At 57.9% G+C, this 48,591-nt stretch carries 39 protein-coding genes and 1 riboswitch; of the genes, 22 read left to right on the forward strand and 17 right to left on the reverse strand.

The window, feature by feature from the left end:
* Positions 1-125 precede the first annotated feature (125 nt).
* The 3 genes from cpxP (at position 126) to pfkA (ending at position 2,819) form a co-directional block, all read left to right on the forward strand.
* Complete coding sequence (gene cpxP, locus QZ766_RS09790; RefSeq protein WP_297200864.1) at positions 126-635, forward strand: cell-envelope stress modulator CpxP; 510 nt, start codon at positions 126-128, stop codon at positions 633-635.
* A 135-nt stretch (positions 636-770) separates the two neighbouring features.
* Entirely contained in the window at positions 771-1,685 is a 915-nt protein-coding gene (gene fieF, locus QZ766_RS09795; RefSeq protein ID WP_297200867.1) for a CDF family cation-efflux transporter FieF, read from the forward strand.
* A 171-nt stretch (positions 1,686-1,856) separates the two neighbouring features.
* Positions 1,857-2,819 (forward strand): 6-phosphofructokinase, encoded by a 963-nt coding sequence (pfkA, locus tag QZ766_RS09800; RefSeq protein ID WP_297200870.1) that lies wholly within the window; start codon positions 1,857-1,859, stop codon positions 2,817-2,819.
* 66 nt (positions 2,820-2,885) lie between these two features.
* Here the strand turns inward: pfkA and rraA are convergent, their stop codons facing one another.
* The 7 genes from rraA to priA form a co-directional block, all read right to left on the reverse strand.
* Positions 2,886-3,371, reverse strand: coding sequence for a ribonuclease E activity regulator RraA (gene rraA, locus QZ766_RS09805; RefSeq protein ID WP_043081516.1), 486 nt, complete (start codon positions 3,369-3,371; stop codon positions 2,886-2,888).
* A gap of 91 nt (positions 3,372-3,462) precedes the next feature.
* A complete protein-coding gene (gene menA / locus QZ766_RS09810) occupies positions 3,463-4,389 on the reverse strand; it encodes a 1,4-dihydroxy-2-naphthoate polyprenyltransferase (protein WP_297200879.1) in 927 nt (308 codons plus the stop codon).
* Positions 4,390-4,468: 79 nt separating this feature from the next.
* Positions 4,469-5,803 carry an HslU--HslV peptidase ATPase subunit gene (gene hslU, locus QZ766_RS09815; protein WP_297200882.1) on the reverse strand — a complete coding sequence of 445 codons (1,335 nt, stop codon included), beginning with the start codon at positions 5,801-5,803 and terminating at the stop codon, positions 4,469-4,471.
* 9 nt (positions 5,804-5,812) lie between these two features.
* Positions 5,813-6,343, reverse strand: a complete 531-nt coding sequence (gene hslV / locus QZ766_RS09820) for an ATP-dependent protease subunit HslV (protein WP_297200886.1) — start codon at positions 6,341-6,343, stop codon at positions 5,813-5,815.
* A gap of 91 nt (positions 6,344-6,434) precedes the next feature.
* Positions 6,435-7,436: a cell division protein FtsN gene (gene ftsN / locus QZ766_RS09825; protein WP_297200889.1), complete on the reverse strand. Its 1,002-nt coding sequence runs from the start codon at positions 7,434-7,436 to the stop codon at positions 6,435-6,437.
* A gap of 101 nt (positions 7,437-7,537) precedes the next feature.
* Entirely contained in the window at positions 7,538-8,560 is a 1,023-nt protein-coding gene (cytR, locus tag QZ766_RS09830) for a DNA-binding transcriptional regulator CytR (protein ID WP_297200891.1), read from the reverse strand.
* Positions 8,561-8,708: 148 nt separating this feature from the next.
* On the reverse strand, positions 8,709-10,907 hold the full coding sequence (gene priA, locus QZ766_RS09835) for a primosomal protein N' (RefSeq protein ID WP_297200893.1): 2,199 nt from the start codon (positions 10,905-10,907) through the stop codon (positions 8,709-8,711).
* Positions 10,908-11,108: 201 nt separating this feature from the next.
* Between priA and rpmE the strand changes: the two genes are divergently transcribed.
* Positions 11,109-11,321: a 50S ribosomal protein L31 gene (gene rpmE, locus QZ766_RS09840; protein WP_297200896.1), complete on the forward strand. Its 213-nt coding sequence runs from the start codon at positions 11,109-11,111 to the stop codon at positions 11,319-11,321.
* A 50-nt stretch (positions 11,322-11,371) separates the two neighbouring features.
* Here the strand turns inward: rpmE and metJ are convergent, their stop codons facing one another.
* Positions 11,372-11,689, reverse strand: a complete 318-nt coding sequence (gene metJ / locus QZ766_RS09845; protein ID WP_297200899.1) for a met regulon transcriptional regulator MetJ — start codon at positions 11,687-11,689, stop codon at positions 11,372-11,374.
* Between the two features lie 349 nt (positions 11,690-12,038).
* On the opposite strand from metJ, the gene metB reads away from it, so the two are divergent.
* The 5 genes from metB (at position 12,039) to QZ766_RS09870 (ending at position 20,320) form a co-directional block, all read left to right on the forward strand.
* Positions 12,039-13,199, forward strand: coding sequence for a cystathionine gamma-synthase (metB, locus tag QZ766_RS09850; RefSeq protein WP_297200901.1), 1,161 nt, complete (start codon positions 12,039-12,041; stop codon positions 13,197-13,199).
* Between the two features lie 2 nt (positions 13,200-13,201).
* Complete coding sequence (locus QZ766_RS09855) at positions 13,202-15,634, forward strand: bifunctional aspartate kinase/homoserine dehydrogenase II (protein WP_297200905.1); 2,433 nt, start codon at positions 13,202-13,204, stop codon at positions 15,632-15,634.
* Between the two features lie 218 nt (positions 15,635-15,852).
* The gene (gene metF / locus QZ766_RS09860) at positions 15,853-16,743 is read left to right on the forward strand and encodes a methylenetetrahydrofolate reductase (protein ID WP_297200907.1); all 891 of its coding nucleotides are present in this window, start codon (positions 15,853-15,855) and stop codon (positions 16,741-16,743) included.
* A 360-nt stretch (positions 16,744-17,103) separates the two neighbouring features.
* On the forward strand, positions 17,104-19,290 hold the full coding sequence (gene katG / locus QZ766_RS09865) for a catalase/peroxidase HPI (RefSeq protein WP_297200928.1): 2,187 nt from the start codon (positions 17,104-17,106) through the stop codon (positions 19,288-19,290).
* Between the two features lie 109 nt (positions 19,291-19,399).
* Positions 19,400-20,320, forward strand: a complete 921-nt coding sequence (locus QZ766_RS09870) for a DMT family transporter (protein WP_297200931.1) — start codon at positions 19,400-19,402, stop codon at positions 20,318-20,320.
* Positions 20,321-20,322: 2 nt separating this feature from the next.
* On the opposite strand, the gene QZ766_RS09875 is transcribed toward QZ766_RS09870, so the two are convergent.
* Genes QZ766_RS09875 through ptsP form a run of 3 tightly spaced genes read right to left on the reverse strand, consistent with a single transcriptional unit; the run spans position 20,323 to position 24,612 of the window.
* On the reverse strand, positions 20,323-21,426 hold the full coding sequence (locus QZ766_RS09875) for a glycerol dehydrogenase (RefSeq protein ID WP_297200933.1): 1,104 nt from the start codon (positions 21,424-21,426) through the stop codon (positions 20,323-20,325).
* Positions 21,427-21,436: 10 nt separating this feature from the next.
* A complete protein-coding gene (fsa, locus tag QZ766_RS09880; RefSeq protein WP_297200935.1) occupies positions 21,437-22,099 on the reverse strand; it encodes a fructose-6-phosphate aldolase in 663 nt (220 codons plus the stop codon).
* 11 nt (positions 22,100-22,110) lie between these two features.
* On the reverse strand, positions 22,111-24,612 hold the full coding sequence (gene ptsP, locus QZ766_RS09885; protein ID WP_297200938.1) for a phosphoenolpyruvate--protein phosphotransferase: 2,502 nt from the start codon (positions 24,610-24,612) through the stop codon (positions 22,111-22,113).
* A 304-nt stretch (positions 24,613-24,916) separates the two neighbouring features.
* On the opposite strand from ptsP, the gene QZ766_RS09890 reads away from it, so the two are divergent.
* From QZ766_RS09890 to QZ766_RS09910, 5 genes are read left to right on the forward strand one after another with little or no spacing between them, the layout of a single operon-like run.
* Positions 24,917-25,996: a PTS fructose transporter subunit EIIC gene (locus QZ766_RS09890; protein WP_297200941.1), complete on the forward strand. Its 1,080-nt coding sequence runs from the start codon at positions 24,917-24,919 to the stop codon at positions 25,994-25,996.
* A 14-nt stretch (positions 25,997-26,010) separates the two neighbouring features.
* Entirely contained in the window at positions 26,011-26,331 is a 321-nt protein-coding gene (locus QZ766_RS09895; protein ID WP_297200944.1) for a PTS fructose-like transporter subunit IIB, read from the forward strand.
* Between the two features lie 48 nt (positions 26,332-26,379).
* Positions 26,380-28,677: a formate C-acetyltransferase gene (locus tag QZ766_RS09900; protein ID WP_297200947.1), complete on the forward strand. Its 2,298-nt coding sequence runs from the start codon at positions 26,380-26,382 to the stop codon at positions 28,675-28,677.
* Positions 28,643-29,521 carry a [formate-C-acetyltransferase]-activating enzyme gene (locus QZ766_RS09905; protein WP_297200950.1) on the forward strand — a complete coding sequence of 293 codons (879 nt, stop codon included), beginning with the start codon at positions 28,643-28,645 and terminating at the stop codon, positions 29,519-29,521. The genes QZ766_RS09900 and QZ766_RS09905 overlap by 35 nt, the downstream gene beginning before the upstream one ends.
* A 1-nt stretch (position 29,522) precedes the next feature.
* Positions 29,523-29,879, forward strand: a complete 357-nt coding sequence (locus tag QZ766_RS09910; RefSeq protein WP_297200953.1) for a PTS fructose-like transporter subunit IIB — start codon at positions 29,523-29,525, stop codon at positions 29,877-29,879.
* Here the strand turns inward: QZ766_RS09910 and QZ766_RS09915 are convergent.
* The 4 genes from QZ766_RS09915 to argE all read right to left on the reverse strand — a co-directional run bounded on the left by QZ766_RS09915 (position 29,866) and on the right by argE (position 36,843).
* Positions 29,866-30,726 (reverse strand): AraC family transcriptional regulator, encoded by an 861-nt coding sequence (locus tag QZ766_RS09915; protein ID WP_297200955.1) that lies wholly within the window; start codon positions 30,724-30,726, stop codon positions 29,866-29,868. The genes QZ766_RS09910 and QZ766_RS09915 overlap by 14 nt on opposite strands.
* An 81-nt stretch (positions 30,727-30,807) precedes the next feature.
* The gene (locus QZ766_RS09920) at positions 30,808-32,559 is read right to left on the reverse strand and encodes a phosphoethanolamine transferase CptA (protein ID WP_297200957.1); all 1,752 of its coding nucleotides are present in this window, start codon (positions 32,557-32,559) and stop codon (positions 30,808-30,810) included.
* Positions 32,560-32,746: 187 nt separating this feature from the next.
* A complete protein-coding gene (gene ppc, locus QZ766_RS09925; RefSeq protein ID WP_297200959.1) occupies positions 32,747-35,398 on the reverse strand; it encodes a phosphoenolpyruvate carboxylase in 2,652 nt (883 codons plus the stop codon).
* 293 nt (positions 35,399-35,691) lie between these two features.
* The gene (gene argE, locus QZ766_RS09930) at positions 35,692-36,843 is read right to left on the reverse strand and encodes an acetylornithine deacetylase (protein WP_297200963.1); all 1,152 of its coding nucleotides are present in this window, start codon (positions 36,841-36,843) and stop codon (positions 35,692-35,694) included.
* 88 nt (positions 36,844-36,931) lie between these two features.
* Here argE and argC point away from each other — a divergent pair, with 88 nt between their 5' ends.
* The 4 genes from argC (at position 36,932) to oxyR (ending at position 41,346) form a co-directional block, all read left to right on the forward strand.
* Positions 36,932-37,936 (forward strand): N-acetyl-gamma-glutamyl-phosphate reductase, encoded by a 1,005-nt coding sequence (gene argC, locus QZ766_RS09935; RefSeq protein WP_297200967.1) that lies wholly within the window; start codon positions 36,932-36,934, stop codon positions 37,934-37,936.
* Positions 37,937-38,725, forward strand: a complete 789-nt coding sequence (argB, locus tag QZ766_RS09940) for an acetylglutamate kinase (protein WP_297200971.1) — start codon at positions 37,937-37,939, stop codon at positions 38,723-38,725. It begins immediately after the preceding gene.
* 60 nt (positions 38,726-38,785) lie between these two features.
* Positions 38,786-40,159 carry an argininosuccinate lyase gene (gene argH, locus QZ766_RS09945; RefSeq protein ID WP_297200974.1) on the forward strand — a complete coding sequence of 458 codons (1,374 nt, stop codon included), beginning with the start codon at positions 38,786-38,788 and terminating at the stop codon, positions 40,157-40,159.
* 269 nt (positions 40,160-40,428) lie between these two features.
* Positions 40,429-41,346 (forward strand): DNA-binding transcriptional regulator OxyR, encoded by a 918-nt coding sequence (gene oxyR, locus QZ766_RS09950; protein ID WP_297200977.1) that lies wholly within the window; start codon positions 40,429-40,431, stop codon positions 41,344-41,346.
* Here oxyR and sthA read toward each other — a convergent pair.
* Positions 41,329-42,729: a Si-specific NAD(P)(+) transhydrogenase gene (sthA, locus tag QZ766_RS09955; protein ID WP_297200979.1), complete on the reverse strand. Its 1,401-nt coding sequence runs from the start codon at positions 42,727-42,729 to the stop codon at positions 41,329-41,331. The two genes, oxyR and sthA, sit on opposite strands and share 18 nt — an antisense overlap.
* A gap of 252 nt (positions 42,730-42,981) precedes the next feature.
* Here sthA and fabR point away from each other — a divergent pair, with 252 nt between their 5' ends.
* Both fabR and QZ766_RS09965 read left to right on the forward strand, forming a co-directional pair.
* On the forward strand, positions 42,982-43,617 hold the full coding sequence (fabR, locus tag QZ766_RS09960) for an HTH-type transcriptional repressor FabR (RefSeq protein WP_297200982.1): 636 nt from the start codon (positions 42,982-42,984) through the stop codon (positions 43,615-43,617).
* A 34-nt stretch (positions 43,618-43,651) separates the two neighbouring features.
* A complete protein-coding gene (locus QZ766_RS09965; RefSeq protein WP_297200984.1) occupies positions 43,652-44,011 on the forward strand; it encodes a YijD family membrane protein in 360 nt (119 codons plus the stop codon).
* Positions 44,012-44,053: 42 nt separating this feature from the next.
* Here the strand turns inward: QZ766_RS09965 and trmA are convergent, their stop codons facing one another.
* A complete protein-coding gene (gene trmA, locus QZ766_RS09970) occupies positions 44,054-45,154 on the reverse strand; it encodes a tRNA (uridine(54)-C5)-methyltransferase TrmA (protein WP_297200986.1) in 1,101 nt (366 codons plus the stop codon).
* 104 nt (positions 45,155-45,258) lie between these two features.
* A riboswitch (cobalamin riboswitch) is annotated at positions 45,259-45,436 on the forward strand.
* Positions 45,437-45,501: 65 nt separating this feature from the next.
* Here trmA and btuB point away from each other — a divergent pair.
* Both btuB and murI read left to right on the forward strand, forming a co-directional pair.
* Positions 45,502-47,358, forward strand: a complete 1,857-nt coding sequence (gene btuB / locus QZ766_RS09975) for a TonB-dependent vitamin B12 receptor BtuB (RefSeq protein ID WP_297200989.1) — start codon at positions 45,502-45,504, stop codon at positions 47,356-47,358.
* Positions 47,303-48,154: a glutamate racemase gene (murI, locus tag QZ766_RS09980; RefSeq protein WP_297200992.1), complete on the forward strand. Its 852-nt coding sequence runs from the start codon at positions 47,303-47,305 to the stop codon at positions 48,152-48,154. The genes btuB and murI overlap by 56 nt, the downstream gene beginning before the upstream one ends.
* Positions 48,155-48,591 lie beyond the last annotated feature (437 nt).

The raw sequence follows: 48,591 nt of genomic DNA on the forward strand, positions 1-48,591 counted from the left end.
ATTACGTCATCAACGCGCGCTAATCTATGACTTTACGTTGTTTTACACCCCCTGACGCATGTTTTCAGCCTGAATCGTAGACTGTCTCTCGTTGAATCGCGAAACAAAATATTTGGGAGCAAGCGATGCGCAAAGTTTTCGCTGCCGTCATGGCTTCAACGCTGGCGCTCAGTGCTCACAGCCAGGCCGCTGAAGTTGCTCAGAGCGTTAACTGGCACCCCGGCGAAGCGGGGGCGCAAAGCATCAGCCAGGGACATATGTTCGACGGCATAAACTTTACCGAGCATCAACGCCAGCAGATGCGCGACTTGATGCAGCAGGCCCGGAGAGTTCAGCCTCCCGTTAATGTTAGCGAAATGGAGACAATGCATAAGCTTGTCACCGCAGACAAATTTAGTGAAACCGCCGTCCGTGCCCAGGCTGAAAAAATGGCGCAGGAGCAGGTTGCCAGACAGGTCGAAATGGCCAAAGTTCGCAACCAGATGTATCACCTGCTCACCCCGGACCAGCAGGCGGTTTTAAACGAGAAACACCAGCAGCGTATGGATCAGCTGCGGGAGGTTGCCAGGATGCAACAAGGGGCAATGCCCGTACTGTTTAGTAGCAACAGTAGTAGACACCGTAGCACCCAGTAAAGAACCCTGTTTTCCTTGCCATAGACACCATCCCTGTCTTCCCCCTCATGATGAGGGGGTTTTTTTTGTCTTTTTCACGCCATAGATTAACCGCACATTCCGCTATAATACTCCGGGTACATTTCGGGAGTTTTTATGGATCAATCCTACGGCCGCCTCGTCAGTCGGGCAGCAGTGGCGGCAACGGCAATGGCTTCCGTTCTGCTTTTAATCAAGATTTTTGCGTGGTGGTACACCGGGTCAGTCAGTATTCTGGCGGCGCTGGTGGATTCACTGGTGGACATTGCGGCATCGCTGACTAACCTGCTGGTGGTGCGCTACTCGCTGCAGCCCGCCGATGAGAAGCACACTTTCGGCCACGGCAAGGCTGAATCCCTGGCGGCGCTGGCGCAGAGTATGTTTATCTCCGGCTCGGCGCTGTTCCTGTTTCTGACCGGGATTCAGAGTCTGGTTCATCCCCAGCCGATGCAGCAGCCCGGTATCGGGATGATCGTCACGGTGATTGCCCTTATCAGCACGATGGTTTTAGTGACGTTTCAGCGCTGGGTGGTAAAAAAGACCCGCAGTCAGGCGGTGCGCGCCGACATGCTTCACTACCAGTCAGATGTTATGATGAACGGCGCCATTCTTATCGCGCTGGCCCTCTCCTGGTACGGCTGGCACCGCGCCGATGCGCTGTTTGCGCTGGGCATTGGCGTCTATATTTTGTATAGCGCCTTACAGATGGGAAATGAGGCAGTTCAATCTATGCTGGACCGCGCCCTGCCCGAAGAAGAGCGGCAGGAAATCATTAATATTGTTGCAGCCAGGCCGGGCGTGAAAGGCGCGCACGATCTGAGAACCCGGCAGTCGGGACCGACTCGCTTTATTCAAATTCACCTTGAAATGGAAGACAATCTGCCTCTCGTTCAGGCTCATCTACTTGCTGAAGAGGTGGAGCAGGCGATATTGAAGCGCTTCCCGGGTTCCGATGTCATTATTCATCAGGATCCCTGTTCGGTTGTCCCTCAGGATCGGTTGAATAATCCTGACTGGCGTCATTCATTGTAAGAAGTGTGGTCTCCGTCAGCTTTTTTTGCACAAATTATCGCCAGCTGGCCTGACCTGAATCAATTCAGCAAGATGCGTTTGTTATACTATTTCTTCATAGTATCGCCCCTCGCAAAGGGGAGCGCTTCGGGCAACAGAATAATTTAAGTATTCCTAAGTTCAGAGGTAGTCATGATTAAGAAGATCGGTGTGTTGACAAGCGGCGGTGATGCGCCAGGCATGAACGCAGCCATTCGCGGCGTAGTACGCTCGGCGCTGGCTGAAGGTTTAGAAGTGTTTGGCATCTATGATGGTTATCTCGGGCTGTATGAAGACCGTATGGTTCAGCTCGACCGTTACAGCGTATCCGATATGATTAACCGCGGCGGTACCTTCCTCGGCTCCGCGCGCTTCCCGGAGTTCCGTGAAGAGCACATCCGCGCAGTGGCTATCGAAAACATGAAACGACGCGGCCTCGACGCGCTGGTAGTTATCGGCGGTGACGGCTCCTACATGGGGGCAAAGCGCCTGACCGAAATGGGCTTTCCGTGCATCGGCCTGCCGGGCACCATTGATAACGATATTAAAGGCACCGACTACACCATTGGCTACTTCACCGCGCTCGGCACGGTGGTTGAGGCCATTGACCGCCTGCGCGATACCTCCTCTTCACACCAGCGTATCTCCATTGTTGAAGTCATGGGCCGCTACTGCGGCGATCTGACGCTGGCTGCGGCCATTGCCGGCGGCTGCGAGTTCGTGGTTGTGCCGGAAGTTGAGTTCAGCCGCGATGACCTGGTGTCTGAAATCAAAGCCGGTATCGCCAAAGGTAAAAAGCACGCTATCGTGGCCATCACCGAGCACATGTGCGACGTTGACGAGCTGGCTCATTTCATTGAGAAAGAGACCGGACGTGAAACCCGCGCGACCGTACTGGGCCACATCCAGCGCGGCGGCTCTCCGGTGCCTTATGACCGCATTCTTGCCTCCCGAATGGGTTCTTACGCGATTGAGCTGCTGCTGGAAGGCTACGGCGGCCGCTGCGTCGGCATCCAGAACGAGAAGCTGGTTCACCACGATATCATCGACGCGATCGAAAACATGAAGCGCCCGTTCAGAACCGACATGATGGACTGCGCGAAAAAGCTTTACTGATTCGCTGATGCAAAAAGGCCTTCTCGCTGAGAAGGCCTTTTTTATGTCCCGAAAACGCCGCCGCTGTTACTCGATGTCGAGCGCGTCCTCTGACAGGATGATGCCGGTATTGTCCGCGTACAGATGGTCGCCAGAGAAGAAGGTCACACCGCCGAAGTTAACGCGAACGTCGCTTTCGCCAATGCCTTCACCGGCAGCACCGACTGGAATGGCCGCCAGCGCCTGGATCCCCAGATCCAGCTCTTCCAGATCGTCCACCTGACGTACCGCGCCGTAAACCACGATGCCTTCCCATTCGTTCTGCACCGCCAGTTTGCCGAGGTCGGCGTCGATCAGCGCCCGGCGTACCGAGCCGCCGCCGTCAACCAGCAGGATCCGGCCGCGGCCGTTTTCTTCGAGCATGTCGTACAGCAGCCCGTTATCCTCGAAACACTTCACCGTGATGATTTGACCACCAAAGGAAGACCGGCCGCCAAAATTGGAGAACAGCGGTTCAACCACGTTGACATCTTCCTGGTAGATGTCGCAAAGCTCGGATGTATCGTATTTCATAGGGTTAACTTCAGTTGCCGCGAGTTATTTCAGTATATCGCGTGAAACGCATTGTTGGCAAAATCATCAATTGTTAATTGATATTTGTCAGCTAAGCGGCGAAGTGGCTGATAACGATCCCCACCACAAACAGCAGGTTAGTCAGAATAGCCCCTTTCACGGTGCGCTCCAGCATTGGGCGCATATCCACCGGATCGAGGTGGCTCAGGATGAAGCGGGCCTGTTTTACCAGCAGCGGCGCGGCGAGAATGAACATCCAGCCCCACAGGCTGTGAACCTCAAGCAGGACGAACAGCGCCAGGCACAGCGGGGCGCCAGCCAGCAGGCAGGCGTGGTAGCGGCGGGCGTTTACCGGACCGAGGCGCACGGCTAGCGTGTTTTTACCGTTCTCGCGATCGCTGTCGATATCGCGCATGTTGTTAACGTTCAGCACCGCGGTTGCCAGCAGGCCGCAGGCGGTTGCCGGCAGGAACATAATGGCTTCTACCGTGTGCGACTGCAGATACCAGCTGCCGATAACGCTGAGCCAGCCAAAGAAAATCAGCACTGATATATCGCCGAGGCCAATATAGCCGTAAGGTTTTGTGCCGACGGTATAGGTGATGGCGGCGACGATAGAGAGCAGGCCGAGCACCAGAAAACCAAGAAAGTCCTGCATGGATTGCCATGAGGCAATCAGCAGCGCGAGGCCGGAGACGCAAATCAGCGCAACGGTGATGATTAGCGCACGCTTCATTTGAGCCTGGGTAATCGCCCCTTTCTGCATCCCGCGCAGCGGCCCGAGCCGGTCCGGTTTATCGCTGCCCTTCACGGCATCGCCGTAATCGTTCGCCAGATTGGAGAGGATTTGCAGTAAACCCGCGGTGATCAGCGCCAGCAGCGCCACCAGCGGATCGAAATGGCCCTGCCACCAGGCCAGCGCAATACCGACAATAATGGCTGAGAAAGCCAGGGGAAGTGTTTTGGGGCGAAGGCTTTCCAGCCAGGCCTGAGAGCGGCTTATTGAGTGTTCGGTCATAGTTCCAGCCAATAAAATGGGGGCTAACTCCGTAGAGTTTATGCCCCCATCGACAGTGATGAAAATGCAATAGCCGCGATTATAGAATAAAACGGCTCAGATCTTCATCTGCCACCAGCTCATCAAGATGTTTGCTGACATATTCCGCATCAATAGTGATGCTTTCTCCGTCCAGCTCGCTGGCGTCATAGGAAATATCTTCCATTAGACGTTCAAGCACGGTGTGCAGGCGGCGGGCACCGATATTTTCGGTTGTCTCGTTCACCTGCCATGCGGCTTCGGCAATACGCTTGATGCCGCCGTCGGTGAACTCGATGTTAACGCCTTCGGTCGCCATCAGCGCTTTGTACTGTACGGTGACGGACGCATTTGGCTCGGTCAGAATGCGCTCGAAGTCTTCGGTGGTCAGCGCTTTCAGCTCAACGCGAATCGGCAGACGTCCCTGCAGCTCCGGGATCAGGTCTGACGGGCTTGCCACCTGGAACGCGCCGGAGGCGATAAACAGGATGTGGTCGGTTTTGACCATTCCGTGTTTCGTCGATACCGTGCAGCCTTCCACCAGCGGCAGCAGGTCGCGCTGCACACCTTCGCGGGACACGTCCGGGCCGGAGGAGTTGCCGCCGCGTTTGCAGATTTTGTCGATTTCGTCGATAAACACGATCCCGTGCTGCTCAACGGCGTCGATGGCGTCCTGCTTCAGCTCTTCCGGATTGACCAGCTTCGCCGCTTCTTCTTCAATCAGCAGCTTCATGGCGTCTTTGATTTTCAGCTTGCGCGGCTTCTGCTTCTGGCCGCCCAGGTTCTGGAACATCGACTGCAGCTGGCTGGTCATCTCTTCCATGCCCGGAGGCGCCATAATTTCAACGCCCATCGGTGCCGCGGCGAGATCGATTTCAATCTCTTTATCGTCCAGCTGGCCTTCGCGCAGCTTTTTACGGAACGCCTGGCGCGCTGCGGACGGCTCCTGAGTAGTCTCCGCCTGGCCCCAGTTATTTTTGGCCGGCGGGATCAGCGCGTCGAGAATGCGCTCTTCCGCCATTTCTTCGGCGCGGTAGCGATTTTTATCAATGGACTGCATGCGCACCATTTTTACCGCCGCATCGGTCAGATCGCGGATAATAGAATCCACTTCTTTCCCGACGTAGCCGACTTCGGTGAACTTCGTCGCTTCAACTTTGATGAACGGCGCGTTGGCGAGCTTCGCCAGGCGGCGGGCGATTTCGGTTTTACCAACGCCGGTTGGGCCGATCATCAGAATATTTTTTGGCGTAACTTCATGGCGCAGCTCTTCGTCGAGCTGCATGCGGCGCCAGCGGTTACGCAGGGCGATTGCCACAGAACGCTTCGCGGCGTCCTGACCGATAATGTGCTTGTTCAGTTCGCTGACAATTTCGCGTGGGGTCATTTCAGACATGGGAGATCCTTACGCTTTAGACGGTAATTCTTCAATGGTGTGATTGTGGTTGGTATAGATGCAGATATCGCCTGCAATATCCAACGCTTTCACCGCGATATCGCGGGCGTCCATTTCGGTATTTTCAAGCAGGGCGCGGGCTGCGGCCTGGGCATATGGACCACCGGAACCAATGGCGATCAGATCGTTCTCGGGCTGAACCACATCGCCGTTGCCGGTGATTATCAGGGATGCATTTTCGTCTGCAACGGCCAACAGCGCTTCCAGCTTGCGCAGCATGCGATCGGTACGCCAGTCTTTTGCCAGCTCAACGGCGGCCTTCACCAGGTGCCCCTGGTGCATTTCCAGCTTCCGTTCGAACAGTTCAAACAGGGTGAAGGCGTCCGCGGTGCCGCCCGCAAAACCGGCGATCACTTTGTCGTTGTACAGACGACGCACTTTTTTCACGTTGCCTTTCATCACGGTGTTGCCAAGCGTAGCCTGACCATCACCGGCGATAACGACATGACCGTTACGGCGAACACTTACTATTGTTGTCACGAGGAGCCCCCTCTGAGTGTAAAACAGAATAGAGGCCCCGCACGGAGTACGGGGCAGAATGGAATTAGAGATGGGGGGGTTTTTAGGGGTTTCAACCCCCGGCGGCCAGACGAATGCAGTTTCCGTGGCCTGCGCTCTTCAGGCGAGCCATGGTGCTGTCGGCGCTGGCTTTGCCTTTGACCGGGCCGATAACCACGCGGTTCCAGCCGTTGTTGGTAGTGATATGGGAGTCAAAACCTTCAAAAGCCAGCTTAGCGCGGGTGGTTTCTGCCTGTTCGGCACCTTTAAACGAGCCGCACTGGATCATCCAGCGGCGATCGTCCTGCTTATCGGCAGTCTGTTTCGCTGGCTCCGCTTCGCGGGTGACCGGAGCCGCCTGCTGGGCCTTCGGCTGACTGGCGGCAGTATGCGCTGGCGTCTGGATCAGATCCTGATACGGCTGCTGCGCGGCAGCAGGTTTATGCTGCGTCTGGCGCGGCTGCTGAACCGGCTGGTTCTGCACGGTTCGCGGCTGCTCAACCTGGCGCTGCTGGCTACGCGGAGCCTGCACCGGCTGGCTCTGGCTCCACTGCTGCTGCGGCACCTGCTGGGCCTGTTGCACCTGCTGCGCTACGCGCTGGCGCTGCAGGGTTTGCTTGCGCTGCTCCGGCGTTTGCTCGTTCCACGGCACTTCCGTCAGCTGGGTTGGCTGCTGGCGCATATCCGCCTGCATCTGGGCCAGCAGCTGGCGCTGCTCGTCGGTAAGCTCGCTGGTATTTTTTACTTCGCCGCCGGCGGAAGGTTCCGTCGGCGCACGCACGCCCGGCTGGCGGCTTTCCAGTTCTTTAATATAGCGCCAACGCTCTTCGGGCTTCGGCGGTAAACCATTGCCCGTGACCTGGCGGCTTTTTAACGCTTCGGCTTCTTCTTTTTTATGATGGGTAATGAAGTACAAACCACCGATAAAGGCCACCAGCACGGCGGCCGCGATGGCGACCATTGCCGGGGACACAGCAGGAAGGCTACTTTGCTTTTTGCGGGAGTTCCGTGATGAACCCTTTTTATGCCGCGAAGGAGCCGGCTGGCCGCGGCGTACATAATCTCGTTGTGCCACTCTCGTTTCGCTGTATTTAGTCATTTATCAGGCCGCCATGTTACTTAAGCGGCGGGCCTTTGACCAGAACATGAAGTCTTAAACATCCCCCTGCCGGCGACTTATTTTTTCGCCGTACTGCCGCGCACGATTAATTCGCAATCCAGCAGCCGCGATCCGCTGCTGACGCTGCGGCCGTTAATCTGATCGAGCAGCAGCAGCATGGCCTCGCGGCCGATGGCAAAGCGCGGCTGGGAGATGGTGGTGAGCGGCGGATCGCAGAACTCGCTCAGCGAAATATTATCAAAGCCGATAATCGACAGGTCGCGAGGAACTTTCAGGCCGCGGCGCTTGGCCAGCGACAGCGCGCCGAGCGCCATAATATCGCTGTGGCAGAAGATGGCCGTTGGCGGCTGCGGCAGCGCCAGTAGCTGCTCCATTGCGCTGGCCCCGGCTTCATAAGTAAAGTTGCCCCGGGCAATGTAGTGCGGGTCAATGGGCAGCCCGCTGCGGCGCAGCGCCTGCACGTAACCCTGCAGGCGGTAGTGGCACAGCGGCATCTCTTCCGGGCCGGCAATGCAGCCAATCCGCTGGTGGCCCAGGTCGTGCAAATAGTTAACCGCATTGAAGGAGGCGGTCAGGTTATCAATGTGGACTGTCGGCAGCTCCAGTTCGGGCGCGAACTCGTTAGCCATCACCATCGGCGGAAGGTTGCGCTGCTCTTCAATGCCGGCATCGAACGGCAGGCGCGAGCCGAGCAGCAGCATGCCGTCAATTTGCTTAGTGATAATCAGATCGAGAAAGGTTTTTTCCTGCTGGTTCTGATGGGCGCAATCGCCAATCAGCACCAGGTAGCCTTTTTCGGCAGCGGTAACTTCAATGCCGCGAATAATTTCGCTGAAGAAGGGATCGCAAATGTCGGGAACGATGACCAGCAGGGTGCGCGATTCATTGCGCTTCATGTTGCGCCCCGGCGACTGCGGCAGATAGCCCACGTCCTGCGCGGCCTGCTCAACTTTATTACGGGTGCTCTGAGAAACTTTATCGGGATTCATCAGCGCCCGGGAAACGGTCGCCGTTGAGACATTGGCTCTCAGAGCCACATCCTTCATGGTTGCTGCCACAACCTGCTTTTTGCACTTCACCTGACTTCTCCTCGCTGGCGGCGCAGGGGCATCCGCTGTCCCCGGCCAAACTCTTTTCTTGTATCAGATTGTCCGACCGGGGAGTTACAGAATTTTCATTAAAACTGTGATGAATGTTAAATATTACGATCCAGTTCGCAGCTCTGCGCTAGCCCTCAATCGGATCGACGTCCAGCACCCATTTCACTTTTCGTGATGCGGGCAGCGTATTAATCAGCGCCATTGCGCCGCTGACGATGTGCTGCAGGCGCAGGCGGGAAGGGTGCTGAAGAATGATTTGCCAGCGCCAGCGGCCGCCGCGCTTCGGCGCCAGCGCCGGCACCGGCCCCAGCAGCCAGAGTTTATCGTCGGCCAGCGGGCTGGCCTGCAGCAGGTTACGCAGCTGCTGCAAAAACAGCGGTGCCTGCTGGTTGTCGTGATCTTCCGCGCGGATCAGCACGTGGCTGGTCCACGGCGGCAGCTGCAGGGTTTGCCGCTCCGCCAGCGCCTGCTGCGCGAAAGCATCGTAACCCTGATGCAGCAGCGTCTGTAATAAAGGGTGCTCCGGATGGTGGGTCTGTAAAATCACCTCGCCCTGCTTGCCCGCGCGCCCCGCGCGGCCGGACACCTGCGTGTAGAGCTGGGCGAAGCGCTCCGCCGAGCGGAAGTCGGCGGAAAACAGCGCGCCGTCTACATCCAGCAACGCCACCAGGGTGACGTCCGGGAAGTGGTGGCCTTTGGCCAGCATCTGGGTGCCAATCAGAATACGCGCGCCGCCGCGGTGAACCTCCGCCAGATACTGCTCCAGCGCGCCTTTGCGGCTGGTGGTATCGCGGTCAATGCGCGAAACGGGTACTCCGGGAAACAGCGGCTGCAGCGCCTCTTCCAGCTGCTCGGTGCCGAGCCCTACCGGCACCAGGTGCGTGGAGCCGCAGGAGGGGCACTGGCGTGGAATAGGGCGCTGGCTATCGCAGTGATGGCAGCGCAGGTGGCGCTGAGCCTGATGCAGCGTGTAGTAGCTGTCGCAGCGCTCGCACTCGGCTATCCAGCCGCACTCGTGGCACAGCAGTGCTGGCGCGTAGCCGCGGCGGTTGAGGAAGAGGATCACCTGATTGTCCGCCTGCAGATGCTGGCGCATGCGGGCGATCAGGGCGGGGGAAAGCCCCGCCTGCAGCTGCTGGCTTTTTAAATCCAGCACGTGCTGGGTGGCCGGGCGGGCGTTACCGGCGCGTCGGGTCAGTGACAGCTGGTGATATTTTCCCTGGCGCACGTTGTGGAGCGTTTCCAGCGCCGGGGTGGCCGATCCGAGGATTATCGGAATGTGCTCGTTGTGCGCCCGCCACACGGCCAGATCCCGGGCGTGATAGCGCCAGCCCTCCTGCTGCTTGTAGGAGCTGTCGTGCTCTTCGTCGATGACAATAACGCCGAGATTTTTGAACGGCGTGAACAGCGACGAGCGGGTACCGATCACAATGGCGGCTTCGCCGCTTTTGGCCTTTAGCCAGACGGCGAGACGCTCGCTGTCGTTCAGCGCCGAGTGCAGCACTTCCACCGGGGCGTTGAAGCGTTCGCGAAAGCGGGCGATGGTTTGCGGCGTCAGGCCAATTTCCGGCACCATTACCAGCGCCTGCTGGCCTTGGGCCAGCACGTTTTCCAGCACGCTCAAGTAGACTTCCGTTTTGCCGGAGCCGGTGACGCCCGCCAGCAGCCAGGCGGAAAAGCTGCCCGCCGCGCCGTGGATAGCGCCCACGGCGGTAGCCTGTTCGGTATTCAGGCGCAGCCGCTCGCCGCTGACGCCGTAGCTGCTGCGCCAGTCTGCCAGTGCCGGGGCCTGGCTTGCCAGCTCGCAGTAGCCCTTCTTGCGCAGGCCCTGCAGGGCGGCTTCATTAAATTCCAGCTCGGCCACCTGATGCCGCCAAATTTTGCCGTGGCGCAGCCCGGCCAGCGCCTGCTGCTGCTTCGGCGAACGCTTGAGAGTATTAATGTCGACGGCGAGCCCCTGCTCGGTGGCAAACCAGTACCACAGCGGCGCGGCGCTGGCGCCTTTCCCCTGGCGCAGCTGAATGGGCAGGGCGTGGAACAGCACGTCGCCGATGGGATGATGGTAATACTCCGCCGCCCACAGCAGCATTTTCCATACTGAAGGCGTATAGACCGGTTCGGCGTCGAGCACCTCAAGCACGCTTTTCAGCTCGCCGCGCGGTAGCTCGCTCTCTTCGCTCACCGCCACCGCAATTCCCACACGCTCCTGCTGCTTGCCAAACGGCACGCGCACGCGACATCCGGCTTTGACGCTGGCACCGTTGGGCAGCAGATAGTCAAAAGTGCGGGCCAGCGGAACGGGCAGTGCAACGTGGACAACGGACATTAAACAGCTTCCTGACTTGAAAAGTGGCGGAACAGTATACACATTACTCAAAGGCGCGGATCGGGTCGATTTGCAATAGACCCTTTTATTCTGTATGATTCGCCGCCTTTGGTGCATCCTGCATCAGAGATCTTTTTACAATCTCGCGTGGTGTCTGGCGTTAGGGCTGGAAGAGCGACGCGGCCTTATTGAGGTTCTCCCATGAAACAAGGTATTCACCCGAAATACGAAGAAATCACTGCAAACTGCTCTTGCGGTAACGTGATTAAAATCAACTCTACAGTTGGTCACGATCTGAACCTGGACGTGTGCGCAAAATGCCACCCGTTCTACACTGGCAAGCAGCGTGACGTTGCGACCGGTGGCCGTGTTGACCGCTTTAACAAGCGCTTCAGCATCCCGGGCAGCAAATAAGTTTCCCGAAAAAAGGCGCCTGCGGCGCCTTTTTTACATCTGCAATCCTCTTAGTACTCCCACGTTTCCGGGTCGATACCCAGCTCGCGCATAATCGCTTTTGCCTCTTCCGGGATTTCATCGCTGCGTTCTTTACGCAGGTCGGCATCGTTCGGCAACGGCTGGCCCGTGAAGGCATGCAGGAACGCTTCACACAGCAATTCGCTGTTAGTCGCGTGACGCAGGTTGTTCACCTGACGCCGGGTACGTTCATCGGTCAGGGTTTTTAACACCTTCAGAGGAATGGACACCGTAATTTTTTTTACCTGCTCGCTCTTCTTACCGTGCTCAGCGTAGGGGCTGATATATTCGCCGCTCCATTCAGCCATGAGATATCTTATCCTCTCTTCATTAATATAAAGGCCGAACGCCGGTCCGGACCATACACGCGCAATTATCCGCCATACTCTAAGCTGTTTGCGCTGCGTGCGCGTATACCGCTCACCTGCCGCCTGCATACAGCCAGAATTATTGGGGACATAGTTTACCGCAGCTAAAAGATCGTGGCATCTGCCAGCGCGCTGCGCTTATGCGCCAATACATAGGATTTTAACGGCTATTGGCAGTTTGCTCAATCTATACGCAAAGAAGTTTAGATGTCCAGATGTATTGACGTCTATTATTGCAGTGGTTACTCTGTGGTCTGTTTTTCATTGCCCAAGCCGAGAATAAGCCACCATGACCCGTAAACCCGCCACAATCGCAGTGCGCAGCGGATTAAATGATGACGAACAGTATGGCTGCGTTGTCCCGCCGATCCACCTCTCCAGCACCTATAATTTTACCGGATTTAACGAGCCCCGCGCCCACGACTACTCTCGCCGCGGCAACCCGACGCGGGATGTGGTTCAGCGGGCGCTGGCCGAGCTGGAAGGCGGCGCGGGCGCGGTGCTGACCAATACCGGCATGTCGGCGATCCACCTGGTGACGACCGTCTATCTTAGCCCCGGCGATCTGCTGGTGGCGCCGCACGACTGCTACGGCGGCAGCTATCGCCTGTTTGATAGCCTGGCAAAGCGCGGCTGCTACCGGGTGCGCTTTGTCGATCAGGGCGACGAACAGGCGCTGAAGGCGGCGCTGGCGGAGAAACCGAAGCTGGTGCTGGTGGAAAGCCCCAGCAATCCATTGTTAAGGGTCGTGGATATTGCGAAAATCTGCCGCCTGGCCCGGGAGGCCGGGGCGGTGAGCGTCGTGGACAACACCTTCCTCAGCCCGGCGCTGCAAAACCCGCTGGCGCTGGGCGCCGATCTGGTACTGCACTCCTGCACCAAATACCTTAACGGCCATTCGGATGTGGTGGCCGGCGTGGTGATTGCCAAAGAGCCCGAGCAGGTGACCGAGCTGGCGTGGTGGGCGAACAATATCGGCGTCACCGGTAGCGCGTTTGACAGCTACCTGCTGCTGCGCGGCCTGCGTACTCTGTCGCCGCGCATGGAGGTGGCCCAGCGCAACGCTGCAACGATTGTTGACTATCTGAGACAGCAACCGCTGGTGAAAAAGCTGTATCATCCCTCCCTGCCCGATAACCCGGGCCATGAGATAGCCGCGCGCCAGCAAAAAGGCTTTGGCGCGATGCTCAGTTTCGAACTGGACGGTGACGAAGCGACGCTGCGCCGTTTTCTCGGCGGGCTGTCCCTGTTCACGCTGGCCGAATCGCTGGGCGGTGTTGAAAGCTTGATCTCGCACGCGGCCACCATGACCCACGCCGGCATGGCGCCAGAAGCGCGCGCGGCGGCTGGCATTTCGGAAACCCTGTTGCGTATTTCGACCGGTATTGAAGACAGCGAAGATTTGGTTGCCGACCTGGAAAATGGGTTCCGGGCAGCACAAGAGAGGTAAGCATGAGTGTGAATGCGCAGGCAGAAGCGAAAAGTCGCCAGCTGCACAAGTTTGGCGGCAGTAGCCTGGCAGATGTGAAGTGTTATCTGCGCGTAGCGGGCATCATGGCCGAGCACTCGCAGCCTGAAGATATGATGGTGGTGTCCGCCGCGGGCAGCACCACAAACCAGCTGATTAACTGGCTGAAGCTCAGCCAGAGCGACAGGCTCTCCGCGCATCAGGTGCAGCAAACCCTGCGGCGCTATCAAACCGAGCTGGTGGCCGGTCTTCTGCCGGCAGAGGTCGCGGATGAGCTGATTAGCGAATTTATTCACGATCTGGAGCGCCTGGCGGCGCTGCTGGATGGCGGTATTAACGACGCGGTGTATGCCGAAGTGGTGGGCCACGGCGAAATCTGGTCCGCGCGGCTGATGGCTGCAGTTCTACAGCAGCAGGGCATGCCGGCGGCGTGGCTCGACGCCAGAACCTTCCTGCGCGCCGAGCGCGCCGCCCAGCCCCAGGTCGATGAAGGCCTCTCTTTCCCGCTGCTCCAGCAGCTGCTGGCCCAGCATCCGCACAAGCGGCTGGTGGTGACCGGCTTTATCAGCCGCAGCAGCGCCGGCGAAACGGTGTTGCTGGGCCGCAACGGCTCCGACTATTCGGCGACACAAATTGGCGCCCTGGCGGGCGTTTCCCGCGTTACCATCTGGAGCGACGTAGCCGGGGTTTACAGCGCCGACCCGCGCAAAGTGAAAGATGCCTGCCTGCTGCCGCTGCTGCGTCTCGACGAGGCCAGCGAGCTGGCACGCCTGGCCGCACCGGTGCTGCACGCCCGCACGCTTCAGCCAGTATCCGGCAGCGATATCGACCTCCAGCTGCGCTGCAGCTATACGCCGGATCAGGGCTCTACCCGCATCGAGCGCGTGCTGGCCTCCGGCACCGGGGCGCGGATCGTCACCAGCCACGATGACGTCTGCCTGATCGAGTTTCAGGTTCCCGCCGGGCAGGACTTCAAGCTGGCGCAAAAAGAGCTCGATTTAATCCTCAAGCGCGGGCAGATCCGCCCGCTGGCAGTGGGCGTACATACCGATCGCCATCTGCTGCAGTTCTGCTACACCAGCGAAGTGGCGGACAGCGCCCTGAAGCTGCTGGACGAGGCCGGTCTGCCGGGCGAGCTGCGGCTGCGTCAGGGACTGGCGCTGGTGGCGATGGTCGGCGCGGGCGTTACCCGCAATCCGCTGCACTGCCACCGCTTCTGGCAGCAGCTTAAAGGCCAGCCGGTGGAGTTTACCTGGCAGTCGGAAGAGGGCATTAGCCTGGTGGCGCTGCTGCGCACCGGCCCGACCGAAAGCCTGATCCAGGGCCTGCACCAGTCGCTGTTCCGCGCCGAAAAGCGCATCGGCCTGGTGCTGTTTGGCAAAGGCAATATCGGTTCCCGCTGGCTGGAGCTGTTTGCCCGGGAGCAGAGTTCGCTCTCCGCGCGCACCGGCTTTGAATTTGTTCTGGCGGGCGTGGTGGACAGCAGCCGCAGCCTGCTGAGCTATGAAGGGCTGGATGCCAGTCGGGCGCTGGCATTCTTTAATGACGAGGCCGTCGAGCAGGATGAGGAGTCGCTGTTTCTGTGGATGCGCGCGCATCCGTATGACGACCTGGTGGTGCTGGACGTCACCGCCAGCGAGCAGCTGGCCGATCAGTACCTCGATTTCGCCAGCCACGGCTTCCACGTGATCAGCGCCAACAAGCTCGCCGGTGCCAGCACCAGCGATAAGTACCGCCAGATCCACGACGCCTTTGAAAAAACCGGCCGTCACTGGCTGTATAACGCCACCGTCGGCGCGGGCCTGCCGGTGAACTACACCGTACGCGATCTGCGCGACAGCGGGGACAGCATTCTCTCCATCAGCGGTATCTTCTCCGGCACCCTCTCCTGGTTGTTCCTGCAGTTCGACGGCACGGTGCCGTTTACCGAGCTGGTGGATCAGGCCTGGCAGCAGGGGCTGACTGAGCCGGATCCGCGCGTCGATCTTTCCGGCAAAGACGTGATGCGTAAGCTGGTGATCCTCGCCCGCGAGGCGGGCTACGACATCGAGCCGGATCAGGTTCGCGTTGAGTCGCTGGTACCGGCCCACTGCGAAGAGGAATCCGTCGATCACTTCTTTGAGAACTGCGACGAACTTAACGAGCAGATGATCCAGCGGCTGGAAGCCGCGCAGGAGATGGGGCTGGTGCTGCGCTACGTGGCGCGCTTTGACGCCAGCGGCAAGGCGCGGGTCGGCGTGGAAGCCGTCCGCCCCGAGCATCCGCTGGCGGCACTGCTGCCGTGCGACAACGTCTTTGCCATTGAAAGCCGCTGGTATCGCGATAACCCGCTGGTGATCCGCGGACCGGGCGCCGGCCGGGACGTTACCGCCGGGGCGATTCAGTCCGATATTAACCGCCTGGCGCAGCTGCTGTAGTTTTAACGCCTCTCTCTTTCCCGGAGAGAGGCATCATTCTGTCTGAAAAGCCCCCCGCTTTAGTTCACACTTTCCTCTCAACGCCCCTCTTTTTTCTGTTGACGACATTGCCCTTTTCCGTCATTTTTACATCTGGACGTCTAAACGTATAGAAGTTCACAGCACAGCAAAACATCATAATAGCGCTCGACGGCAATCAACTAAGACAGAGGTAGGATATGAGCTTTTTTCACGCGAACCATCGCGAGGCCCTGAATCAGAGCCTGGCGGAAGTGCAGGGGCACATTAACGTTTCATTTGAGTTCTTCCCGCCCCGCAGCAGTGAAATGGAGCAAACCCTCTGGTCATCCATCGACAGGCTCAGCAGCCTGAAGCCGAAGTTTGTATCTGTCACCTACGGTGCCAACTCCGGCGAGCGCGACCGCACGCACAGCATTATCAAAGGTATTAAGGACCGCACCGGACTGGAAGCTGCACCGCATCTGACCTGCATTGACGCCACTCGTGATGAGCTGCGCACCATTGCCCGGGACTACTGGAACAACGGCATTCGCCACATTGTCGCCCTGCGCGGCGATCTGCCGCCGGGCAGCGGCAGGCCCGATATGTATGCCGCCGATTTGGTGGCGCTGTTAAAAGAGGTGGGGGATTTTGATATTTCCGTCGCCGCCTATCCGGAAGTGCATCCCGAAGCCAAAAGTGCCCAGGCCGACCTGCTGAACCTGCGTAAAAAAGTGGAGGCGGGTGCCAGCCGGGCCATTACCCAATTCTTTTTTGATGTTGAAAGCTACCTGCGCTTTCGCGATCGCTGCGCCTCTACCGGTATTGACGTGGAAATTATTCCCGGCATTCTTCCGGTTTCCAATTTCAAACAGGCGAAGAAATTTGCCGATATGACCAACGTGCGTATTCCCGCGTGGATGGCCAAAATGTTTGAAGGGCTGGACGACGATGCGGAAACCCGCAAGCTGGTGGGGGCGAGTATTGCGATGGACATGGTGAAAATCCTCAGCCGCGAGGGCGTGAAAGACTTTCACTTTTATACTCTGAACCGCGCCGAAATGAGTTACGCCATCTGCCACACGCTGGGCGTTCGTCCGGGACAATAATTAGCGTATTTAAAGCGTTAGCCGCCTGCGCGCCATTTCTTATGGTCATCATGAGATCTCATATAATCGCGTTATTTTTGCGGCTTTCGGCGCTTATCGACATTTCTATAACAATCTTTTGCTATGTTATCGCACTAGCAAAAGGATATATGCCCGTCGTATTTCAAGTGGTACATGTGTTGGTTGCATGCGATTACCCCCGGTTTTTACGCCAGTAAGCTCGCGGGAATTTACTTTTTTGCCGCCTGAATGTAATACGAATGACTTAGGGTATGGCTATCAATACTGTCGGCCTTTCCAGCTATATCTTATTTGCAGAGAAAGATATCGTGTTCTGAAATCATTGTAGGGAGCAAAAAAGTGAGCAATCAAGATAGCGATCTCAGTACTTCAGCGGGCAAATGCCCTTTTCATCACGGCGGTCAGGGCGGCCATGATGAGAGTGCCGGTGCAGGCACGACTAACCGCGACTGGTGGCCAAAGCAGCTGCGCGTCGACCTTCTCAATCAGCACTCCAATCGCTCCAACCCGATGGGCGAAGACTTTAACTACCGTAAAGAATTCAGCAAGCTTGATTATTCAGCGCTGAAAGGCGACCTGCGCAAGCTGCTGACCGATTCTCAACCGTGGTGGCCGGCAGACTGGGGCAGCTACGGCGGCCTGTTTATCCGTATGGCCTGGCACGGTGCCGGCACCTATCGCTCCGAAGACGGACGCGGCGGTGCAGGGCGCGGCCAGCAGCGCTTCTCTCCGCTGAATGCGTGGCCGGATAACGTCAGCCTCGATAAAGCGCGTCGCCTTCTGTGGCCAATCAAGCAGAAATACGGCCAGAAAATCTCCTGGGCAGACCTGTTTATCCTCGCCGGCAACGTCGCGCTGGAAAATTCAGGCTTCCGCACCTTCGGCTTTGGCGCCGGGCGCGAAGACGTCTGGGAACCGGATCTGGATGTCAACTGGGGGGATGAAACCACCTGGCTGAAGCACCGCGATCCGGAAGAGCTGGCCAAGCGTCCGCTGGCGGCTACCGAAATGGGCCTCATCTACGTTAACCCGGAAGGTCCGGAAGCCAGCGGCGAGCCGCTGTCTGCTGCCGCGGCAATCCGTGCCACCTTCGGCAATATGGGCATGAACGATGAAGAAACCGTTGCCCTGATTGCCGGCGGCCATACGCTGGGTAAAACCCACGGCGCGGCCTCGGCGACCAACGTTGGACCGGATCCAGAAGCGGCGCCGATTGAGGCGCAGGGCCTGGGCTGGAGCAACAGCCACGGCAGCGGCGCGGGCCCGGATGCAATCACTTCCGGTCTGGAAGTGGTCTGGACCCAGACCCCGACCCAGTGGAGTAACTATTTCTTCGAAAACCTGCTCAACTACGAGTGGGTACAAACCCGCAGCCCGGCTGGCGCTATCCAGTTCGAAGCGGTAGATGCACCGGAAATCATTCCCGATCCGTTCGATCCGTCGAAAAAACGCAAGCCGACAATGCTGGTGACCGATCTCACCCTGCGTTTCGATCCGGATTTTGAGAAAATCTGCCGCCGCTTCCTCAACGATCCGCAGGCCTTCAATGAAGCCTTTGCCCGGGCGTGGTTCAAGCTGACCCACCGCGATATGGGGCCGAAATCCCGCTACATTGGCCCGGAAGTGCCGAAAGAAGATCTGATCTGGCAGGATCCGCTGCCGCAGGCTATCTACGCGCCGACACCGGCAGACATTGATTTCCTGAAAGCTGAAATTGCCCGCGCTGGTCTGTCAGTGAGCGAGCTGGTTTCCGTTGCCTGGGCTTCCGCGTCCACCTTCCGCGGCGGCGACAAACGCGGCGGTGCCAACGGCGCGCGTCTGGCGCTGGCTCCTCAGCGCGACTGGGACGTCAACGCCGTTGCCGCCCGCGTACTGCCGAAGCTTGAAGCGATTCAGAAAGCTGCGAATAAAGCGTCGCTGGCCGATATTATCGTGCTGGCAGGCGTCGTGGGCGTCGAGCAGGCTGCCGAAGCCGCTGGCGTGAGCGCCCGCGTGCCGTTTATTCCGGGCCGCGTTGACGCGCGTCAGGACCAGACGGACATCCACATGTTCAACCTGCTTGAGCCTGCGGCAGACGGCTTCCGCAACTATCGCGCGCAGATTGACGCCGCCACCACCGAGTCGCTGCTGATCGACAAAGCGCAGCAGCTGACTCTGACCGCGCCGGAACTGACTGCGCTGGTGGGCGGCCTGCGCGTGCTGGGTGCCAACTTCGACGGCAGCAAGCACGGCGTCTTTACCAGCCGCGAAGGCGTGCTCAACAATGACTTCTTCGTCAACCTGCTGGACATGCGCTACGAGTGGAAAGCGGCGGATCAGTCCTCCGAGCTGTTTGAAGGCCGCGACCGCCAGAGCGGCGAAGTGGCATTCACTGCGACCCGCGCGGACCTGGTCTTTGGCTCCAACGCCGTGCTGCGCGCGCTGGCCGAGGTGTACGCCTGCAGCGACGGCAAAGAGAAGTTTGTGAAAGACTTCGTTGCCGCCTGGGTCAAGGTGATGAACCTGGACCGCTTCGACCTGCTGTAATCCCCGCCTGAACCACCGCAGTGCGTGAATAACCACACGCACTGTGGTGTTTTTATTTGTCCGCCAGCGTATAGTTTCCTGGAAAACTCATACAGCTATCGGATTTATCATGACTGTCTCAGGAAAGAGCAACCCGCTGGCAATCAGCGGTCTTATCATTCTTACTATCATCTGGAGCTACAGCTGGATTGTGATGAAGCAGGTAACGCCCTACATCGGCGCCTTCGACTTCACCGCGATCCGCTTTATTTTTGGCGCGCTGGTGCTGTTTGCCGTGATGCTGGCGCGCCGCCGCGGCCTGCACCCAACGCCTTTTCGCTATACCTTCGCTATCGCCCTGCTGCAAACCTGCGGCATGATTGGGCTCGCCCAGTGGGCGCTGGTCAGCGGCGGGGCGGGCAAAGTGGCGATCCTGAGTTACACCATGCCGTTCTGGGTGGTGATTATGGCGGCGCTTTTCCTGCGCGAGCGCATGCGCCGTCTGCAGTACGCCGCCATCCTTCTCGCCGCCGCAGGACTGGTCCTGGTGCTGCAACCCTGGCAGCTCGACATGGCTTCTTTGCAGAGCGCGCTGCTGGCGATTGCGTCCGGCATCAGCTGGGGCGCCAGCGCTATCGTGGCGAAACGCATGTATGCCCGGCATCCGCGCATAGACCTGCTTTCTCTCACCAGCTGGCAAATGCTGTATGCGGCAGTAGTAATGAGCATTATAGCCCTGATGGTGCCGCAGCGGCCAATCGTGTGGGATCCGAAGGTGATTTTTGCGCTGGCGTACAGCGCGATTCTGGCCACCGCGCTGGCGTGGAGCCTGTGGCTGTTCGTGCTGCGTAACCTGCCAGCCAGCATTGCCAGCCTGAGTACACTGGCGGTACCGGTATGCGGCGTGCTTTTTTCGTGGTGGCTTTTAGGTGAGAACCCCGGTGCCGTTGAAGGTGCCGGGGTTGTGTTGATTGTCCTGGCGCTGGCAATAATTAGCCTGAAAAAGCGCCCGCCGCGGGTGCAGCGGGCGGCTGAAACGCTACGCCGCTAGCCTTATTCCCATTCCTCCAGGAAACGCTGGCCGTACTGGTCAGCCACCAGCAGGGCGGCGTAGACCTGATCCGGCGTTGCGCCGCCCGGCATATTGTGGATGGTTTCGCCCTCGGCGCAGGCCGCTTCCGCCACAATACGCATTTTCGCCGGAATGTCCTTTTTGATGTCCAGCTGGGCCAGCGTAATCGGCAGGCCGACAGCGTGGCACAGGGCGGCGGCGGTCTCTATCTCTTCTGCCGGGGCGTTTTCCAGCACCAGCTGGGTGAGCGTGCCGAACGCCACTTTCTCGCCGTGATAGTAGTGGTGCGCATCGGGAATGGCGGTCAGGCCGTTATGAATAGCGTGGGCCGCCGCCAGGCCGCCGCTCTCAAAGCCGACGCCGCTCAGATAGGTGTTGGCTTCAATAATGCGCTCCAGCGCCGGTGTTACGACGTGCTGTTCGGCGGCGAGCATCGCTTTTTCACCTTCTTCAATCAGCGTGTTGTAGCACAGCTCGGCCAGCGCCAGCGCGGCCAGCGTACACTTACCGCCCGCCATCGTGGTTGCGCCGCTGCGGGAGCAGGCGCGGGCTTCAAACCAGGTGGCCAGCGCGTCGCCGATCCCGGCGGCCAGCAGGCGCGCGGGTGCCCCGGCGACAATTTTGGTGTCCACAATAACCAGATTAGGGTTGTGCGGCAGCATCAGATAGCGATCGAACTCGCCGCTGTCGGTATAGATGACCGACAGGGCGCTGCACGGCGCATCGGTAGAGGCAATGGTCGGCGCCACGGCGACCGGCACGCCCATAAAGTGGGCCAGCGCCTTGGCGGTATCCAGCGTTTTACCGCCGCCAATGCCCAGCACCGCTTCGCAGCCCGCTTTTTCTGCAATAACGCGCAGGCGATCGATTTCATTTTGCGAGCACTCGCCGCCGAACGGCACGATTTCCAGCGCCAGTCCGCCCGCGCGACCGCTCTCCTCCAGGGCACCCTGCGCGAAGCCGAGCACGAACTTATCGCCGACCACCAGCCAGCGGGCCGCCATCGGTTTGAGATAGTCGCCGAGGCGGGTAATCACGTCAGCGCCCTGAATGTACTTTCCGGGAGATTGAATAATGCGATCCATACGATTTTCCTTAAAGGTTGATGCTGCCAAATGCCGTGTTCCAGTCAGATTCAAACTTCTCTATTGCCGACTCTACCGCGGGCGTGTTGAGCATTTGTTGCGCTACATCTAAAGGAAGCGTGATCGCTTCACAGCCTGCCAGCAGGCAGTCCAGCGCCTGGCGAGGGGTTTTAAAGCTCGCCGCCAGCACTTTACTGTGGGGGGCGTGCAGTTCCAGCAGCGTTTGCAGCTCCTGGACTGTGCGGATACCGTCGCCGCCCTGGGCGTCTATGCGGTTGACGTAAGGGGCGACATATTTTGCTCCGGCCAACGCCGCCAGCAGGCCCTGCGCGGCACTGTATACGGCGGTGCCAAGTGTCGGAATACCCTCTTTTTTGAGCTGTTTGATGGCGGTGAGTCCTTCCGCGGTCACCGGAATTTTTACCACGATGCCCGGCAGCGCGTTGCTCAGTCGTTTCGCCTCCGCCACCATGCCGGCCGCGTCCCGGCTCATGGTTTGGGCGAACAGCGTACCCTCTTCTCCGATAGCGTTACGCAGGCGGGGCAGCACCTCCCAGAGAGACTCTTTACCGCTGGCGACGATGCTGGGATTAGTGGTCACGCCCGCGATAGGGAAAATGCGTGCCAGGCGGTCAACTTCCGCTACATTGGCGGTATCCAGATACAGTTCCATGTCGTTTCCTCTTAAAGTTCTAGTTCGCGTTGCAGCAGGCTGGCAATCGCCTGCGCGGAGTCAGCATTGACCAGCGCGCTGCGGAATTCTTCGTGCATTATCCGCCGGGCCAGGCGGGAGAAAATGCGCATATGCTGATCGCCGGCGGCGTGTTTATTAAGGGTCAGCATAATGATGAACTGCGCCTCTTCGTCGCCCCAGCGCACCGGTGCGGCCAGGCGCGCCACGCTGATGGTGGATTGTTCAATGTGTTCTGACTTGCTGTGCGGAATGGCGAAGCTGAAGCCGAGCCCGGTGGAGAATACCGCCTCGCGCGCCCACAGATCGGCCTCCAGCTTGCGCGGGTAGCGGCAGCGTCCGGCGAGCAGCAGGTTATCGGTCATGCCTTTCAGCACCTCTTCTTTGCTGCGCCAGTCGCTGTCGAGGGTAATGCACTCAGCGCTAACCAGCGGCGCGTCCTGCTGAGTCATGCGGAACTGCGCCAGCAGGTGTTCAACCTCCAGCGAGGTGCGGCAGGACATAGCCTGATTGAGCAGCTGGCGGCAGGCGCGGCTATCAAGCTGGGCCATCCGCGCTTTGGCGGCGGGAATGGAGGGCGCGCTCATGCTGATTTCATCCAGCCCGAGTCCAATGAGCAGCGGAAGCACGGAACCTTTTGCCCCCAGTTCGCCGCACAGCCCAATCCATTTGCCCTGCCGGTGAACCGCCTGCACCGCAAAGTCCAGCGCCCGCAGGAACGCCGGATTCAGGCTGTTGTAGTGGCGGGTTACTTTCGCGTTATCGCGATCGACGGCCAGCAGGTACTGCGTCAGATCGTTGCTGCCGATGCTAAAGAAGTCGATCTCCTCGCAGCACTGGTCGATGATAAACATCACGGAAGGGACTTCCAGCATAATGCCAAGCGGGATTTTCTCATCAAACGGGACGTGCTCGCTGCGCAGCTGCTGTTTGGCATCCGCCAGTTTCTCTTTGACCCACAAGATCTCCTCCATTGAGGAGATCATCGGGATCATGATCTTCAGGCTGCCGTGGGCGGAGGCCCGCAGGATCGCCCGCAGCTGGGTGGTAAACAGTCCGGCATACTCTTCATAGATGCGCACCGCGCGATAGCCGAGAAACGGGTTGGCTTCGGCGGGAATATTCAGGTAGTCGACGGGTTTGTCGCCGCCGATATCCATCGTGCGTACGATAATGCTGCGCCCGCGCGCCGACTCCAGCGCCTGACAGAAAATGTTGTACAGTTCGCTCTCTCCCGGAGCGCTGGCCCGGTCCATATACAGCATCTCAGTGCGAAACAGGCCAACCGCCTCGGCGCCATTGCTGAATGCGGCCTGGCCTTCAATAGCGTGGGCGATATTGGCGGCAACTTCCATACGGATGCCGTCAGCGGTTCGCCCTTCCTGAGTTAGCCAGATCTGCTGCTGCTCGCGCAGCGCTTCCTGCACCCGCGCCTCCTGCTGATAGTAGCGGGCAATAGCGGCGTCGGGTGCGACGACCACTGCTCCGGCATTGCCGTCTATGTAGACGGTCTGCTGCAGGTGCGGCGCCAGCGCCGCCATATCCACGCCGACCAGGGTGGGAATATTAAACGAGCGGGCCAGAATAACCGTGTGGGAAGTGGTGCCGCCGCTTTTCAGCAGCAGTCCTTTCAGCAGCGTTTTATCCAGTTCCAGGAACTGGCTGGGCGTGAGTTCCTCGGCCATGCAGATGGCGGGCTGCGTGAGCTTGCCGGGGGCCGGGAAGCGCTGCTCGCCGTAAATGTGCTGGAGAAGCTGAAAACAGACATCGCGCACGTCCAGCGCGCGCTCCTGCAGATAGCTGCTGCTGGATTGAGAGAATTCATCGCAAAAGTGACCGGCGCTGTTAACAATTGCCCCGGCGCAGCTTAGCCCGCGCGTGACGCCTGCCAGCAGATGTTCACGCAGGGAAACGTCTCCCGCCAGCGAGCGGTGCGCCTCAAGGATAGCGGTGGTGGTGCCGTCGCTGTCGAGCAGGCGGAACTCAATGCTCCTGACAAGCTGCGCCAGACCTCTATCCAGCATAGCCTGCTCGGCCCCGGCGTCTTTTGCCGCCGGCAGCTCGCCCAGCGCGTTGAGATCGAGCGACGCCAGCAGCGTTAGCGCGCCGCCGGCGCTGCCGCCGCAGACCGGGCGGGCACGAAACAGCTGCGGATTGAGGTTGGTGAGCGATACCGGCAGCGGCGTCAGCTCGCTGCTTTTCTCCACCGCCAGCGGCGCATCGCAGTGGGGAAATTCATCCCGCAGCCACTGGCTCAGGCGCTGATGGGCGGCCTGTTCGTCGGGGCCATCAATCAGCAACCGGCAGCTGTCGCCCGCCAGCGTATCGGTACCGATGAGCGCTAGCGCGCTTTTGGCGCTGCCTTTGCGATCGGTGCGTAAATTGTGCCACGCGATCTGCGAGGTAAACGTATTGCACAGCGTCTCAACGTGGCTCGCCGGGCGGGCATGGACGCCGTTGGGCAGCTCACAGGTAAATTCGACAATCAGGGCCATTTCTCTTCTCCGACAAAGTGTGCTCGCTACAGCATAAGAGCCTGCCGCCGTGTGCTGCTATGTGACAAATCTGCCAAAAGCTGGACAAATGTAATATCAGCCCCAAAGTGCGAGGCAGCTCTCATATCCCAATTCTCGGTGCATGTGGGTTATCTCAGGAACTTATGAGGCGGATCGCATTTTTTAACTGACATTACAAAAGTCCAGTAAATCGCCTTTTTATCCACTGTCTGCGTTCGGCCGGATTGCCTATTGTTTTCCATAACGTTATTACGGATAGGGCGACACCGCCCGGGAGCAACGAATGAATGAGCTGGTGCAGATCTTAAAGAACACCCGGCAGCACTTGATGACCGGTGTCTCGCACATGATCCCCTTTGTTGTCGCTGGGGGTATTTTGCTGGCGGTTTCCGTCATGCTGTACGGCAAAGGCGCGGTACCGGATGCGGTAAGCGATCCCAATCTTAAAAAGCTGTTCGATATTGGCGTTGCCGGGCTGACGCTGATGGTGCCTTTTCTCGCCGCTTACATCGGCTACTCCATTGCAGAGCGATCCGCACTGGCGCCCTGCGCCATCGGTGCCTGGGTGGGTAACAGCTTCGGCGCCGGTTTTTTTGGCGCGCTGATCGCCGGCATTATTGGCGGCATTGTTGTCCACTACCTGAAGAAAATCCGGGTGCATAAGGTGTTGCGCTCGGTCATGCCGATTTTCGTTATCCCCATTGTGGGTACCTTTATTACCGCCGGCATCATGATGTGGGGGCTTGGCGAACCGGTGGGAGCGCTGACAGCCAGCCTGACCGCGTGGCTGCAGGGAATGCAGCAGGGCAGCATCGTGCTGCTGGCGGTGGTCATGGGGTTGATGCTGGCCTTTGATATGGGCGGCCCGGTTAATAAAGTTGCCTACGCGTTTATGCTGATTTGCGTGGCGCAGGGGGTTTATAGCGTCGTAGCCATTGCAGCGGTGGGGATCTGTATTCCGCCGCTGGGTCTCGGACTGGCGACGCTTATCGGGCGCAAGAATTTCACCCCGGAAGAGCGTGAAGCCGGCAAGGCGGCACTGGTGATGGGCTGTGTTGGCGTGACCGAAGGCGCTATTCCCTTTGCCGCCTCCGATCCGCTGCGCGTCATTCCTTCCATCATGCTGGGGTCCGTCTGCGGCGCCGTTACCGTGGCGCTGACGGGTGCCCAGTGCTATGCGGGCTGGGGCGGGCTGATTGTTCTGCCGGTGGTTGAGGGCAAACTTGGCTATATCGCTGCTATTGCCATCGGCGCCGGCGTAACGGCTGTTAGCGTTAATCTGCTTAAGAGTCTGGCACGCAAGCGTGCGCCGCAGGCAAATGAGCAGGATGACGATCTGGATTTGGATTTTGAGATTAACTAAGCGAGGAGATCACCATGACTAAAATTATCGCCGTTACCGCCTGCCCTTCCGGCGTCGCGCATACCTACATGGCCGCTGAAGCGCTGGAGAGTGCCGCAAAAGCCCGGGGCTGGGAAGTTAAAGTTGAAACCCAGGGTTCAATTGGCCTGGAGAACGAGCTAACAGCTGATGATGTGGCTGCAGCCGATATGGTGATTCTAACCAAGGATATCGGCATCAAGTTTGAGGAGCGCTTTGCCGGGAAAACCATCGTGCGCGTCAATATCAGCGATGCGGTTAAGCGTGCCGATGCCATCATGAACAAAATCAACGCGCATCTCTCGCAAACAGCCTAACCTTTGCCCGCCCGGTCGGGCGGGTCTGCATTTTTACAGGAGTTCCTCATGACGAATCGTATCCAGCGCCTGAAAACCGCTCTGTTTCAGACAAACCGCGAAATCTCTCTCGAGCGCGCGCTGCTTTATACCGAAAGCCATCGGCAGACCGAAGGTGAGGCGGTGATCCTGCGGCGCGCAAAGGCCACGGCGCACATTCTTAAGCACGTTGAAATATCGATTCGCGATGAGGAACTGATTGCCGGTAACCGCACCGTTAAGCCGCGAGCGGGCATTATGTCGCCTGAAATGGATCCCTACTGGCTACTCAAAGAGCTGGATCAGTTCCCGACTCGCCCGCAGGACCGCTTTGACATTAGCGAAGACGATAAGCGTATCTATCGCGAGCAGCTCTATCCCTACTGGGAAAAGCGCTCAATGAAGGACTTCATCAACGGCCAGATGACCGACGAAGTCAAAGCCGCGGTCAGCACCCAAATATTTAGCGTTAACCAGACCGATAAAGGGCAGGGGCACATCATTATTGATTACCCGCATCTGCTTAATCACGGTCTGGAGGCGCTGGTGGAACAGATGCGCCAGCACTGCCTGCGGGAGTCGGATAATGATTTTTACCAGGCGGCGCTGCTGCTGCTTGAGGCCTCCTGCCAACACATCCTGCGCTACGCGGCGTTGGCAGAAGAGATGGCCGCTACCTGCCAGGACGCGCGCCGTCGGGACGAGCTGCTGGCGATGGCCGCTAACGCCCGACACAATGCCCGGCACAAGCCGCAAACGTTCTGGCAGGCGTGCCAGCTGTTCTGGTTCATGAATATCATTTTGCAGTATGAATCCAACGCCAGCTCGCTGTCGCTGGGGCGTTTTGACCAGTACATGCTGCCGTTCTATCAGGCATCCCTGAGCCAGGGCGAAGATCCGGCGTGGCTCAAAGAGATCCTTGAATCGCTGTGGGTGAAGTGCAACGACATCGTGCTGCTGCGCTCCACCAGCAGCGCGCGCTACTTTGCTGGCTTCCCCACTGGCTACACGGCACTGCTCGGCGGTCTGACCGACAGCGGGCGCAGCGCGGTCAACGTGCTCTCCTTCTTATGTCTGGACGCCTACCAAAGTGTGCAGCTACCCCAGCCGAATCTCGGGGTGCGTACCAACGCGCTGATTGATACGCCCTTTCTGATGAAAACGGCGGAAACTATCCGCCTCGGTACCGGTATCCCGCAGATTTTTAATGATGAAGTGGTGGTGCCCGCGTTTCTGAACCGTGGCGTGTCGCTGGAGGATGCCCGCGACTACGCGGTGGTAGGCTGCGTCGAGCTTTCGATTCCCGGTCGAACCTACGGGCTGCACGATATCGCCATGTTCAACCTGCTGAAGGTGATGGAAATCAGCCTTTACGAGAATGAAGGACGGGATGACCTGAGCTATGACGGGCTGCTGGCGCATATTCGCGCCAAAATCGATCACTATATTGCGTTGATGGTGGAAGGCAGCAACATCTGCGATATCGGCCACCGTGATTGGGCGCCGGTGCCGCTGCTCTCCTCTTTTATCAGTGACTGCCTTGAGAACGGGCGCGATATTACCGACGGCGGCGCGCGCTACAATTTTTCCGGCGTGCAGGGTATCGGTATCGCTAACCTCAGCGATTCGCTGTATGCGTTAAACGGCCTGGTGTTCAACCAGCAGCGCCTGAGCTTTGACGAGCTGCTGGCGGTGCTGAAAAATAACTTTGCCACGCCGGACGGGGAAAAAATCCGCGCCCGTTTGATCAACCGCTTTGAAAAGTACGGCAATGATATTGACGATGTGGACAACATCAGCGCCGAGCTGCTGCGCCACTACTGCAAAGAGGTCGAGAAATACCGCAATCCGCGCGGCGGTCAGTTCACGCCGGGCTCTTACACCGTCTCGGCGCATGTTCCGCTGGGGTCGGTGGTCGGTGCGACGCCGGATGGGCGTCTGGCCGGCGAGCAACTGGCCGACGGCGGCCTGTCGCCGATGCTGGGTCAGGACATGCAGGGCCCGACAGCGGTACTGAAATCGGTAAGCAAGCTGGATAACGCCCTGCTCTCCAACGGCACGCTGCTCAACGTTAAATTTACGCCGGCAACCCTTGAGGGCGAGGCAGGGCTGCGCAAGCTGGCTGACTTCCTGCGCGCCTTTACCCAGCTCAAGCTGCAGCATATTCAGTTTAACGTGGTCAACGCCGATACGCTGCGTGAAGCCCAGCAGCGCCCGCAGGATTTTGCCGGGCTGGTGGTGCGCGTGGCGGGATATAGCGCCTTCTTTGTCGAGCTGTCGAAGGAGATTCAGGATGACATCATCCGCCGCACCGCGCATCAGCTGTGAGGTTATTGAGCCGCGCGACACGGAGGTCGCGCGCATATTTAATATTCAGCGCTACTCGCTGAATGATGGCGAAGGGATCCGCACGGTGGTCTTTTTCAAAGGCTGCCCGCACACCTGCCCGTGGTGTGCGAACCCGGAGTCGATGTCGCCCAGAATTGAAACCGTGCGTCGGGAAAGCAAGTGCCTGCGCTGCAGTACCTGCCTGCGCGATGCCGATGAATGTCCGTCCGGCGCTTTTGAGCGCATTGGCCGGGAGGTGACGCTGGATGCGCTGGAGCGGGAAGTGATGAAAGACGAGCTGTTTTTCCGCACCTCCGGCGGTGGGGTCACCCTTTCCGGCGGCGAGGTGCTGATGCAGGCGCCCTTTGCCACACGCTTTCTGCAGCGCCTGCGGCGCTGGGGTATTGCGTGCGCAATTGAAACCGCCGGCGATGCGCCGGCCTCGCGCCTGCTGCCGCTGGCCAGACTCTGCGACGAAGTGCTGTTTGATTTAAAAATTATGGATCCTGCCAGGGCAAAGGCCACGATCAAGATCGATCAGCGCCGGGTGATGGATAATTTACGGCTGCTGGTTGATGAAAAGATCCGGGTGATCCCGCGGCTGCCGCTGATCCCCGGTTACACGCTGAGCGAGGAGAATCTGCAGCAGGCGCTGGCTCTGCTAACCTCGCTGGGTATCAGGCAGGTCCACCTGCTGCCTTTTCACCAATATGGCGCGCCAAAGTACCGCCTGCTTGGCAAGCGGTGGACGATGGCGGACATTCCGGCACCGCAGGCGCCGGAGATAGCCGCGTTGCGCGATATGGCGATCGATGCCGGATTTGAAGTCACTCTCGGAGGTTAATATGACCGTTGCCACGGTTCGCTATTTGGTTGCCGTCACCGCCTGCGTTAGCGGCGTAGCCCATACTTATATGGCTGCAGAGAAGCTGGAAAAACTTTGTCAGCAGGAAAAGTGGCAGATAAAAATTGAAACCCAGGGCGCGCTGGGCACGGAAAATTCGCTGACCGAAGAGGATATTCGCCGCGCCGATGCGGTGCTGTTGATCGCCGACATTGAGCTTGCGGGCGCGGAGCGGTTTACCGACAGCAGCTATGTGCAGTCAGGGATCAGCGCATTTTTGCGGGAGCCGCAGCGCGTGATGAGCGCGGTGCGCAAGCTACTTTCGGCACCGCAGCATACCCACCTTATTCTCGAATAGCGTGCTTGTCCGTCAGCTGGCTGTGGTACTGGCGCCGGTATTCTGACGGCGAGCGCTCGGTATTCTTGCGAAACAGGCGGCAAAAATAGTTGCTGTCCACAAATCCGCAGCTGTGCGCCACGTCTTTGACTTTCAGATCGTATCCCTTAAGCAGCGTTTTCGCCTGCTCCAGCCGGGTATGGTTCAGGTATTCGTTAAACCCAACCGCGCCAATTTTCTGAAACAGGTGAGAAAGGTAGTTAGGCGAGATATAAAACGCCTGCGCGACGGACTCCCGGGTTAACGGCGAGGCGTAATGCGCGTCGATATAGTCGCGGATAGCTTCGAACAGCGCCTGGCTACGGGAAGCGGTCTGGATTTGACTGCCCAGCAGGTCGCGGCAGTGGCTCAGTAAGCTGGCGACAATCAGACGCGCCGTTTGCTGTTCGCCGGGCTGCATCTGCATTTCATTGAGGGTTTGCAGCAGAAAAGAACCAATGCGCGGCCCCCGGCGGGCGACGTGCTGGCGGGCCAGGTTTTGCGATGTCTCGCCGTTCCAGCGCACGATGCTAAATCCAAGCTGTTGTTTACCGAACAGGATACTGAGCGAGGTGACCGGTGTCTGCAGACGTGGAAGGTTCCAGCTGCCGGCGGGAACGTACAGCACATCATTTTCGGCAAGCGTAGTGCCCGCAGGGGCAATCGCCGCATCGGTGCAGGTACCGTCGAGTACCATCTCCAGCCGGGGAAAATCCACCTGCCAGGAGAGGTTGGGGGGCGTGCCGCAGCCGCGAGCGAAAAAAACGCGCCCCAGCGGGCGGTCGCCGTCAGCAAAGCGGCTGAGAAGGTGGCTGAGATCCTGATACATAGCGCATTCCCTGTAGCGATGACTGCGCAACAGTAACTGCCTCCATAAAAAAAGGCCACCGTTAAACGGCGGCCTTCAGGTTTACTGATTACCTGTCATATTGCCGTAGGGCAGGCTGTCGTAGGATCTCAGGGATGACGGCTTGTAGGGATCGCCAATCCAGCGGGTGATCTCCCTGAACTGCGGGTTCACCAGCGAGCGGGTGGGATCGTAGCCGTCGTAGCTCAGGCCAGCCAGATCGGACCAGGTATGGATCAGCTCTGCGCTACTGTATTTGCGGTTTATGTCGCCGCTGAAGTCGCGAGGGTGCGCCGCCTGCCACTGGTCTGAAGTCCATATCAGGAACGGGATGGTATACATGTGCCGGGTTGGGTTGCCCTCGTTGCGCCCCTGGGTTTTGTGGGGCGGCGTGTCGTACACCTCTTCTCCGTGATCGGAGAAGTAGAGCAGGAAACCGTTCGGATCTGTCTCTTTATAGGCGTTAATCAGGCTCGCAACCACGTGGTCGTTATGCAGGTTAGCGTTGTCGTAGTCGTTGTACTCTTCGGCCTGGTCAGCGCTCAGCCCTGCGGGAACGTTGTCGGTTTTGCCGTCAAATTTCCCCCAGCTCTCCGGGTAGCGGTACTTATATTTAATGTGGGTACCGAGCAGGTGCACGATGATAAATTTCTTCGGCGCCGGATCCTCCATCACCGCCTTAAACGGCGCCAGCACGTTGGTGTCGTACTCGCGGGCGCTCTGGGTGCGCTGCTGATTCATATAAAACTGTTTGTCGGTCTGCTTTGAGAATACCGTCAGCATGGTATTGCGCTCGGTCATCGTCTGCTGGTTGGTTATCCAGAACGTTTTGTATCCGGCCTGCTTCATCATGTTCATCAGCGACGGTTTAGTCAGGTACAGATCCGGATGCTGTTCGTTGGCGAAGGTGAGCGCCTGCTGGAGAATTTCGATGGTGTAAGGCCGGGAGGTAACGACATCATTAAAGACCGTCAGGTGATTGTCGTACTTGCGCAGGCTATCCAGCTCCGGCGTGGTTTCCCGCGGATAGCCGTACAGGCTCATGCGTCCACGCTGGGTGGATTCGCCGATAACCAGCACCAGCGTGCGCGGGGCGCTGCCGGAGGCATCGTGCAAATTAGCCAGCGGGGGCAGGGCGCTGTTGGCATTAAGCAGGCGATTCAGGCTGCCGAGCTGCTGGCGATACTGGTAATAGCCGGTAATAAACTGCCAGGGCGCGGCGGGCTCCAGGCGCGAGGCCAGTTTACCTAAGGCTTTTTCCACCGGCTTGTGCTTAATCAGCGTATCGCTGACCAGCGGATTGAGAATCAGCCCGTACAAAATGGCAAAAGAGACAAGCCAGCGCCACGGCGTGGGAATATAGATGGGTTTCAGGCGCGACCACAGGAAAATAACCGCAGCGGTATAGGCGATAGCGGTCAGTATAATTCTGCCGTTCAGATACTGGCTGAGGTACTCGCCGGCTTCTCCGGTGTTCGATTCGAACAGCGTAAACAGGACGCTCTGGGAGAACTCCTGCCCGTAAATGATGTAATAACAGAGCGTTGCCAGCGATGTGGCCCACAGCACGATGCCAATTACCGCAGCAATAACGCGTGTTCTGGACGGAAACAGGAACAGGGGAATCAGCCACAGAGAGCTATACAGCAGGGAATCGCGCAGCCCGTTGGTGCCGCTGAATCCGCTAAAGCAGATGATGGCCTGCAGCAGCGTTGAGAAAAACCAAAAATAAAGCAGCGCCGCGCCAAGCGCTTTCCAGCTAAATTTGCCTTTAACCGGGGAAGATCCTTTCGCCGGAGAAGAAGTTGAAAACATGTTTTGTACCCGCGTGTTTAGGTGGCACAAAACGTAGCGGGAAGAGATTAAGCAAACCTTAATTCGCGGTCGCGATCGTAACTATTTCGCTCAGAAAAAGTCACTCTGGGTGATAAATGAGAGGGTTCCGTGGAGAAGTACAGTCGGCACCGCGCTGCCTTGCAGCAGGCGCGGCGCCGGGCGGGGATTAGCCGGTGTTGCGCATGCCTGCGGCAACGCCTGCAATGGTGACCATCAGCGCCTGCTCGACGCGCGGATCGGGCTCTTTGCCGGCCTCTTCAGACTGGCGGGAGCGGTGCAGCAGTTCGGCTTGCAGGACGTTCAGCGGGTCGGTGTAGATATTGCGCAGCTGGATAGATTCGGCAATCCACGGCAAATCCGCCATCAGATGCGAGTCGTTGGCAATATCCAGCACCACTTTGATATCCGCCTCCAGCTGCGTGCGCAGTTCGGCGCCCAGCGGCCACAGCTCTTTTTTCACCAGCCGCTGATCGTAGTATTCGGCCAGCCACAGGTCGGCCTTGGAGAATACCATTTCCAGCATTCCCAGGCGGGTTGAGAAGAAGGGCCAGTCGCGACACATGGCTTCCAGCTCGCTCTGCTTGCCTTCTTCCACTACGGTTTGCAGCGCGGCGCCGGCGCCGAGCCAGGCTGGCAGCATCAGGCGGTTCTGGGTCCAGGCAAAAATCCACGGGATTGCGCGCAGGGACTCGACACCACCGGTCGGGCGGCGCTTGGCCGGACGCGAGCCCAGCGGCAGCTTGCCCAGCTCTTGCTCCGGTGTCGCCGAGCGGAAGTAGGGCACGAAGTCTTTGTTTTCGCGCACGAAACCGCGGTACATCTTGCAGGAAACATCGGACAGCTGGTCCATGATGCCGCGCCAGGCGGGTTTTGGCTCCGGCGGCGGCAGCAGGTTAGCTTCCAGGATAGCGCTGGTGTACAGCGACAGGCTGCTGACGGTGACTTCCGGCAGGCCGTACTTGAAGCGGATCATCTCCCCCTGCTCGGTGACGCGCAGGCCGCCCTTCAGGCTGCCCGGCGGCTGGGAGAGCAGCGCCGCGTGGGCAGGCGCGCCGCCGCGGCCGATTGAGCCACCGCGGCCGTGGAACAGCGTCAGCTCGATGCCGGCTTTTTCACAGGTTTTGATCAGCGCGTCCTGGGCCTGATACTGGGCCCAGGATGCGGCCATCACGCCGGCGTCTTTTGCCGAGTCGGAGTAGCCAATCATGACCATCTGCTTGCCCTGAATAAAGCCGCGGTACCAGTCGATATTCAGCAGCTGGGTCATCACGTCGTTGGCATTATTCAGGTCGTCGAGGGTTTCAAACAGTGGCGCCACCGGCAGCGCAAAGCCGATGCCTGCTTCTTTCAGCAGCAGGTGAACGGCTAATACGTCGGACGGGGTTTTCGCCATCGAAATCACGTAAGCGGCGATGGAGCCTCGCGGCGCTTCGGCAATGACCCGGCAGGTGTCGAGTACCTCGCGGGTTTCGTCGCTCGGCTCCCAGCTGCGCGGCAGCAGCGGGCGTTTGGAGTTGAGTTCGCGGATCAGGAACGCCTGTTTGTCGGCCTCTGACCAGCTTTCGTAGTCGCCGATGCCGAGATAGCGGGTCAGCTCGGCGAGTGCTTCGGTGTGGCGGGTGCTTTCCTGGCGCACGTCAATGCGCACCAGCGGTACGCCGAAGCTTTTCACCCGGCGCAGCGTATCAAGCAGCTCGCCGTTGGCAATAATCCCCATGCCGCAGGCCTGCAGAGATTTATAGCAGGCGTACAGCGGTTCCCACAGCTGTTCGTTCTGGGTAATGAGCCCGGCCGGCTTCGGCAGTTTTTCGCCTTTCAGGCGCGCTTCCAGCCACGCCTGGGTCGCCATCAGCTGGCTGCGCAGGGTTTTCAGCAGATAGCGATAAGGTTCTGCCGCGCCCGCTTCGCCCGCGTATGCGCGCAGTTCGTCGGTACAGTTCACCATCGACAGCTCGGAAATCAGCAGCTGAACGTCTTTCAGGAACAGGTCGGTGGCCTTCCAGCGGCTCAGCAGCAGCACGGTGCGGGTGATATCGGCGGTGACGTTCGGGTTGCCGTCGCGGTCGCCGCCCATCCAGGAGGTGAAGCGGACCGGGACAAAGTCTACCGGCAGCTGGTAGTCGAGATGCGTTTCAAGCTGTTCGTTGAGCTCGCGCAGAAAGTGCGGAACCCCTTCCCACAGGCTGTTTTCCACCACTGCAAAGCCCCACTTGGCTTCGTCTACCGGGCTCGGGCGGTGCTTGCGGATCTCATCGGTGTGCCAGGACTGGGCAATCAGCTGGCGCAGGCGGCGCATCAGGCTGTGGCGCTCGTAATCGGCGAGATCCTGGTTATCGAGCTGCTTGAGGCAGCTGTTGACCTCGCCCATTTTGTGGATCAGGGTGCGGCGGGTAATTTCGGTCGGGTGCGCGGTGAGCACCAGCTCCAGCGACAGCGCTTCGACGGCTTTCGGGATGGTGTCTTCGGTGAAGCCGGGCTGATCTTTCAGCTTGCGCAGCGTGCGGGCGATGACTTCCGGGTTGCTCGCCGCCTCGCCGCTCGGGGAGATGCTGTGGTACTGCTCGGCGGTATTGGCCAGGTTCAGGAACTGGCTGAACGCACGCGCTACCGGCAGCAGCTCGTCATTGGACAGGTTTTGCAGCGTGGTGAGCAGCGCCTGGCGGTCGGCCTCGTTGCCGGAACGCGAGGATTTCGACAGCTTGCGGATGGTTTCAACCCGATCGAGAATATTTTCACCCAGAGCTTCTTTAATCGTTTCGCCCAGTACCTTGCCGAGCATACTGACATTACTTCGCAAAGCGGAATATTGTTCGTTCATTAACCCAGACACCCCATCTCATTTATGTATGCCACCGAATTTTGCGCAACAGTAACGAGACCGCAGACAGTACAGCGCGTGCGGTACGAAATTGTCAGAACGTGGTATTCGGTCATTTGTGATAGTCACTTTATAAAGCCACGTAAAAACTCCCGCGTCAATTGCGGCGAAATCGGTTCAGCAACGCGAAAAATGAATGAAATTGCCGAAACTTAACCGGTAGCGTGCGGAATAAGTATTGCTTATAGCGCGAGGGCGTAAATTGCCCTTCCGGTCGGAAGGGCAGAGGTGCATCAGTGCCAGCAGAAGTGGTGGATGACTTTGCCGATAAGCTCGCGGGTCGGCTTGATAAAGCGGGTTTCCAGAAACTCATCCGGCTGGTGGGCCTGATTAATGGAGCCCGGGCCCAGCACCAGAGTCGGGCACAGGGTCTGGATATAGGGCGCTTCGGTACAGTAATTCACCACTTCGGCCGTGGTGCCGAGCAGTTTTTCCACCACCTGCACCAGGTTGTGGTCCGGCGGACATTCGTAGCCGGGGATAGGCGGATGCAGCTCGGAAATGGTCAGCCGGCCTGGCCACTTCTCGCTCACCGGCGCCAGCGTTTCCACCAGCAGCCCGTTTAAATCGTTCAGCGTCATGCCCGGCAGCGGGCGAATATCCATATGCAGCTCGCAGCAGGCGCAGATGCGGTTTGAGGCATCGCCGCCGTGGAGCGAGCCGAGGTTCAGCGTCGGATACGGCACCGCAAAGGCGGCGTTGCGGTAGCGCTCTTTCAGCGAGTCGCGCAGCTGCATGATGCGCCCTACGGCGTCATGCATCAGCTCGATAGCGTTGACGCCGCGATCCGGATCGCTGGAGTGGCCGGACTGACCCAGTACCCGCACGGCGCTGGACATGTGGCCTTTGTGGGCCCGCACCGGCTGCAGCGAGGTCGGTTCGCCGATAATTGCGCAGTCAGGGCGCACGGCGGTGGTTTCGGAGAAGTAGCGGGCGCCCGCCATGCTGGTCTCTTCATCGGCTGTCGCGAGGATGTAGAGCGGCTTTTTCAGCTTCGTCACATCCACGTCACGCAGGGCGTCGAGGATAAAGGCGAAGAAGCCCTTCATGTCCGCGGTGCCGAGGCCGTACAGCTTATTGTCGTGCTCGGTGAGGGTAAACGGATCCCGCGTCCAGCGTCCTTCGTCAAAGGGGACGGTATCGGTATGGCCGGCCAGCAGCAGGCCGCCGGCACCGTGGCCGGTGCTGGCCAGCAGGTTAAACTTGCGTCGCGTTCCGGGCACCGGCTGGATCTCAACGCGAAAGCCAAGTGTGGAGAACCACTCACCCAGCAGATTGATTAAAGCTTCATTACTCTGATCGAGCGATTCTTCCGTGGCGCTAATGGACGGAGTGGCGATCAGCGCGCGATAAATCTCGATAAACGGCGGTAAAGTGTTTTTCATTGTTGACACACCTGAGGTCGTGATAGTATCAATATTCATGCATTAATTATGAATAAAAATACACTATCGTTACGCATTAAGGAACCCGATGTTGAATACGCTGATTGTCGGCGCCAGCGGTTATGCCGGTGCTGAACTGGTAAATTACATAAATCGTCATCCGCAGATGACCATAACCGCTTTGACCGTCTCAGCGCAAAGCAATGATGCGGGAAAACGCATCTCTGACCTGCATCCGCAGCTGAAAGGGATTGTAGATTTGCCGCTGCAGCCGATGTCCGACATCCGCGAATTCAGCGCCGGCGTTGACGTGGTGTTTCTGGCGACGGCGCACGAGGTCAGCCACGATCTTGCGCCGCAGTTTCTTGCCGAAGGCTGCGTTGTGTTCGACCTTTCTGGCGCTTTTCGCGTTAACGATATCGGGTTCTATGAGAAATATTACGGCTTCACCCACCAGCATCCAAAGCTGCTGTCCCAGGCGGTTTACGGCCTGGCGGAGTGGAGCGGCACGGCGCTGAAAGACGCGGCGCTGATTGCGGTGCCGGGCTGCTATCCCACTGCGGCACAGCTGGCCCTAAAACCGCTGATCGATGCCGGGCTGCTGGATTTGAACCAGTGGCCGGTCATTAACGCCACCAGCGGCGTGAGCGGTGCCGGGCGCAAGGCGGCAATCTCCAACAGCTTCTGTGAAGTGAGCCTGCAGCCTTACGGTATCTTTAACCATCGCCATCATCCAGAAATTGCCACCCACCTCGGTGCCGACATTATTTTTACGCCGCATCTGGGTAACTTTAAGCGCGGTATTCTTGAAACCATCACCTGCCGCCTGACGCCGGGCGTCGATCGTCCGCAGATAGCGGACGCGCTCGGGGCCGCCTACGCGGATAAACCATTGGTGCGCCTGTACGACAGCGGCGTGCCGGCACTGAAAAACGTGGTTGGCCTGCCGTTTTGCGATATCGGCTTTGCCGTGCAGGGCGAGCATCTGATCCTCGTTGCGGCGGAAGATAATCTGCTGAAAGGTGCGGCCGCGCAGGCCGTACAGTGTGCCAATATTCGTTTCGGTTTTGCCGAAACCGAGTCTCTTCTCTGAATGGATAACAGCGTAATGAATCCTTTAATTATCAAACTTGGTGGCGTGCTGCTGGACAGTGAAGAAGCGCTGGAGCGCTTGTTTACCGCGCTGGTTAACTATCGTGCCGAGCATCAGCGCCCGCTGGTGATTGTGCACGGCGGCGGCTGCGTGGTGGACGATTTGATGAAGCAGCTCAATCTGCCGGTGAAGAAGAAAAACGGCCTGCGGGTAACCCCGGCGGATCAAATCGACATTATTACCGGCGCGCTGGCAGGTATCGCCAATAAAACGCTGCTGGCGTGGGCGAAGAAGCACCAGATCGCTTCGGTTGGCCTGTATCTGGGTGACGGCGACAGCGTCAGCGTCACTCAGCTTGACGAAGAGCTTGGGCACGTTGGGCTGGCTAAGCCCGGGTCGGCAACACTGATTACCACGCTGCTGGAAGGCGGCTTCCTGCCGGTGGTCAGCTCAGTCGGCGTCACCGAAGATGGCAAACTGATGAATGTTAACGCCGATCAGGCAGCGACGGCGCTGGCCGCAACCCTGGGTGCAGACCTTATTCTGCTCTCGGACGTGAGCGGTATTCTGGACGGCAAAGGCCAGCGCATCGCGGAGATGACCGCAGCGAAAGCGGAGCAGCTGATTGAGCAGGGCATCATTACTGACGGAATGATCATCAAAGTTAACGCGGCTCTGGATGCTGCCCGCACGCTGGGTCGCCCCGTGGATATCGCCTCGTGGCGCCATGCGGAGCAGCTGCCGGCGCTGTTTAACGGCACGCCAATCGGCACGCGGATCCTGGCATAATATTTTTCTGTCTCTCCGCAGGAGAGCGCACAACACATCATATTTTAAAGGAAACAGCTTATGGCACTTTGGGGCGGGCGCTTTACTCAGGCAGCGGATCAGCGGTTTAAACAGTTCAACGACTCTTTACGCTTTGACTATCGTCTGGCGGAGCAGGATATCGTCGGATCGGTTGCCTGGTCAAAAGCGCTGGTTACCGTCGGCGTGCTGACCGCAGACGAGCAGCAGCAGCTTGAGGCGGCGCTCGGCACGCTGCTGGAAGAGGTGCGCGCCAATCCGCAGCAAATTCTCGAAAGCGATGCGGAAGATATACACAGCTGGGTGGAAGGCAAGCTGATCGATAAAGTGGGCCAGCTCGGCAAGAAGCTGCACACCGGGCGCAGCCGCAACGATCAGGTCGCCACCGACCTCAAACTGTGGTGTAAAGATGCCGTCACCGGGCTGCTGAGCGCGGTGCGCGAGCTGCAGAGCGCGCTGGTGGAAACTGCCCGCAACAACCAGGATGCGGTCATGCCAGGATATACCCACCTGCAGCGCGCCCAGCCGGTAACCTTTGCCCACTGGTGCCTGGCTTATGTGGAAATGCTGGCCCGCGATGAAAGCCGCCTGCACGATACCCTCAAGCGTCTCGACGTGAGCCCGCTGGGCTGCGGCGCGCTGGCGGGAACTGCCTATGAAATCGATCGCCAGCAGCTGGCCGGCTGGCTGGGCTTTGCCTCTGCAACCCGTAACAGCCTCGATACCGTTTCCGACCGAGACCACGTGCTGGAACTGCTGTCCGACGCTTCCATCGGCATGGTGCATCTGTCGCGCTTTGCCGAAGACCTTATTTTCTTCAATACCGGTGAAGCGGGCTTCGTTGAGCTGTCCGATCGCGTCACCTCCGGATCCTCGCTGATGCCGCAGAAGAAAAACCCGGACGCGCTGGAGCTCATCCGCGGCAAGTGCGGGCGCGTTCAGGGCGCACTGACCGGCATGATGATGACCTTGAAAGGCCTTCCGCTGGCGTACAACAAAGATATGCAGGAAGACAAAGAGGGGCTGTTTGACGCGCTGGATACCTGGAGCGACTGCCTGCACATGGCGGTGCTGGTGCTGGACGGGATTCAGGTTAAGCGCGAGCGCTGCCAGGATGCGGCGCAGCAGGGTTATGCCAACGCCACCGAGCTTGCAGACTACCTGGTGGCTAAAGGCATTCCGTTCCGCGAGGCGCACCATATCGTCGGTGAGGCCGTGGTAGAGGCTATTCGCCAGGGCAAGCCGCTGGAAGAACTCTCCCTGCCGGAGCTGCAGAAATTCAGCTCAAGCATTGGCGACGATGTCTATCCCATCCTGGCGCTGCAGTCCTGCCTGGATAAGCGGGCGGCCCAGGGGGGCGTATCGCCGAAGCAGGTAGCACAGGCCCTTGCGGCAGCGAAAAATCGTCTGGTGTAAAATTGCACCAGTCATTCACGATACCCGAGCCAGCTTCGCGCTGGCTTTTTTTATGCAAAAAAAAGCGGACCGTCTTGGTCCGCAAAGTTCACGTTGGCTTTTGTTGTTCAGCATGAGAGGAAATTCTCTGAACAGGTTAGTGGCATCAAGGGTTAAATGAGGTACCACTATTTTGTGTTGATGATTATTGCCTGGAATGCTTGATAGGGATAATCGTTCGTTGCTATGCTATCTATCGCCACGAACTATCGTGCGCTGGAGGATGAATAATGAATATTCGCGATCTTGAATACCTCGTGGCGCTTGCCGAGCATCGCCACTTCCGCCGCGCGGCAGACTCATGCCACGTGAGCCAGCCAACGCTGAGCGGGCAAATCCGCAAGCTGGAAGACGAGCTTGGCGTGATGCTGCTGGAGCGAACCAGCCGCAAGGTGCTGTTTACCCAGGCAGGTCTGCTGCTGGTGGATCAGGCCCGCACCGTGCTGCGCGAGGTCAAAGTGCTCAAGGAGATGGCAAGCCAGCAGGGGGAAACAATGTCTGGCCCGCTGCACATTGGTCTGATCCCGACCGTCGGTCCCTATCTGCTGCCGCTCATCATTCCGATGTTGCACCAGATGTTCCCCAAGCTTGAGATGTACCTGCACGAAGCGCAAACCCAGCAGCTGCTGGCCCAGCTCGACAGCGGGAAGCTCGACTGCGCAATCCTGGCGCTGGTAAAAGAGAGCGAGGCCTTTATTGAGGTGCCGCTGTTCGACGAGCCGATGCTGCTGGCTATTTATGAAGATCATCCGTGGGCCGATCGCGATCGCGTCCCGATGTCCGATCTGGCGGGTGAAAAGCTGCTGATGCTGGAAGATGGCCACTGCCTGCGCGATCAGGCGATGGGGTTCTGCTTTGAAGCTGGTGCAGATGAAGATACGCATTTCCGCGCGACCAGCCTGGAGACGCTGCGTAATATGGTGGCGGCGGGCAGCGGGATCACGCTGCTGCCGGCGCTGGCGGTTCCCGCCGAGCGCAAGCGAGATGGCGTGATTTATCTGCCGTGCATTAAGCCGGAGCCGAGACGTACTATCGGACTGGTCTATCGCCCGGGCTCGCCGCTGCGCAGCCGCTATGAGCAGCTGGCAGAGGCCATCCGCGAATCAATGGATGGCCATTTCGACAAAGCGTTAAAAAAGGCGGTTTAAACCGTTGAGAGCCGCAACCCGATAGGCTTCCGCCATTGTCGGGTAATTGAAGGTGGTGTTAACAAAGTACTCGATGGTGTTACCGCCGCCTTTCTGCTCCATAATCGCCTGGCCGATGTGAATAATCTCGGCCGCGCGTTCGCCAAAGCAGTGGATCCCCAGGATCTCCTTCGTTTCCCGATGAAACAGGATCTTCAGCGTGCCGACGTTCATGCCGACGATTTGCGCCCGCGCCAGGTGCTTAAACTGCGCCCGACCCACTTCATAAGGCACTTTCATCGCCGTCAGCTGCTGTTCGGTTTTCCCGACGGAGCTAATTTCCGGAATGGTATAAATACCGGTTGGAATGTCTTCCACCAGGTGAGCTGTCGCTTCGCCTTTCGCTACTGCCTGCGCGGCAATACGTCCCTGATCGTAGGCGGCCGAGGCCAGGCTTGGATAGCCGATAACATCGCCCACGGCGTAAATATGCGGTACCGCCGTCTGGTACATGCTGTTTACCTTCAGCAGGCCGCGGCTGTCGGCCTGCAGGCCGACGTTTTCCAGCGCCAGCGTGTCGGTATTACCGGTGCGGCCGTTGGCGAACAGGATGCAGTCAGCTTTTAGCTTTTTGCCGGATTTAAGGTGCATGATCGCACCGTCGTCGGCGCCTTCAATCTTCTCGTACTCTTCGTTGTGGCGAATCACCACGCCGTTATTCCAGAAGTGATAGGAGAGCGAGTCGGACATCTCCTGATCGAGGAAGGCCAGCAGGCGGTCGCGGGTGTTGATTAAATCTACTTTGACCTCCATACCGCGGAAAATCGACGCATATTCGCAGCCGATAACCCCGGCGCCGTAAATAATTACGTGGCGCGGCTCGTGGTGCAGGTCAAGGATAGAGTCGCTGTCGTAAATGCGGGGATGGTTAAAGTCTACGTCTGCAGGGCGGTAAGGGCGCGAACCGCAGGCGATGACAAATTTTTCGGCGCTGATGGTTTCAACAGATCCATCGTGGCACTTCAGGGCAATGGTGTGTTCATCAACAAAGTGGGCGTCGCCCTGCAGCATTTCGCAGTGGTTGCGCTCGTAAAATCCCTGGCGCATGCGGGTTTGCTGGTTAATGACGCTGTCGGCATGATTAAGGATGTCGGCAAAGGAGGAGCGGAGAAGTCGGGTGTGGTCGCTGTATAAAGGGTTCTGGTTAAACTCGATGATTCGGCTGACCGCGTGGCGGAGCGCTTTTGACGGGATAGTGCCCCAGTGGGTACAGCCGCCGCCGACATTGTGGTAGCGCTCGATAACGGCAACGCGCATTCCCTGTTTAACCAGCCCCATTGAAGCCCCTTCACCGCCGGGGCCGGAGCCAATTACTATTACATCATAATCATAGGTATCTGACATGGTGGGGTTTACCTGCTCTTATACGTAAAATCAACATAATGGTAACATCGCTGAGACGTTTACCCAATTATCGCTGCGTATTTTGGCATCAAAAGAGCACAAACTCCTCATCCCTGCATCACGCTTTTTACTGCAAGTAATACGCAAAGGCGCTGATTTTTCGGATTAATAATCATTCACAATCCATCGTTAAACGATCATTTTCATTCTCTGGTATAGTGCCTGACTGGCAGAGGGAAGGATTCAGATATCGTGATGGGCGTAAGAGCGCTACAAAAAGAGAAAACCCGCCGTTCGCTGGTGGAAGCCGCATTTAGCCAGCTGAGTGCGGAACGTAGTTTTGCCAGCCTGAGCCTTCGGGAAGTTGCCCGCGAGGCGGGCATTGCACCAACTTCTTTCTATCGCCATTTCCGCGACGTTGACGAGCTTGGGCTGACGATGGTCGATGAGAGCGGGCTGATGCTGCGCCAGCTGATGCGCCAGGCGCGCCAGCGCATTGCTAAAGGCGGCAGCGTTATCCGCACCTCGGTTTCAACGTTTATGGAATTTATCGGTAATAACCCGAATGCTTTCCGACTGCTGTTGCGCGAGCGTTCAGGCACGTCGGCGGCGTTTCGTGCGGCGGTCGCCAGGGAAATTCAGCATTTTATCGCTGAACTTGCGGACTATCTGGAAATCGAAAATCACATGCCGCGCGCCTTTACCGAAGCGCAGGCGGAAGCGATGGTGACTATTGTCTTTAGCGCCGGCGCCGAAGCGCTGGATGTCACCCCCGAGCAGCGCCTGCAGCTCGAGGAGCGGCTGGTGCTGCAGCTGCGGATGATTTCCAAAGGGGCTTACTACTGGTATCGCCGCGAGCAGGAAAAGACAGCCCATCACGGCGGGTAACTCTATTTTTGAGTAAGTGAAGGATGAGTGAGTAATGAAACAGACTGGTCAAGATAAAGGTACATTGCTGCTGGCGCTCATCGCCGGCCTGTCAATTAACGGAACGTTTGCTGCGCTGTTCAGCTCCATTGTGCCGTTTTCCGTATTCCCCATTATTTCCCTGGTGCTGGCGATTTACTGCCTGCATCAGCGCTATCAAAACCGCACCATGCCGCTGGGGCTGCCAGGGCTTTCTGCCGCCTGCTTTATTTTAGGCGTGCTGCTTTTCAGTACCGTTGTACGGGCTGAATACCCGGATATCGGATCTAACTTTTTCCCGGCGGTGCTGTCGGTCATTATGGTTTTCTGGATAGGCTACCGGCTGCGGAACCATAAAGCGGATACGGCGGAATAATTCTCAGTGGTTCGGGCTGGCGCAAAGCCAGCCCGGAAAATCTTACTTCTTCGTCAGCCAGACGCCGCACTCCATGTGGTGGGTGTACGGGAACTGATCGAACAGTGCCAGGCGCGCAACCCTGTGCGTTTTTCCTAATGTCTCCAGGTTCTTACACAGCGTTTCCGGGTTACAGGAAATATAGAGAATGTTGGGGTAGCCCTGCACCATCTTCTCCGTTTCGCTGTCCAGCCCGCTGCGCGGCGGATCGACGAAAATCGTCTCGCACTGATAGCTCTTCAAATCGATGCCCTGCAGACGGTGGAACTGCCGCACGCCGGTCATGGCCTGAGTAAACTCCTCCGCCGACATGCGAACGATCTGCACGTTGTCGATGTGGTTAGCGGCAATGTTGTACTGCGCCGCAGCCACCGACGGTTTGGCAATTTCGGTCGCCAGCACGCGATTGAAGTTGCGGGCCAGGGCGAGCGAGAAGTTACCGTTGCCGCAGTACAGCTCCAGCAGATCGCCGGTAGCATGCTGCGTCACGCTCTGCGCCCACTCCAGCATCTGGATATTCATCGCGGCGTTAGGCTGGGTAAAGCTGTTCTCGACCTGGCGATAGATCATCTCGCGGCCGCCGATCGGCAGGCGCTCGTCCACGTAATCCCTGTCGAGCTCAATTTTGGTTTTCGTTGCCCGGCCTATTAGCTGCACGTTTAGGCCGCTGGCTCTTAAGGCGTCGCGCAGGCGGGTAGCCGCTGCCGTCCACTCATCATCCAGCTTTTTATGATACAGCAGCGAGACGATCGCCTGGTTGCTGACGGTGGTCAGGTAGTCCACCTGGAACAGCTTGTGACGCAGGTTTTTGTCGGTTTTCACGCCGTCAATAATTGCCGTCATCAGCACGTTGATCAGCTCGCTGGCTGCCGGAAACGTGTCGACGCGAATACGCTGTTTTGTCGCCTGATCGAACATGATGTGGTACAGGTTATCGCCGTCGTGCCATAGCCGAAATTCCGCCCGCATGCGGTAGTGGCTGACGGGCGAGCGAAAGACCTCCGGCACAGGCGCGTCGTGCGCGGCCATCATGCTCTGCAGACGGACAACTTTTTCCGCCAGCTGGGCTTCATACTGTTCTGTCGGCAGGTGTTCGGGGGTCATAGCGCTTCCTGAATAAGAGAAATTACGCGGGGGATTGTAGGGGATGAAACTACGATGTCCAGACTTTATCCAGCGTAGCTGTCTGGACATCTAAACGGTTATGAATGTAACATTCTGCTTCCGGTCTCAGCGAGTGAAAAGGGAATCCAGTGCAAATCTGGAGCTGACGCGCAGCGGTAAAGACTGGCGGGATGAGTAATAAAGACACTGCGGCAACGTGGGAAGTCGTCATCCACAACACGCCACCAAGCCCGAAGACCTGCCGGAGTACGTCGCAACGGATGCTCATCATCGCGAATTAATGATGGGGCCGGCGGCATCCTTCTTATTATCTGGATGCTTTAAAAATGATTAAAAAAATCTCGCTGCTGACGGCGTTCTCCGTCACGGCTTTTTCGGGGTGGGCGCAGGATGGCGGCTCAGAGACTTTGGTGGTGACAGCAAACCGTTTTCAACAGCCGGTGAATACGGTATTGGCGTCTAATTCTATTGTTACGCGGGAAGATATTGAGCGCTGGCAGGCGAAAAGCATCGTTGAAGTGATGTCTCGTCTGCCTGGTGTTGATATTGCTCAAAATGGTGGATTAGGGGCCAGTTCATCGACATTTATTCGGGGAACGGAATCTCGCCATGTTTTAGTGCTTATTGATGGTATACCGCTTAATAACGCAGGTATCAGTAACGTTCCTGATTTAAGTCAGATACCTGTCTCTCTGGTGCAGCGGATTGAATACATTCGAGGCCCAAGATCGGCACTTTATGGTTCAGATGCCATTGGTGGCGTTATCAATATTATTACGGGCCGTGACAACCCGGGCGGTGAAGTTTCCGCGGGGATTGGTTCTAAGGGCTATCAAAGCTACGACGGCTCTTTTCAGCACCAGTTTGATAAAACTAAAGTCACTCTGGGTGGCAACTATACTTACACGCACGGCTTTAATATTGATGCTAAGGATGCACCATCTCAGCCTGACCGTGATGGATTTATGAGCAAATCAATTTTTGGTTCAGTAGAGCAGCAGATTACCGAAAGTATCAATGGGTTCGTTCGTGGTTTCGGCTATGACAATCGTACTGCTTATGACGGGTATGATCACTATGATAGCAATTTTATGGTTGATGGTACCCCTGATACTCGCCAGTTATATAGTCAGAACTGGGATATGGGGTTACGTTACAGTCAGGGTATTTATCAATCGCAACTTGTTACTGGTTATGGCCGTAGCAAGGACCTGAACTATGATCCAAAAAAGGGTCGTTATGCCACATCAGCAACAATGGACGATGTGAAGCAATATACTGCTCAATGGCTGAATACCTTTACTGTTGGGCACGGTAATATCGGTGCTGGTTTTGACTGGAAAAAGCAAAAAACCAAAGCCGGAACAGGTTATTTGAATCAAGGATATGAACAGCGTAATTCAGGAGTATTTCTTTCCGCCACGCAGCAGTTTGATAGCTTGACGCTAGAAGGCGCCGCGCGAAATGACGACGATTCCAATTTTGGTCACCATAACACCTGGCAGACGAGTGCTGGATGGGAGTTTGTTGAGGGCTACCGCATCATCGGCTCTTATGGTACAGCCTATAAAGCTCCCACTATGAGTCAAATCCACAGTGCGGATTACGGAAATCCCGATCTCAAGCCTGAAAAAAGCAAACAGTGGGAAGGTGGTTTTGAGGGACTTACAGGCCCAATAAACTGGCGAGTAACAGGTTATCGAAACGATGTAAATAACCTGATTGAGAGCGATCCCCGTACCTTTCACTTCTACAATACGGGTAAAGCACGTATTAAAGGTATCGAGGCGACGGCTCAGTTTGATACAGGGATAGTGGCGCATCAAATTTCGTATGATTATGTTGATCCTCGTAATGCTAAAACGGACGAAGTGTTGGCTCGTCGTTCTAAGCAACAGGTTAAATATCAGTTAGACTGGCAGGCGATGGCTCTGAACTGGAATGTTGCTTACCGTTATCTTGGCACACGCTATGATGTCGCTTATGACCCAAATACATACTCTTCAGAACGTATGAAAATGGGCGGCGTCAGCCTATGGGATCTCGCGGTTTCATATCCGGTCACAACACACCTGACGGTTCGTGGTAAAATTGCCAACCTGTTCGATAAAGATTATGAGACAGTTTATGGCTACCAAACTGCAGGACGGGAATACAACTTGTCTGGCAGCTACACCTTCTGATCCACGCCCCACCGTGCTGGTTTTTGATTCCGGCGTTGGTGGGCTGTCGGTCTATGATGAGATCCGGCACTTGCTGCCGGATCTGCATTTCCTCTATGTCTTCGACAACGTGGCCTTTCCCTACGGTGAAAAGAGCGAAGATTTTATCGTTGAGCGCGTGCTTGAAATCGTGACTGCTGTACAGGCCCGCTATCCTCTGGCGTTAGCTGTGATTGCCTGTAACACGGCCAGCACGGTTTCACTACCCGCTCTGCGTGACAAATTTACTTTTCCGGTCGTCGGCGTGGTGCCCGCGATCAAACCGGCGGCAAGGCTAACGGCTAACGGCGTTGTAGGATTGCTGGCCACCCGCGGAACGGTGAAACGTCCTTATACTCTGGAGCTCATTAACCGCTTTGCCCACGAATGCCATATTGAAATGCTCGGGTCGGCGGAACTGGTCGAGCTGGCCGAGGCGAAGCTTCACGGAGAACCTGTTCCTCTTGACGAGCTGCGCCGCATCCTGCGTCCGTGGCTGAGAATGCAGGAGCCGCCGGATACGGTGGTGCTGGGATGTACCCATTTTCCGCTTTTACTGGACGAGCTTAAGGCTGTATTGCCTGAAGGCACGCGGCTAGTGGATTCCGGAGCGGCAATCGCCCGCAGGACGGCCTGGCTGCTGGAGCACGAGGCGCCAGAGGCGGGATCATCCGAAGACAACATTGCCTTCTGTCTGGCGCTTACGCCTGAAACTGCACAACTTTTGCCCGTTTTACAGCGATATGGCTTTGAAAGGCTTGAAATGCTGACTGTTTAAGGCTGTTTTGAACAAAAAAAAGGCGGTTGAAAAGTTTTTTTAAAACAGGGCTTGTCAACGTCAGAGAACTCCCTATAATGCGCCTCCACTGACACGGAACAACGGCTTACAGGCCGCCGGGTTAGCGGGGTTCAGCGATGAACGCCGACGGAGAAAAGCGAAATTAAATGCTTGACTCTGAATGAGGAAAACGTATTATACGGGACCTCGCGACAGAGCGCTAAAGCGCGTCGCACTGCTCTTTAACAATTTATCAGACAATCTGTGTGGGCACTCAAAGTGACATGGATTCTTAATGTCTTCGGACACTAAATGAATACCAAGTCTCTGAGTGAACACGTAATTCATTACGAAGTTTAATTCACGAGCATCAAACTTAAATTGAAGAGTTTGATCATGGCTCAGATTGAACGCTGGCGGCAGGCCTAACACATGCA

The sequence above is a fragment of the uncultured Pluralibacter sp. genome (assembly GCF_913775985.1).
Classification (GTDB): domain Bacteria; phylum Pseudomonadota; class Gammaproteobacteria; order Enterobacterales; family Enterobacteriaceae; genus Pluralibacter.

Bases quoted from the DNA above. Each gene is read 5' to 3' on its own strand.
- metB (WP_297200901.1), top strand. From the start codon at position 12,039: ATGACCCGTAAACCCGCCACAATCGCAGTGCGCAGCGGATTAAATGAT.
- argC (WP_297200967.1), top strand. From the start codon at position 36,932: ATGTTGAATACGCTGATTGTCGGCGCCAGCGGTTATGCCGGTGCTGAA.
- QZ766_RS09855 (WP_297200905.1), top strand. From the start codon at position 13,202: ATGAGTGTGAATGCGCAGGCAGAAGCGAAAAGTCGCCAGCTGCACAAG.
- argB (WP_297200971.1), top strand. From the start codon at position 37,937: ATGGATAACAGCGTAATGAATCCTTTAATTATCAAACTTGGTGGCGTG.
- murI (WP_297200992.1), top strand. From the start codon at position 47,303: ATGGCTACCAAACTGCAGGACGGGAATACAACTTGTCTGGCAGCTACA.
- trmA (WP_297200986.1), bottom strand. From the start codon at position 45,154: ATGACCCCCGAACACCTGCCGACAGAACAGTATGAAGCCCAGCTGGCG.
- btuB (WP_297200989.1), top strand. From the start codon at position 45,502: ATGATTAAAAAAATCTCGCTGCTGACGGCGTTCTCCGTCACGGCTTTT.
- QZ766_RS09895 (WP_297200944.1), top strand. From the start codon at position 26,011: ATGACTAAAATTATCGCCGTTACCGCCTGCCCTTCCGGCGTCGCGCAT.
- QZ766_RS09890 (WP_297200941.1), top strand. From the start codon at position 24,917: ATGAATGAGCTGGTGCAGATCTTAAAGAACACCCGGCAGCACTTGATG.
- cpxP (WP_297200864.1), top strand. From the start codon at position 126: ATGCGCAAAGTTTTCGCTGCCGTCATGGCTTCAACGCTGGCGCTCAGT.
- fsa (WP_297200935.1), bottom strand. From the start codon at position 22,099: ATGGAACTGTATCTGGATACCGCCAATGTAGCGGAAGTTGACCGCCTG.
- fieF (WP_297200867.1), top strand. From the start codon at position 771: ATGGATCAATCCTACGGCCGCCTCGTCAGTCGGGCAGCAGTGGCGGCA.
- rpmE (WP_297200896.1), top strand. From the start codon at position 11,109: ATGAAACAAGGTATTCACCCGAAATACGAAGAAATCACTGCAAACTGC.
- oxyR (WP_297200977.1), top strand. From the start codon at position 40,429: ATGAATATTCGCGATCTTGAATACCTCGTGGCGCTTGCCGAGCATCGC.
- sthA (WP_297200979.1), bottom strand. From the start codon at position 42,729: ATGTCAGATACCTATGATTATGATGTAATAGTAATTGGCTCCGGCCCC.
- QZ766_RS09905 (WP_297200950.1), top strand. From the start codon at position 28,643: ATGACATCATCCGCCGCACCGCGCATCAGCTGTGAGGTTATTGAGCCG.
- QZ766_RS09965 (WP_297200984.1), top strand. From the start codon at position 43,652: ATGAAACAGACTGGTCAAGATAAAGGTACATTGCTGCTGGCGCTCATC.
- argH (WP_297200974.1), top strand. From the start codon at position 38,786: ATGGCACTTTGGGGCGGGCGCTTTACTCAGGCAGCGGATCAGCGGTTT.
- QZ766_RS09920 (WP_297200957.1), bottom strand. From the start codon at position 32,559: ATGTTTTCAACTTCTTCTCCGGCGAAAGGATCTTCCCCGGTTAAAGGC.
- ppc (WP_297200959.1), bottom strand. From the start codon at position 35,398: ATGAACGAACAATATTCCGCTTTGCGAAGTAATGTCAGTATGCTCGGC.
- QZ766_RS09900 (WP_297200947.1), top strand. From the start codon at position 26,380: ATGACGAATCGTATCCAGCGCCTGAAAACCGCTCTGTTTCAGACAAAC.
- pfkA (WP_297200870.1), top strand. From the start codon at position 1,857: ATGATTAAGAAGATCGGTGTGTTGACAAGCGGCGGTGATGCGCCAGGC.
- QZ766_RS09875 (WP_297200933.1), bottom strand. From the start codon at position 21,426: ATGGATCGCATTATTCAATCTCCCGGAAAGTACATTCAGGGCGCTGAC.
- QZ766_RS09910 (WP_297200953.1), top strand. From the start codon at position 29,523: ATGACCGTTGCCACGGTTCGCTATTTGGTTGCCGTCACCGCCTGCGTT.
- hslU (WP_297200882.1), bottom strand. From the start codon at position 5,803: ATGTCTGAAATGACCCCACGCGAAATTGTCAGCGAACTGAACAAGCAC.
- QZ766_RS09870 (WP_297200931.1), top strand. From the start codon at position 19,400: ATGACTGTCTCAGGAAAGAGCAACCCGCTGGCAATCAGCGGTCTTATC.
- argE (WP_297200963.1), bottom strand. From the start codon at position 36,843: ATGAAAAACACTTTACCGCCGTTTATCGAGATTTATCGCGCGCTGATC.
- QZ766_RS09915 (WP_297200955.1), bottom strand. From the start codon at position 30,726: ATGTATCAGGATCTCAGCCACCTTCTCAGCCGCTTTGCTGACGGCGAC.
- menA (WP_297200879.1), bottom strand. From the start codon at position 4,389: ATGACCGAACACTCAATAAGCCGCTCTCAGGCCTGGCTGGAAAGCCTT.
- metF (WP_297200907.1), top strand. From the start codon at position 15,853: ATGAGCTTTTTTCACGCGAACCATCGCGAGGCCCTGAATCAGAGCCTG.
- metJ (WP_297200899.1), bottom strand. From the start codon at position 11,689: ATGGCTGAATGGAGCGGCGAATATATCAGCCCCTACGCTGAGCACGGT.
- ptsP (WP_297200938.1), bottom strand. From the start codon at position 24,612: ATGGCCCTGATTGTCGAATTTACCTGTGAGCTGCCCAACGGCGTCCAT.
- rraA (WP_043081516.1), bottom strand. From the start codon at position 3,371: ATGAAATACGATACATCCGAGCTTTGCGACATCTACCAGGAAGATGTC.
- priA (WP_297200893.1), bottom strand. From the start codon at position 10,907: ATGTCCGTTGTCCACGTTGCACTGCCCGTTCCGCTGGCCCGCACTTTT.